The organism is Candidatus Nitrospira nitrosa (assembly GCF_001458735.1).
In the GTDB taxonomy this organism is placed as follows: Bacteria; Nitrospirota; Nitrospiria; order Nitrospirales; family Nitrospiraceae; genus Nitrospira_D; species Nitrospira_D nitrosa.
The window spans coordinates 230,685-288,355 of sequence record NZ_CZQA01000009.1; the positions used below are offsets into that span (position 1 = coordinate 230,685).

Consider the following 57,671-nt stretch of genomic DNA (forward strand, 5'->3'; position numbering starts at 1 on the left):
CACGATGACATCATACGCGAGGCTCATGTCTCACTTGCAACGCTGTGTAACATGAAGTAGATCGTTTCCATTCAAGAGGGGAATGCCCATCAGGAGAAGACCGGTGCCTGATGCGAAAGGAGCCATTGTAGTGAGGAGCCAGCAGATGGTCGTCTGCACCTTCTCCTTGCCTTCGCAATCGCAGAAGCATACCCTATCGGGTCTCGACAGGAAAAGACATCCTGTCGCCAGGCAGCCAAGCACCTGTCTCTGGCAGCATCCGTGACCACGTGTATGTAGTGTCGCACTGAGAAATCGGCACCGATTCTTGCCGTCATCTGTGGTAGCCTATGGAGTAAGACAGTATGGCTTTACCTGGTTTGGTCTGGGAACTTCAGGGGTAGGTCAGCTGATCAACCGAGGAGGAGCGGGAGAAATGATACGCCTCGTCCTACTGCTGATCATCCTGGCGCTGGTCATCGTGGGGCCGCAACTCTGGACCAAGCGTGTCTTTGCCAGACACAATACGCCTCGTCCGGACTTTCCTGGGACCGGAGGAGAGTTAGCCAGACACCTGCTCAATCGATTCGACCTTCAGCACGTCATCGTGGAGCCGACGCGAATAGGCGAGCACTATGATCCTGTCAGCAAAACGGTTCGTCTGACACCGGAAATCTTCGATGGTAAATCCCTGACGGCGATTACAATTGCCGCCCACGAAGTCGGACACGCCATTCAGCACCACCTCGGATATCAGCCATTGACGGAGCGTACAAAGCTCGTGCTGGTTGCGCAGAAAGCGGAAAAGATCGGGGCAGTGCTCATGATGGCCATTCCCATCGCAGGGGCCGTCGCGCGCACCCCGGTTGCGAGTGTCGTCGTGCTGATGGCTGGGATGGCGACGATGGGGATCTCGACGTTGGTCCACCTAATCACCCTTCCCGTCGAATGGGATGCCAGTTTCAAGCGGGCCCTGCCCGTTCTCCGGCAAGGGAATTATCTCTCGCCGGAGGATGAGCGGGGAGCTCGTAGCATCCTGACAGCTGCCGCATTCACCTACCTGGCCGCATCCCTGGCAAGCTTGGTGAACCTCTGGCGCTGGATCGGGTTTCTCAGGCGATAGGCCAGGATCACATTCCAGGTTTCACCGTAGTCGACGGTGGAAGAGCTCCGTCGCGAGACCATAGCAGATCCGTGCAGCAGCCGGGTCGTAGCGAGGACCTTCGTCACGAAGAAAGGCATGGGCGCCGTTGAACTCATGCCACTGAAATCGTACAGCGGCATCGCTCAGTGCGTTGTAAATCAGTGCCCGCCCCTCGCGAGGGATATGCGGGTCCTGGCGACCCCAGATCATCAGAAGTTCCCCCCTGATCTCGGCAACCCGATCCAGGCTGTCGTCATGGAGTCCTTGACCGAGGCTGTGTTTATGAATGTCCGTCGCATAGAAACAGGCGGCGGCCAGTACATCGGGCTGCATCGCCGCACGAAACGCCAGATGGCCTCCAATGCAGATCCCCATCACACCCAGCGTACCGGTGCAATAGGGTGACGACGCCAGATAGTCCAAGACCGCGCGCGCATCACCATCATAGCTCGACAGAGTTTTGGTGATTTTGTGCTGATTGCCGCGCGCCGCGCCTGCCTCGTCATAGGCCAATACCGTACCGGCCGGCTCCAGCTCATGAAAGATCTCCGGTACCGCCACTACCAATCCATGGCTCGCCAGCATCGCGGCCGTGCGACGGATCGGCCCCGTGACCTGGAAAATCTCCGAGTAGAGCACCACCCCAGGATAACGACCCTCAACGTTAGGACGAACGAGATAGGTCCGCATCGGCCCCGTTGGAGTCGGCAGGTCAGTCGATTCAGACTCAGTAATGGTCATACGTCCGCCTCACAGTGGGTTGATCTGATTTAGACAGAAAATTGAGCCGGTCACAGAGTCATTGTACGTGGAAGCAAACGGGTTGCCCTCTCTTTTCTCTTTTCTCTTTTCCAGATCGTGGAAACAGGCCTGGAAGTTCACAGTGATCCTAGCCCGCAACCGAGACCTGCCTCCCCATTGATGAACGGCTGATCGATGGCAAGAGTCAAACTTACCGCGCGAGCTTCTTCTTGATCGCCGTCAGGTGCTCAGGGGTCGATCGCACCTGGATCGTCACGCCTTCGGCATCATACTGTTCGGACAGGATCCGCATCCGCGATCGGATCTCGGCCAGGATCTTCTGAGCCGTAAATGGAATATGCAATTCCTCATCGATCATCTCCTGCTCGAAGTACCCCATGATGCGCTCACGCAACGCAGTCACGTCGTCCGGGTTTCTCGTGGACAGGAACACGGCATCCGGATATTCAGACTTCAACGAGACGATCTCCTCCGGGCCAAGACGATCTTGCTTATTCAATACCAGAAGGCTGGGAATGTCCGTGGCGCCCATTTCGGCTAACACGTTTCGCGTGACGTCAAGTTGAGACCTAAAGGAAGGGTCCGACGCATCGACGACAAACAGCACCAGGGAAGCAGAGGCCGCTTCATCAAGCGTCGACTTGAACGACGCCACCAGATCATGCGGAAGTTTTTTGATGAATCCCACCGTATCGCTCATGAGTACTTTCGGACGCGTTTCAGGATACAGAGGCCGAATCGTGGTATCGAGTGTCGCGAACAGCTTGTCGGCAACGAGCACATCGCTTCCCGTCATCGCCCGCATCAGTGAGGATTTTCCGGCATTGGTATATCCGACGAGCGCGACCGTCAATTCATTCCCTCGCCTTGCCCGACGCGTATGATGCTCATCTCCAATGGCCGCCAATTCCGACTTGAGTTCTTTCACGCGATCACGAATGCGGCGCTTATCGAGTTCGAGACTGGTTTCTCCGGCCCCTTTTCCGCCGATGCCTCCGCCTTGCCGCTCTCTCCCGCCGCCGGTCTCACGCAACCGTGGAGCCAAATAGTTGAGCCGCGCGATCTCCACCTGCAACCGGGCCGCTCTGGTCCTGGCATGTCGACTGAAAATTTCAATAATGACTCCGGTTCGGTCCAGCACCGGCACACCGACGGCACGTTCAAGGTTACTCAATTGTGACGGCGACAGGTCACAATCCACGATGACGATCTGCGCCTGCTGATGAGGATGGACAGAATCCTCGCAGGGGTCTTCCGGTTCCTCCTCGACGAAATCCTCAACCTCGTCCGATTCAGCAGCCTCTTGCTTCAAGGCCGCTTTGTGCATCGGTTTTTCAAATGACATCCCGATAGTGCCTGGCCCACCGGTCCACCGGGCCAACTCCGTGAGTTTGCCTTGCCCCAGGACGGTTGAAAACTTCTCGGAGTTCCGTTTTTGAGTCACATGGCCGACCACCTGGTACCCGAGGGTCTTGACGAGACGGGAGAGCTCATGCAGCGAACCATCCAGCTCCTCTCGAGTCACCCCAGGAGTCTGGATCGCCACCAGCACGGCGCGAGATGAGGAGAGAGTCGTCATGGTATCCCGTTCCTTTGTTCTATTGTGAGTGAGAGGCATGTATCTTAACAGGGACGCGCAGGTTTCGCGCAAATTCGGTTCCTTTTACACTGGATCCCCTGGCCATAGCCCCATCACAACATCGACAGAGGCGAGTCAGCAGGCCGGCCTCTCCCTCGACTTCCCGCTATCATACGTATCGATACTGTTTGCAATGCATACGTACGTGTCTTATCGTATAATTAGGAGTAGATCGTCGGCGGCGGCATCCCCCTTCGAGGCGATCTCTGCTTGGTTGTATCCACACACACATGCGATTCATTCGGTTACCACTGCCGCTCGCTCTTCTCATCCTGCTGTGCAGTACCCCCGCCTTTTCGTTCACGGCCTTAGTCGTGTCCGTCAAAGACGGCGACACGATTGAAGTCTTATCGAATGGGCGAGCCACGAAGATTCGTTTACGTGGGATCGACTGCCCCGAGAAACGCCAAGCCTACGGGTACCGGGCCAAACTCGCGACGTCGGTCTTGACCTTTGGACAGGCCGTCACAATCCACCCGCATGAAAAGGATAAGTACGGACGACTCGTTGCCGACGTGATGCTTGCAGATGAGACCAATGTGAACCACATCTTGGTCAAAGACGGCTGGTGCTGGTGGTATCGGAAGTATGCGCCGGATGATATCGTCCTTGAAACATTAGAGACTGAAGCGCGCCAGACCAAACGAGGTCTATGGAACGATCCACACCCCCTCCCACCCTGGGTCTATCGTAAGTTGAAACAGAAGCCACCTGTCGGCGTCTTGGAGCCGCTCCCGTAGCGAGACCCGCAACAGCCTTCTGCCCCCCATTACTTCCCAGACAGGTGTATGACCGCTTGCTCCGCATGTTGTGTCGCAGCATCCGCATGACCCGCCCTCTCCTGCTCAAGGGCCTGTTTCAGCTCGACAATGCCGGCGTCCACATGTGCATCCTTCCCTGCCTTGAACGCATGCTGCAGGGCCGCTTCCGCACTGCTCAGAAATAGGCCCACCTGACCACTTTTGCCATGGTCCGCCGCCTCCTTGGCGAGCTGGACAGCCTCCTGACGGTGCTGCTCTTCGGAACGCACTGCATCGCGACGTGCGATACCGGAGCCGAATACCGACTGCAATGGCAATAGGATGGTCATGATGAGGACCAACAGTGTGGCGAATCTGACACTACACTGCATTGCCGGTTGTATCATTCGCATGTCCCCTTCCCAACCTGAGAGTCTCCGGAGCACCTCCCTGTTCTATCATGAGGAGCGCCTAGAGTTTTGCCGGAGACAGGGCCCACTGACACAGTATGCTTGCCACCTTTACCGTGAAACTGACTGTCGGGGCGTTTCCGGCCAGGTTTCAGTTGGTCACTTCCTGCATAGCGAGGCCAATGACTCAGGAAGCGCCGTCTGATTCCATCCCGATTCCTCTCCCCATAGGCTGAGATCGTCCATATGGACGAAACAGTTCAACGAAGCCTTATACCCTGTTGAAATCCTCTCTTCCGGGCATCTCTCCAGCGACAAAATCGCAAACTATTGATTCTATGAATATCTTTGTGCTTTTTTTGAGTGAGGGTTCGTGCTAGGATCCCTGAGCTGCTTTCTTTCGCCATGGAGTCTCTCCCGGCGGTAAGAAATGGGGGGAGGTGATAGGGGTATCACCTCCCCTTTCTTTTTCCAGGCCGGCGATTCGTTGCCAAGACCTGAGCCTACCGATTCTCTCCTCTCCCCTTTTGCTATGTGGCATCTCATGCGGTACACGTCACCAGACTAGCCGGTTACCTCTAGCAGAATGCTGACAAAGTCCTCCAGCGGCGTGCTCGCATCACTCAGAGGCTCGACGCTGTAGAGACCACTGAAGGCAAAGTGCCTATCCGCTCGCATGTGATCGAAGCGAGCGGGTCAAGCGAAGCTTGGTATGTCCCTCCTCGCCCTTTCACTCGCTGCGGCCTTGCTGGACAGCCTTTTTGAGCATTCTGAGGTCTAGACTGTCACAGTTCTTTCTCTCATCGTGCAACGATGTGCGAAGCAGAAACCGCTTTTTCAGCAAACTGCCAGAGCTCATCAAGGATTGGACCCTATGGAGAGGCGATCAGGGAAGGGCTTGACCTATTAACGGAGAGACCCTTCGCGGTGGTGTCGACTATAACCAGGGCTGTCGATGAACGGTTGAAGTAGAGAATGCTGGATGCCGAGCTGAGAAAAGTCGAGGAAGGGGGAAGTAAGGAGGCGACGTGACCGTCGCCTCCCAGGGTACGATGACTACTTCTTCTTCTTAGCCGCCGTCTTCTTCGCCGGCTTCTTCGCTGCTGCTTTCTTCGTCGCCATGAGAACCTCACCTCCCTTCCATTTCAAAAATGGGGATACTGTATGTGTGGTATAGCAGAATTTGTGCAATCAGTAAAACCCTCCCGACACAAACTTTTGTGATCGGCAGAAATCGTGACATCCTTGAAGGTCATTCGAGGCTATCGGACTTCGTCATGACGCCTTCTACCACACCCGCCAAAACGCCACTGTGACAAGCCTGGCCATGAATTGCGAGGCAGGCTCGCCCTTTGCGGCCTCACCCTCCTGCTTCAAGCAGGCATCGGCCTCCCAGGACTCCGTCTGCCCGTCTCCTCTGGCATCTTGCCGGTTTCTTGATGAATCGCCATGAATAGTGCGGGTTCGCGAGATGAGGGTCGGATGCAACCGTCGGTAATCACCGCCTATGACCATTGGAGAAAGCACAGGGTGAATCTGTCGGAAAGACAAACAGGACCTGCCTCTCTCACAGGAATGAGCAATTTTCGCCTGAGACAGGCATGCATACGACAATGAGAGTACAGCCTCCAAGATTAGTTGTCCTCTACAAGGACACCCGCCTCCCATGTTTCAACCCATCGACCTCATCACTTCTCAGACAGGTGCGTGACCGCTTGTTCCACGTGTTTCGTGGCCACGTCCGTATGACCCGCGCTTCCATGCTCGACGGCATGCTTCAGCTCCGCAATGCCGGCGTCCACGTGCGCATCCTTCCGTGCCTTCAGCGCATGTTGCAGGGCCGCATCAGCACTGGTCAGGAATGGCCCCACATGACCCTGTTTGCTATGGTCCGCGGCTTCCTTGGCGAGATTGATGGCATCCTGCCGATGCTGGTCCTCTGATCGCATGACATCACGCCGTGCCCCGCCCTCAGCAAACACTGATTGCAACGGCAGGACTGTGGCGGTGCCAATCACAAAGATTGCCGCAAGTGCGAGTGCTCGTGGCCTGATATATCGTGTCATTAGCATGCTCCCTTCTCACAATAGGTGAACTGATCTCCGTGAACGCCCTTCTCAACAGGAGGGCGACCGGATGGCCTCCATCTGTTTTTGCCCCGGACATTGTAGCATGCATGTTCCCGGAACGTCCCCAGCTCTAGCCACTGAGAGCGATGCCGGTACTCGCTCAATCCGACTTCCTCTCATGCAATGGCCACGGACGATGGAGTGACCAACTCGGTCATTCCATCTTATACAGAGGTTCATTGTTTTGGTGACCAAGGGACGACTGGAGATGGGGCGTCATCGTAAAAGAACAGGCACGAGTCACAATCCGATACTGATCCTTATATCAGGCAGGCCTTTCACCACGTAATGCGGCACAAAGCGGCTGTGATTCCCGTGGATCAGACCACGATCTTCCCGAATCCCTACCCCTGCGGGCTCGTCCCCGACTACCCAGGATCCAATCACCGGGTGCCATCCCTCGAATACCGGCAACGGCCTATACTCCTGATAGACCGAGAGCTGTGCGTCATAAGGTCCCGCCGTCGTCAGTACCTGATCCCCGTTCACGATCGAAATATTGGCGCCTTCGCGTGACCAAAACGGCTTCCTGACATAAGCCACACAGTTCCCTGGTCCTGAAAAGAAAGCAGGCAACAGGTTCGGGTGATCGGGATACCACTCCCACAACAAGGCCAGCAGCCCTTTGTGGCTGAGCACCTGTTTCCAAGCTGGCTCCAGCACCAACATCGAAGACCGGGGCAGCTCCGCCGCAAATGCGTCCTGGCACATCCATTCCCAGGGGTAAAGCTTGAAAAGCGTCGAGATCGGTTCGTTCCGATGGTCCACAAACCGCCGACACCCCGGCTCCCACCCAATTCGTTCGATCGGCAAGGTCTGCACACGCCACCCGGCCTGGTTCGCCGTATCGGCCAGATAGGTCACCGTCTGTCGATCCTCGTCGCTCCCATCCAAACACACCAAATGGAGCAAATCGGTTGAGGCCCGCCGACGGATCACGCGCCACTGCCCGATCAGCCGTTCATGCAGAGAGTTGAATTGATCCGCCTCCGGACAGGTCTCTCGCCGCCATTCCCATTGACCGACTGCGGCTTCAAGCAACGACGTAGGCGTATCGGCATTATATTCGAGCAATTTTGGCGACCCGATCCCGTCGTACCAGAAATCAAACCGCCCATAGAGCGATGGCTCCTGCCGCTCATACGAATCGATGATCCGAGGCCGCCACGGTTCAGGGATGCAGAGATCGGCAAAACGATCCTCACGGATGATCGTCTCAACGGCCTCCAGACAGAGCTGATGCAGCGAGGCTGTGGCGGATTCAAGGCAGTCGACCTGCGCCTCACTGAACTCATAGGCGACATCCTCGCGCCAGTAGCCCCCGTCCAGACTATGATAGGTGACGCCGACCCGATCGAGTTGCGCCGGCCAGTCGGCACGCGGCTGCATCGCACGACGATGCATGGCTACGTCCCCTCGTCCGGCTTATAGAATTGGGCGCCGGTCCAGCCAAACCCGCCGCGTTGGCACACACCCGTCAGCTCATCACCTGAAGAAACATCGCCTCCCGGCATGGCAGGAGAAAGCATCCCCAGTTCGTTCAGCTGATCGCCTCGCACAGAGCAACCGTCTGCTCCGTACCCAGCTGTGATCCACACCATTGATCCCAACCCATCCGCCGCTGCGGCGAGACTCACTCGCACCTCGGTGGAATGCCGCTGACGAGGAGGTCCCGGGCCCGGCACAGGCCCATCCGGCCTTTTCTTGTCCATAGGAACCTTTCGCTCGTAATAGAAGATCCAGAAGGGAACAGGGAGACGAACTGCGCTCACAACCAGCCGGACAGGCACATGCCGACATCTTACACGGATTGAGCGTACAGAGGGTAAGTCAGATGCGAGTATACGCTGCTTCTGGTCCCGGCGCTGACGCATTTGACAGCAATCCGACAGGGGGACGTAGGTCCCCCTCTGCAGCTTGAGTGGAAATGGAGCGGGAAGCGGAGGAGTGCCTGCACGGTTCAAAATCCGACTCTAACCGTTTACGCTGGGCTTCTCGATACTTTTTCTGCCACTTTTTTAACCCTGTATCTGCGGCTGATACAAATATTTCTGAAAGCCCACAAAGACTTTTCCAATCTCTTCGGGCTTGCCGAGATCGGCCACCGCATCAGCAATGGCGCCGTGATACTTGAGTCGCAATAACGGCGAAAGCTTGTCCTGAGAGAGCTCCTCCACCCCGACTCTGATGTATTGCGCAAGCACAAAGTCGAGAAACGCCTGCTGCTTGCCGGTGAAATGCGCCCGAATCTCCACCGTAGCTCTGGCGGCCCGCTCTTCGCGGGTGAGCGGAGCCATTGCATAGGCCACATGCGCCAGCACGTCGAATAGGTCACTGTGCTCCGCGTCGATGATGCGCTGCATCTCCGCCATCTGGTCAGATCCGAACCCCTTCTCGGCCAGTCCCTCTAACAACCTGGCTCTGGTATCAGGCACACTCCAGAGCGCGCGGAGCTCGGCTTCACTCTTGAAAAACTCCGGCAACTTACCAAAAAGCATTTCCAAAAACTGCTGCGCCGACATCGGGGTGCCGTCGGGATGCCAGAAGCTCGTGACCATCATGTGCTGGATCGTGCGTGCCTTGCCGTCAGCCAGCTTGACCTTCACCTTTTTCTGACACACGCACGGCTTCTGTCCGTATTTCTCACAAGGCTCTCGCTCGCAGGCGCAGGGATGTTTGCCACATACACCGCAGGGTTGCGGCGGCAGCTTTTCGCATCGGCAGGGAGATTGTCCGCATCTCGCGCAAGGCTTTTTTGGTTCCGGTTCGATCGGCTCCCCATCCCACTCAGGATCGCTGAAGTGGTGATGCGCCTTCACAAAATCATAGATCGTGAAGTAGTCCTTGCCCTCATAGAGCCGCGTCCCACGCCCGATGATCTGTTTGAACTCGATCATCGAGTTGACCGGACGCATGAGCACGATGTTGCGGATGTTCCTGGCGTCTACCCCGGTCGAGAGCTTTTGCGATGTCGTGAGAATCGTCGGGATGGTCTTTTCGTTGTCCTGGAAATCGCGGAGATGCTGCTCGCCTAACTCACCGTCGTTTGCCGTGACCCGTTGGCAATAGTTCGGGTCGGAACTGGTCTTCATCTGGTTGATGAGGTCACGGACGGCCAGCGCGTGGTCCTGTGTCGCGCAAAAGACCAGCGTCTTTTCACGTTGGTCGATCGCATGCATGAAGATCTCGACACGCTTCTTCTCACGATCTTTGATCTCGATAATCCGGTTGAAGTCCGCTTCGCTGTATCGTTTACCGTATTCGACCGTGCCTTCCATGACCCTGTCGTCCGGCGTGTAAACGTATTCGTCCAGCGTCGTCGAAATCTGTTTCACTTTGAAGGGAGTCAGAAATCCGTCGTTAATCCCATCCTTGAGCGAATAGACGAAGACCGGCTCGCCGAAGTACCGGTAGGTGTCCACATTGTCGGCGCGTTTCGGCGTAGCAGTCAGGCCGAGCTGCACGGCAGGCAAAAAGTATTCGAGTACGCCGCGCCAATTGCTTTCATCGTTCGCCCCGCCCCGGTGGCACTCGTCGATCACGATGCAGTCGAAGAAGTCCGGCGGATACTCGCCGAAATAGGGCGAGGGCTTGCCGTCTTTCGGCGGACCGCTCATGAAGGTCTGAAAGATCGTGAAGAAGAGATTGCCGTTCTTCGGGACTTTGCCCTTCTTTCGGATATCCTCCGGCGCAATCCGCACCAGCGCGTCTTCGGGAAAGGCGGAGAAGGCGTTATAGGCCTGATCGGCGAGGATGTTCCTGTCGGCCAGAAACAGAATGCGGGGACGTCGGGACGGTTCGCGGCTCAGGTTCCAACGGCTATGGAACAGCTTCCAAGCGATTTGAAAGGCGATGAACGTCTTACCGGTGCCGGTCGCCAGCGTGAGGAGGATACGCGGCTTCTGTTCCGCGATCGCCTGCAACACCCGCTCAACGGCAATGTCCTGGTAGTAGCGGCTCGGGTGCGACCCGCCTTTGTCCTCGAAGGGGACTGCAGAGAATCGGTCCCGCCAGGCATTCTGTGTCACGAACGTCAGGTTCCAGAGTTCATCCGGGCTGGGATAGCCGAGCCTCTCCCCTTCCTGGCCCGTCTCCATGTCGATGGCGTAGATGCCTTGGCCATTGGTTGAGTAGGTAAAACGGATGGCGAGTTTTCCTGCATAATTCTTTGCCTGCCCAACCCCTTCGGTTAATTCTTCGTCCCAGGCCTTGGCTTCGATCACAGCAAGCTTGGTATTGCGATAGACCAGCACATAATCGGCGATCAGTGGCTTCGCCCGCCGTCCCAAGCCTTCGATCCGACCCGGCGTGATGGAATACTCACGTAGCACGCGGCTCCCCTCCACCACGCCCCAGCCTGCCGCCTTGAGGGCAGGATCGATATGCTCAGCTCTAGTTTCGGCTTCGTTCATGGCTGCAAGGCCTCTCTGCTTGACCGAATTGACGTGATTGACCTCACTGTCATTGCGGTCAACATGGTCAATGCGGTCCCTCTTCTCCCATCGGCCTCGTTCCTTTGCAGTCAGGAAAGGCGGAGCATCCCCAGAACTGCCCGGTTGCGGAATTGCGGCGACGCATGGACTTGCCGCACAGTGGGCACTCCGGTGACGCGAGCTTGGTCTGTTCCCGCGCTTCGATGCGTTTGGCGGTGAGCCGTTCGCTGAACCCACCGGTTTCCTCAAAAGTCTTGCCCTGTGCTTCAATCTGGCGCTTGAGCATTGTCAGGGTTCGCCCGATGATGATGAGCATGGCATTGGCCACGATCACCGCGTCGTCGGCATCAAGCCACGAGGCGTACTTTCTGCGCTGTTCCAGGGCGTGTCTCGCCGACTCGTGGACCATGTCATCCTCGAACGGCGCCGAATCCAGCGAGACGGCATTCACAGCTTTGGCTTCCGGCGAATGCGCCGACCAGGGGAGCTGCCCCCGGTCGAGGATCACGATCTCATAGTCACCGCGCAGCTCGCTCAGACTCGCCCGCGCCACGTCCGTGAGCTTCATTTCAGTATCCTTGGACGTAGCTGAACGCTCTGATCCCTCGATGATGTTCTGCCGGCCGCTGCGTGCGGCCTGCGTCATCTGATCGTACTGCCGTCCCTTTGGATCGTAAAACTTGGTGCCCGCCTCGCGAGCCTCATGTGTGAGAAAGCGCCGACAGAACCGCAGCGTCTCGATCTGGATAATCGTCGCCAGGGTGAAGGAGTGCAGCTTCCTGAATCCGCCGTGTTTGTCGAACAACTCAACCATGGCGTCCGGCTCCCTAGAGTTTCCCGCTGAAAGCTTCGTGCAGCAGCGACTGCTTCAACTCGCCCAGCGCGGCGAGCTTTTGCTGATAGATGGATTTGAGGCGTTGGGTTTCGGCGTAAAGCGCGTCAATTTTTCCTACAATGGTTTTCTGTTGGTCGACGGGCGGCAAATATAGATGCAAGTCGCCTAAATCGGTGTTGCTCAAATTTGGCATCACTGCCCCACCTGCAAGCCTTTCCAGCCTGCGTTTACAACTGTCTGACCGAAGAAATCTGACAAGATAACGGGGTTCGCAACGGCCTGACGGTTTAATAAAAAAGCTTCCAGTTCCACACAACCAACCATCCTCAGCATCGGTCACTAACGCGCAGCGTCCCATTTCACCTCGACGCCCAATGACAATATCCCCCTCGCGCATAATGTAGTTCGATAGCTGCCGCGCGGTTTTTTCGGACACCGTTTTTCGAAAATCAGGTTCAATTCCAGTCTCTGTGATATGGGCTGGATTCACCAGCGGAATTCCACCTTCGATATAGTCACTTTTGTGGAGCAAAGAACCGAACGGACCAGTTAAGACTCCACCTGTCGCCTCACTTAGAGTGGTCTCCATCCATCCCTTTCCCCGCTGAGTGAAGACCGATTGCAGGTGGCTTTCAAAGAAGGCGCGGGCGTTGCGGAGGTTCTGCTCGGCATTGGCTGTGGCGATAGCGAGACCGTCAAACGCTTCGTCGAGGATGCCGACGATGCGCTGTTGTTCGGATAACGGGGGAACCGAAACTTGGAACGTTTGGATATCCCCCTTCGAGATGAACGGCTGTGCTGCACCGCGCTTGGGAAGCTCTACATACGTCAGCAGCTGATACAGAAATCTGCCCGTACATGTACCGTCGCGTGGAGTGAGCGTGATGGTATTCTTGATGGCCGTAAAATCCTCTTCGGGAAAAAACATGCGACCGCACTGCGCTCCGATAGCAGAGAGGACGGGCGTGCATTTCTCATGTTCCTTGTGACCAATTCTGCCATCACAGCCGGCTGCCGAAATAGCGAGATACCTGCCGTTTTCAACGTAGGAGGATTTCGTGAGGTCGGTATTCCCCCAATCCACAACGCAAATCTCACCCAGCGTTTTTGTCGTCCATCCCTTCTTCATTTCAGCAATGCCGCGATATTCCCCAGCACTTCCGCACTCTCCTCATCCAGCGCGGCGATCTCGTTCATGATCTCCTTCGGACTGCGATGCGTCACGACTTCGCCGCCGTTGGGATTTTTCACCGACAAATCGAACGTAGCCTGGTCGATCTCCTTCGCATTCACGCTCCAACTCTTGGGCGAGTGAGCGAAAGACTTCTGGAGCTTGATGAACTCTTTGAGATCGTCGTCGTTGAGCGGATTGGTCTTGCCGAGGCTACGGCCCGGGTCGAGCTGGTAGAACCAGACTTTTCTTGTAGGCGCGCCTTTCTCGAAAAATAAGATGACCGTCTTCACGCCCGCGCCCTGGAACGTGCCGCCAGGACAATCCAAGACCGTGTGCAGGTTGCAGCTTTCCAGCAGCTGTTTGCGCAGACTCACCGAGGCGTTATCGGTGTTGGAGAGAAAGGTATTCTTGATGACCACGCCACCGCGCCCGCCCGCCTTGAGGCTCTTGATGAAATGCTGGAGAAACAGAAAGGCCGTCTCGCCGGTGCGGATCGGAAAGTTCTGCTGCACTTCCTTCCGCTCTTTCCCACCGAAAGGCGGATTGGCCAGCACGACGTCGTAGCGGTCTTTCTCCTGGATATCGGCCAGGTTTTCCGTGAGCGTGTTGGTGTGGATGATATTCGGCGCCTCGATGCCGTGCAGGATCATATTCATGATCGCGATGACGTAGGCGAGCGACTTCTTTTCCTTCCCGTAGAAGGTCTTGTCTTGGAGCGTCTTGAGGTCTTTCGTCGAGAGGCCGCCCTTGGCGGTCAGGTAGTCATACGCTTCGCACAAAAATCCCGCCGACCCGCAGGCTCCGTCATAGATGCGCTCGCCGATCTTCGGCTTGACCACCTGCACCATGGCGCGAATGAGCGGGCGCGGGGTGTAGTATTCGCCGCCGTTGCGCCCGGCGTTGCCCATGTTCTTGATCTTGGCTTCCTAGAGGTGGGAGAGCTCGTGCTTCTCCTTCTGCGAGCGGAAGCGCAGCTCGTCGATGTGGTCAATGATCTCGCGCAGGTTGTAGCCGCTCTGGATCTTATTTTTGATCTCCCCGAAGATTTCGCCGATTTTGTACTCGATGGTATTCGGCCCGGTGGCCCGCTGTTTGAAGCCGTGGAGGTAGGGAAAGAGCTTCAGCGTGACGAACTCGGTCAGGTCGCTGCCGGTCAGGGCGACGTTGTGATCCAGCTTGCCGTCTTTGCCCTTCGGCGCGGCCCAGCTTTCCCACCGATACGGCTTGTCGAGAATGAAGTTGTAGCGCTTGCCCTCCAGCTTGGCCTCATCCGCTTTGTCCTGCTCCAGCCCGTCGAGATATTTCAGGAACAAGAGCCAGGAGGTCTGCTCGGTATAGTCCAGCTCGGTCGTGCAGCCGGCTTCCTTCCGGAGCACGTCGTCGATGTTTCTAAAGGCTTGGTCAAACATGCAGGAGGGTCTCCCACTAGCTATGGGGAAAATCGCCGCCGCAGAATACCCGTTTTCTCGTGATAATTCATCTCATCCTTTGGGGGACACAGGTCTCCTCAGCCATACACAAGGGCTGAGCGTTGAGTGTTGAGTGAATGCAGGGTGAGAGGTGGTACCAGTTAAACGGAACTGCGGGGAAGGCAGTGGATCACCGTACGAGCGAAGGGAGCTTAATTGTGAGTGATGGCGGCGGACTGGCGGAAGTCGTTGGTGGGAGGCCACCCCAAATAAGGACATCAGGGTCGAGATCGGCACCATTGGGCCAGACGACGGTTCCAGATTCCACCCTGACTTGTCGGAAGACCGTTGAATCAGTGCGAACCAGCTCAAACACCGGCCCCGTGAGGAGATCGGCAATACTCCGTTCCACGACAGCACCGTTAGTCAGTGTCAGCTGAAGGGTGAAGCCCTCCCCTGCTATAGCCTCGCGAATCCTCAACACTACTCTTATCCTTCTTTTCGAACTAGTCTAACGGCGCGATAGGAACTGGCGTACGACCGCTTCGAGCCAACTCCCAATCTCGTCGTAACTCGACACGATGCAACACAGCCCATTCTAGCACCATCGCCAGCGCTCGACGAGGCAATTCACCACGAACGACGGACAAGGTATCGATGTCAATCAAGGCCTCATCTTCGACATACACGGCATGAAAGTGCGGCGGATCGTGATCATTTTAGTACATCCGAATGATAATTCCGAAAAACCGGCACAGTTCAGGCATACCGTTATCCCCTCACACTTACAGCTAACCGCCGGAAGCTTAACCAGTTCCACACAGGAAATCACGCTTCTTGTGTGGAGCTATGAAGTGCTGAGTAGCTGGTTGAGGTCAGGGAAGGTACATGTACTGATGCGAGGCATCCTCATGGCAACCGATGCGGTTCTCCTTTCCCTATGGTGGCTACTGAGAAATGGGTTTCGCTGCCGGTGTCGTCTGGCCTACATCGAGCAAGATGGCGACGAGCATGTCGCTCATGACGTTTACACCCGAGCGGGCGCGGGCGATGATCCAATCTACCGTCATGATGAGGGGAATCGCGGCCAAGATGACCTGATCCGGCAGCCCGGCTGCCGCGAGGACGAGCGGCAAGACAATCAGCCCGGCTTCCGGTATGCCGGCGACACCAGCTCCGGCGATAATGGAGGCAAAAACAATCAAGACCTGCTTCGCCAAGGGGAGATCATAGCCCAATGCTTGCGCGAGAAACAGCGCGGCCATCGCTTCGTACAGCGTGATGCCGTCGTTATTGAGATTGGTCCCGACACAGGCCGCAAGGCGTGCCGATTGTGACGACACCCGCATTCGTTCGAGACAGCGCAGGGTGACCGGCACGGTGGCCAAGCTACTATTACACGAGACCGCCGTCATAATGGCATCGGCTCCCTGCCCCACATACGTCTTCGGGGATTTTTTCCCCACCAGCCAGGCCACCAGCGGATAGTAGAGAAGGGAGTGGACCGTAAGGCCTGCCAGCATCGCCACGAGGAAGATCCAGAGAACGGAAAACACACCGACCCCGGATTTCCCGACGACCTGTGCGACGACACCGAAGACAGCCAGCGGGACCGCAACAATAATCCACTCAAGGATCAACACGAGCCACCCATAGACGCGTTCGATACCCCGCGCAACCATCACAACCAAGCCACTCGTCCGGTCTGATTTTCCATACAGGTATCGCAGGACGCTACCAAGGAGCAGGGCGAGAAGGACGACGCCGATAATATTGTTACTGGAAAATGGATTGGTCAGCGTGCGTGGAATATAGGACGCCAGATACTCGATTGGGCTTTGCGATCCAGCCTGTACGTTGGCAAGGGCTGACGATGAGAGGGTTGTGCCTGGCACGAGGTGCAGGAGCTCATCCACATGTCCCAACCAGGCCAAGCCCGGCTGCCAGAGATTCATGATGGCTAAGCCGATAACCATGGCGACGGAGACGTTCACGAGACAAATGACAAGCAGCTTGGTTCCCTGACGCATCGGGATACTGGTGCGGAGCAGGGCATCGAGAATCGCAAAAAAGATGAGCGGGATGGCCAGCGTCTTGAGCATCCACACCACCCAGAGACCGAGTTGGCCGAGTTGTTCGTTGCGCAGGCCATTCCAATAGGGTTCTTGTCCAAATAGGACACCAAGCGTCGCCCCGCTGATCACGGCGATCAGGACTTGGAGATACAGCGGGATCGGAAGCCAGCGTGACGTTTCGTGCATCGTGGTCTCTCGGGCCGCCGCAGCTTACCCGGTTTGACCGTCAGAAACTACCGTCCTCCACCTCGAAGAGGACGGACAACGTCCTGAGCTGCTCACGAAAGGCCGATCGTGTGGATTAGCCGTGTGTTGACAAACCCAAGAACGAGCTCGGAAATGGAACCCTGCCTGAGGTCACGAACGTCTGGACAATACCGCGCAGGCTGTTCAGAAAGGCCATCCAGCAAGGCCGCAGCGAGCGAAGAGGCGAATCGTACTCTCTGCCGTACGGTGAGCCTCTGAGCGAGGCGAGAACGCCGCTGGTGGACTTTGTCAACAGCCTGTTAGCTAGGAATATCGCGGGTACCGTCGTAGGACGTGCGGGATTGAAATGAGAGTTTGACGACGTCGCCGTCACGCACCGGTGAATCCTCCGAGCCGATTTTCTTATTGATAGTGATGAGCGCCTCACGACTCTGGATGAATGGACGCAGCGGGCCGAGTTGGGCAGGGTTCGCCTCAATGAGTTGTTTGACGCTCGTCGGGCCCACCACCGTGACCTCGAGCTCACTCTCTTCAACCACCGCACGGAGGGTCTGACCAAAAATCTGCACCGATACCATAACGTTCCAACCTCGCTCACGACATCACCGACCCATGCCGGGTATCAGGGTACTATACACGATCAGAGAGCCTGACTCACCTCTCCTCAGCCTCCCCTGCTCGATAGGCGTCCTGAAGCAGTTGCGCGACATGTTTCACTTGAACGGATTCGCGCAGCCCATTCTTGAGCTGGATCATGCAAGCCGGACAACTTGTCGCCACCACATCGGCCTCGCTCCGCGTGATTGCCCGGGCTTTTCGGTCAAAGATCTTCTGCGAGGTGTCATAGTCCTTGACCACGTAGGTCCCAGCGCCACCGGCACAGCGGTCGGCATCCTGCATCTCGACGAAATTGACCCCGGGCAAGGCCGATAGGACTTGTCGCGGCTCTTTCGTCACGCCGGCCGCCCGAAGATGGCAAGAGGAATGGTAGGTAACGCGTTTGGTCATCCCACCAGCTTTGGCCATCGGCGGCTTCTCCGAAGAACGGGCGACGAATTCCGAAATATGCACGACCTTCTTGGCCAGCGATTCCGCTTGCAGCCGCTCAGGACCCTCGGCGAACAGCGTGGGATAATCCTTCAACATGAGCGTGCAGGACGCGCAGCCGGTCACGATCGTTTCATAAGCCGCAAACGAGCGCATATTGAATCGAGCACCGTCGCGCACGAGATCGACGTGTCCATAGGTCTCAATTGGTGTTCCGGAGCAGCGCTGTGGAGGCAGGGCCGGCTCAACTCCATGCTTATTCAAGACCTCGATGACCGCGTCGCCCACCCCATCGTCAAAATAGTTGGCCGCACAGCCATGGAAATAGGCGACGGTCCGTGACGGCGAGGGGTCGGCTCCGCTCGTCGTCAAATGTGCATACCGTTCACGCAAGTGCCGTCGCGCGAGGGTCGGTAACACGAGATCATGTGGCAACCGAGCGGTTGGAGCCAACTGCTTCATGATAGGCGCCATGATCCGTTCCAACACCTTTCGGAAGAACGGACGATCCCATACGGTCTGCGTGGCAGCCAGCATATGAAGCAGCGCCTCAAAATTGACTCCCTTCGCCTGGCTCCGAAAAATCCAGCCTGCCAACCGGTTCGGATGTTCTGCCCGCTTCTTCAGAATCAGATCCGAGACATCCACGCCGGCTGGACAAATCGTGCGACAGGATTTGCAATTGAGACAGGCCTCAACGACGCGCTTGGAGTTCAGATAGCTGTAATCCTTCGCCGTCACAATCTCGAACCAGCCACGGGCACTCATGTCTTCCGATTGAAACACATCGTAGACCGGGCAGACCGAGTTACATTTCGCACAGGTCGCGCAGGATTTGGAAAGCCTGGTGTAATCGATATGCTCGGTAAAGGATGCATCGCTGAGCTTGATCCCTGGATTCAACACATGACCAGGATCAAACGCGTTCTTGACCTGTGTAAACAGGTCATAGAGTTCGTCGCCGAACATGCGCTTCACGAACTCGGCGCGAATACGACCGTCTCCATGTTCGCCGCAAATCGATCCTCCGAAACGATTCAACACGGTCGCATGGATCTCGTGATGAGCCTGCACCATTTTCTCGAAATCGCCATGATCGTTCACATCCAACAATGGGACGATGTGCGCATTGCCGTTCCCGATATGGCCAAAGATGGCGACGGGCACCTGTTGTCCGTCGAAGAATTCTTCTAAATAACGAATCAGCTCGCTGATGCGTCCGGCCGGAACGACGACATCGTCCACAAAATTGATCGGCTTCTTTTTGGGGTCGAACCGGTAGAGGGTTGGATAGAGCGCTTTCCGTGCTTTCCAGAGCTGCTCCCGCCGTTCAGCATCGAAGGCGAGCGTCGGTTCTGAGGCCAGCCGGTACGGACGGCAGATCGTATTCAGGACCTCGGCCTGCTCATGCAAATCAATTTCTAGGGAGTCGGCATCCAACTCAAGCAGCAGCGTCGCCGCGGCTTCTTCCGGAATGCTATGTGCCGCCCGCCCAATGAGGTTCAGTGTGTTGGCATCCATCACCTCCAACGCACTTGGTCGGAGCGTCAGGAGCTGTGGCACGGCATCACCGACTTCCTCCAGGTGGGTGAAGTGGATCAGGGCAGTCAGCGTCGAGGAAGGCTTCTTCACCAAGGTCACCCTCGCTTCACTGACGACACCGAGCGTGCCTTCACTGCCGACAAACAGCTTGGGAATATCGAACATGCCTCGCACAAGCCCGTCTGCAATCCCAAACAGGTTATACCCGCAACTATTCTTGCTCACGGTCGGCTGTTTCTCTGCAATGAGGTCCGCGTGGGCCTGGACCAGGATCAAGACGTCCCGCAAGGCCGGCACCATGGTCAAGACACGTTCAAGCGAGGGGTCCGTGAGAGCGTAGGATTGCGCATCTATCCAGGACGAGGACGCGAGACAGACACGGAGCCGGAGGAGATTGTCTTTGACGGATCCATAGCGGAGCGTATGCGGGCCGGAAGAATTATTGGCGATCATCCCACCGAGTTTGCACATATCCCCGCTTGATGGATCCGGCCCAAACATCAGCCCGTGGGAGCTGAGTTGGCGATTGAGTTCCGCCAAGACCATTCCCGGCTGCACTCGCGCCCATTGTTCCTCACGATTGACCTCCAGAATCCGATTCAGACGTGAGACATCGAGGATGATCCCGGAACCGATCGCAGACCCTGTGAGATTCGTGCCGGCAGCCCGAGGCGTGAGGGGAATACCTCGTGAAACAGCATAGCCAATCGTTGCAGCAATATCCTCTTCCGACTCCACAAGGACGACGGCCTGCGGAGGAATACGGTAGATACTCGCATCCACCGCATACGCGGTAATGGTCGGCAGATCATTTTTGACTTTTACGGAGCCCAGGAGGGCGCGAAGATCATTGGCGACGGCGTTGGATTTCGTCTGTTGGATCAAGGGAGAAGAGGTAGCCATGACGTCGTCCGCCTCCTAGCCGTTACTGTTGAGGGGCACTCGACCTCGTTGTCTCAGGACGATTATTTCCCCTACAATAGATCGTACGATGGATCGCCCAATCTTATATATCACGCGCCTATTACCTCAACCAGTCTTGGAGGCGATCCCCCAAGACTACCGCATCCTCGCGGGAACGACGGATCAGCCTCCCACGGCCGATGAGCTCCGCCGTGGTTTCGCAGAAGCTGACGCAGTCATCTGCACATTGAGCGACGCTATTGATGCCTCGCTCTTGTCCGCGGCAACACGACTGAAGATCCTCGCCAACTATGCCGTCGGCTATAATAACATCGATGTACCCGACGCAACTCGGCGTGGTGTGATCGTGACCAATACTCCTGACGTGCTGACCGATGCCACCGCAGACTTAACATGGACCCTATTGCTCGGTATGGCTCGGCGAATCGTGGAAGGCGACCGGTGGATCCGAAGAGGTGGATGGCCTGGATGGAGCCCCACACAACTGTTGGGTGCCGATGTCTCTGGAAAAACGCTGGGCATTGTCGGCATGGGGCGTATCGGACAGGCAGTAGCCATGCGGGCGGGCGGGTTTCGAATGTCGGTCATGTATGCCGGCCGTCATGCTGTGGTTCCCCCCCAAGGATTCGCGTGGGCTCACCATCCCCTTGATACTGTCCTCACTCAATCTGATTTTCTCTCACTCCACGTGCCACTCAACGAAACAACCTATCACCTGATCGGGGAGCGCGAACTCCGTATGATGAAATCGACGGCCTTTCTGATCAATACCTCACGAGGGGCAGTGATCGACGAGTCCGCACTGATCACAGCACTCCAGACACGATCGATTGCCGGTGCTGCATTAGATGTCTATGCCCAGGAACCACATGTCCCTACTGGGTTGACCTCCCTCTCGAACGTCTTACTTCTTCCTCACCTCGGATCTGCCACGCTCGAAACTCGGGTACGTATGGGGCTCATCTGTTTGGCAAATATTGCGGCCGTATTGGAAGGTCGCCCGGCACCGAATCAGGTGAACTGAGGTGTACTGAAGGGATAGCGCTGCCCCTACGAAGCGTACCGAAAACTGACGTCCCCTCCCCGTTGTTTTCCCTTCAGCGCCGCCAAGCGCTGCGGGACGTCATGAAACGACGGGATCGCTTGAAATGCGAGCGCCGCCTTCTCCCACTGTTCTTCTGCTTCATAGAGAAGCCCTAACTCATAGCGAATGGCTTGCCCCTTCGCTCCTTGACACCGAGGATCGGTCAAGACGGTTTCAAGCCCCATAATCGCACGGGTGAGCTGTTGCTCTTCCTTTAGGCAGACGGCTGTCATCAAGGCCGAATCCAGATAAAATGAGTCACTGTCCATAGAGACCTGGAACGCAGCATAGGCTTCTTTGTGCAACCCCATGTTCTTATAGGCAACCCCTAGCGCATAGTGTGTCTCGTAGTCGGGTGGTGGCCCGGCTGGTTCTCTCACCGGTGCCTTCTGCGTCTCAGTGAATGTGTCTGCAATCGATGCACTATCCGGTCGCTGATCACTCGACGCCTCGCTCGAATGACGGACTGACGGCTGTATCACGGCGGACGTTACTGCAGGATGGACCGTCGTAGCAGAGGGGATGTGCGCAACCTCTGGTTCAGTCTCCTGGCCTTGTGCCGGGCCCATTGCCTGCGACTCATCGTCCCTCGCAAAGATGTTTGCCGAATTCGAGACGGCATCCGGCTCAGCTCCTACGATCACAAACTCTTCTGTCTCTTCTGCTGCCCGCTCTTGCTCTCCTATATCTTCGGGACGATCTGAAGAGAGCTCTTCGATTCGAATCTCTTCATGTTCCCCATTCGTGGCTCCCGTTGCCCCTCTCTTCACCCTCTCGGCTAATTTCTTTACGAAGTCGGCCTCAGGAGCAAGGGTCATCACTTTCTCAAACAGTTCCTCGTGGAGGCTTTCCATGCCAGGCTCCGGATGGGCGAGTAGTACCTCGACTGCCTTGGCATATTGAAGCGCCGCCACGGCGTAGTCGCCTTTTTCTTCGAACAGTTCGCCGTTCAACTCTAACAAGGGCACGGAGTTCGGCTCCACAACCAACACCTCCTGAATCAGTGACTCCGCAAGATTCAGGTCATGCGCGCGTAACGCAGCTCCGGCCAAAAATCGATATTCTCCGACTGCGACTTGCACATCGCCACGTTGTAAATGCAACCGAGCCAGCAGCTGGCAGACCTGTGGGTTTCCGGGTTCTCGCGTCAATAGTTGGTTCAGAATGGCTTCTGCGCCGCTGTATTGCTTTTCAGTAATACGTCGAACGGCTTCGGCCAGCAGATCGAGCGGTTCCGTGGGTTTCTGCATCAGCTTGGATTTCAGTGTCGATGCAGAAGAGGTCGGCTTCACCGCGTTCACCGATCCGGTGCCGCCATGTTTCAGGCTTTCAACGAATTGGCCCGCCTCGTTGTTCTGTGGATCGATTTTCAGAACGGCGAGATACGCATCCTTCGCCTCATCATATCGACCTTGTGCTGATTTCTCCCGACCCAACTGGAGATAAACCTTGGTCGCTTCATCCTGCTGATTTTCTTGGATACAGAGTTCCGCGACGCGTTGCTGCGCATTGAGATTCGATGGATCATGCGCGATGATCTTCTTGTAGACATCGAGCGCATCCTTTCCACGACGCTCTTTGAGGTAATACTTCCCGAGCGTAAGATAATCCTGCACGGCACTGCTGATGAGGCCTCGTTCCACATTCAAATCCCCAAGGTAACGGTAGACCTCATATCGCGTCGGATCACACTTGAGGACTTTCTTGAATGCGGCAATAGCTTTGAGAGTGGCTCCTTCCGCTCGAAAGGCCGAAGCTGCCTGTAGATAGGCCGACGCCGCCTCGCCTGGCACATTCCGCTTTATGTGCAGATCACCGATCGTATTGTGGATACTGCCGTCGGCAGGACTGTCGATCGCAAGCTTTTTCCACTCAGCAATCGCGGCATCATACTGTCCACGAGAAGCCAGTAGTTGAGCCTGTTGAAGGATGCGACTGCGATCCGGTGGCACAGGTATGCCCTCCATGAGCAGAACAGCCAAACGCTAACAGTCTCAATGAGTTTTGTCTAGAAATTGAGGGAATCAGGCAGGGATCTCACTCCGGTGGAAGAGACCGTTTCTCCTGTTTTTGACCAGGAGAAACGGTCGTCCCGCAGAACACGAACTACGAATGAATGACTAGGAAGCGGCAATGACCGCCTTCAGCACGTTGGCCGCTTGTGGGCCCTTCGCTCCTTGCACGATATCAAACTCAACGTTTTCACCCTCTTTGAGCGTCTTGAATCCATCTCCTTGTAAGGCGGAGTAGTGAACGAAGACATCGTCCCCGCTATCCAGCCGAATAAACCCAAATCCCTTTCGATCATTGAACCACTTGACCGTACCTTTTGTCTTCACGGACTCCTCCTTTTGTCAACAACGACGTATAGTTGCGTAGCGCCTGCACCCACGTTTTATGTGATAAGAAATCGAGAATAGAACGGACACACACTCGGCTGGTAGAAGAGGGACGGGCACCTGAAGGAGTGATGAATCGCTCACAGAACCCATCATCATATTAGAATAAAATTCGCGCTGCATGTAACATAGGGAGTACCCTCTGTCAAGGGAATCTTTGCGGACAAGATTTTCTCCTGTGTTTACAAGGGAGATGGACTCTCCTATAGTGTCCATAATTTCTCCGCCTGAAAACTCTGTGATCTTACGCACACTACTCGATCGCTACATCTTCACCGAGCTTCTTACTCCCTTCGGGCTCAGCCTCGGGGCGCTCTGTTTTGTGATGCTCACGAGAGAACTCCTGCGTCTCGTCGAACTGCTCGTCTCAAAAGGAGTCGGGATCTGGGCCGTCCTCAAAGTGATTGCCATGCTGCTTCCCTCTGGGCTCGTCCTGACGCTTCCCATCGCCGGACTGATCGCTTCGGTCACCGCCTTTGGCCGGTTGTCTTTCGATAAGGAACTGGTCGCCATGCGAGCTGCGGGGCTCAGCCTCGTTCGCCTTGCACAACCGGTACTCCTGTTTTCCGTCTGCGTGTTCACATTAACGTTGGTCTTATCGCAGTGGGGACAACCTTGGAGCTCGCTCAATCTGAAGAAGGTGGCGCTCAATCTCTTGAAGGACCAGCTCGCCCTCGCTCTCGAACGCGGCACGTTCAACGAACCGATCCCGCACATGATGATTTATGTTCCAGAAGCCGAGCCGGATCGTCCGACTCCCGGCATCTTCATCTCGGATGAACGCCTCCCCAATGAACCCCGCGTCATTGTGGCGGAACACTATCGGATTTTCATGGATGCTCAGCATGACCACGTGGCACTCCAGTTGGAGAACGGCATGATTCATAGCCGTCCTCCTCAGATCGACCAGTCCCAGCAGATTGCCTTCGCCAGCTATGACATCAAGATCAACTTGAACCTCAGTAGTTACTCGGCGACCGAGGAACGCCCTTCGTACGAGCAAATTACTGCGCGCCTCGCTGAAACCGACGGCAAAGACGCCGGCGCGCTTCGGCGAATGATGGAATATTATCGAGACTTGGCCTTCCCAACGGCCTCTCTGGTATTTTGCCTCCTCGGCGTACCGGTTGGAATCGTCTCGAAACGCTCCGGTCGTGTTGGTGGCTTCGCCGTTGGTGTCGGCATCATCATCGCGTTCTACATCTTGAATGTCGGATGCGACTTTCTGGTGACGGCCCTGATCCTTCATCCATTCTGGGGCGCGTGGCTGCCCAACATTATTTTTATGATCATCACCCTGGTTCTGTTCTACCGCGTGAGCAAGCACTAACACGATGACGATTCTGTTCCGATATATCCTTCGCGAATATTCGAAAATATTCGGCATGTGTTTCTCCGGCCTGGTGACGATCTATTTAGTCATCGATTTTTTCGAAAAAGTCCGTCGCTTTCTTCGCTATGAATCTGGCATCCTGCCGATTCTGTTGTACTTTGCACTGAAGATCCCCTCCATTTCTTTCCAAGTCGCGCCGTTTGCCGTTCTCGTCGCCACGCTGCTGACGCTCGGCCTTCTCTCACGCAGTAACGAGATCACGGCGATGCGAAGCTGTGGGGTGAGTTTGCTCTGGATGTCCTCCCCCTTTCTCCTCTTCGCCAGCGGTCTCTCGTTCATCCTCTTCAGCTTCAGTTCAACGATCATCCCCCTCGCCTCCGAAAAGGCCGAGGAGGTCCGTGCGGTCCAAATCGAGCAGAAACCGGTGCCTGTCACCGTCACCGCCGTTCAACCGTGGGCTCGGATCAGCGCGAATAGCCTCATGAAGATTACCGAAATCGATGCGGAAGGTAAGACCCTGCGAGGGATACGTATTTTTTATTTTCGCCCACCGTTCCAGCTCGACCGGATTACAGAGGCGGAGGAAGCCCGCTATGCGACGAACGGCTGGGTCCTTCGCAACGGACATCACCGCCAATTTCACGAGAATGAGACCGTAGAGCTCGCTCGATTTTCTGAACAGGCCATCAACCTTCCGCTCATTCCAGACGATTTCTCAAGTTCCCTCGTGGGCAACTCAGAAGCGATGACCTTCAGGGAAATTCACGATTACCTTGAGCGCTTTCGCGAGGAAGGATTTACGTTTTCCCGTCTGCTGACGGACTACTATGATCGTATGGCGTTGCCCTTGGTCACCATCGTGATGGTCCTTGTCGGCATTGCGTTGAGTCTCCGGCGGAGCGGAGTTCGTGGAGGCAGTATGACGGTGGGAATCGGGCAAGCCTTCATTGTGGGATTTTGCTATTGGACCACGCATTCCGTTGCCATCGCGTTGGGAAGAGGAGGAGCACTGGCACCTGTGTTAGCCGGTTGGATGGCGAACGCCCTCTTCTTGAGCTTCGGTCTGTATTTATTGCTAAAAGTTCGCCATTAGACACCCGTTTCTTAGTTGACTGTCTACCGGTCTTCCGGTAAGAAAGGCGCCGTGGCGCCACTATAAGGAGGGAGAAGCATGGCCTCACGTGTTGTGATCACAGGTCTTGGAGTGATATCTCCGATCGGCATCGGTGTGAGCGAATTCTGGAAATCGGCGCTGACCGGTCGTTCGGGAGTAACCGCCATTCCCTCCCTAGGGTGGGCTCCCATGTCAGACTACCGTTCTCGAGTAGCCGGTCAGGTCCATAATTTCTCACCAGAGCAATACCTGACCGCCACCCAAGCCAGTCGCGTCGATCGGTACGCACAGTTTGCCTTAGTTGCTGCGAAGGAAGCGTTGGCCGACGCTGACCTCAATATGGCAAAAGAACGCCCTCACCGCGTGGGAGTCATCGTCGGAGCGGGCATGGGCGGGATGGTCATGGGTGAGCGTGAGATTACACAACTCTTTAAAACCCAACGCCCCCATCGTGTCCATCCCAATTTTATTCCGACCATTACCCTCAATTCCGCCTCGGGGATTGTTGCCATGGCGCATGGAGCCAAAGGCCCCAATCTCACCATCTCAACGGCCTGTTCGTCCAGTGCTCATGCCCTCGGCCAGGCGCTCCAGTGCATTCGTACCGGTCAGGCCGATGTCGTCATTGCCGTGGGCGCCGATGCCAGCATTACCCCGCTGGTGTTTGCAGGGTTCTGCTCACTGCGCGCCCTATCCAGTGAGTTTAACGATGCTCCTGAACGCGCGTCGCGCCCCTTCGACCGACGTCGGGACGGCTTCGTCATGGGTGAGGGGGCAGCCGCACTCATCGTGGAATCCTTGGCGCATGCCAAAAAACGGAAGGCCAGAGTGTATGCCGAGCTCGCGGGCTATGCAGCGACGAGTGAGGCCTACCACATGGTGATTCCTCAGGAAGACGGGCAAGAAATCAGCATGACCATGAAGATCGGCCTGGAATCCGCCGGGATCGGCTCCGAACAGGTCGACTACATTAATGCCCATGCGACCTCAACAACGATCGGAGATGCCGTCGAGACAAAGGCGATTCGGAACCTCTTCAAGAATCGCGCGGACAAGATTGCCATCAGTGCCACAAAGTCCCTCGTCGGCCATACGCTTGGCGCGGCCGGTGCGATCGGGGCCGTTGCGACCACGATGGCGATCCATACCGGGCAGATTCACCCGACCGCCAACTATGAAGAACCTGACCCAGACTGTCGGTTGGACGGCATCCGTCAGGCGGTGCAAGAACGAAAGATTCGGTATGCCCTCTTAAATGCATTTGGATTCGGCAGCAACAATGCCACTGTGGTGTTCAAGAAATTTGTGGCGTAAGTACTGAATGATTGATCATGAGGCGCCTTGGTCGCGGACGCGACCGCGACAGGCCTCATTCCACTGAAGGAGTACTCATAATGACTGAGCGGATCGACCCTGCGATCACAGAGAAAATCGTGCATGCCTTGGCCACCTACCTGAAACGAGACCCTGCGTCCATTACGGAGAGCCACCACCTCCGCGATGATCTCGGACTCGACTCAGTCGCCGTCATCGAATTACTGTTCGAGATCGAAGAACGGTTTAAACTTCAAATTCCCGATCAAGATCTTCCAGGGCTCAGTACCGTCGGATCCGTGGCTGCCTACGTCCAACGGCAGCTCGCTGCACAGCCGTCGAATGCTAAATCGGAATCACTCAAGCCAGCAACACCCTCCAAGGCTACATCGAAAAAACCTGCCTCGAAGAAGGCACCCCTGTCGCGATCGGCTTCAAAGAAGCCCTCGCCTCCAAAATCCAAACCTGCCTCCTCGAAGAAGCCCAAGGCGACGTCGTCGGTGGTCTCAAAGACCAAGAAGAAGGGTGCAACACGATGAGCAAGCCTCAACTCCCTACCCCACTTACGCTCGCCCAAATCCACGAAGTCGTTGGCGGCACCGTTCACGGTGACCTCCAGACGCAGGTCTCTGCGCTGACCAGCCTCAGCCAAGCCAACTCCTGTGCCTTGTCCTTCGTGACTAACGATAAAATAGCCAAGGCTGCTGGGAACGTGCAGGTTGCGGCCCTTCTGATCCATCGATATCAGCCGGATCTGACCACACCCCAAATCGTGGTCGACAATCCCTTGTTGGCCTTCGCGCGCGTTGCACAAACGTTTTTTGTCCAGACCCCGCCTCCCAGAGGCATTGACGACCATGTCATGCAAGGGACTGATGTACGAATCGGATCCGACCCGTCTATTTGGCCGTTTGTGACGCTCGGCGACCGCGTCACGATTGGGAACCGCGTGACTCTCTACCCGGGAGTCTTTGTTGGATCAGATTCAACGATCGGGGATGATTGCGTGCTCTATCCCAATGTTGTAGTCCGGGAAGGTTGTTCCCTTGGCGCTCGCGTGATCGTCCATAGCTGCACGGTCATCGGGGCTGATGGGTTCGGCTATGTCCAACATCAGGGCCGGCACCATAAGGTCCCGCAACTCGGCGGCGTCATCATTGAAGACGATGTGGAACTCGGCGCAAATGTGACGATTGATCGCGCCACGTTGGGCCATACCCTGATCAAACAGGGAACCAAAGTCGATAATTTGGTCCAAATTGCTCACAATGTCACCGTCGGAGAGCACTGCATTCTGGTCGCGCAGGTAGGTATCGCCGGAAGTACGACCATCGGCCGGTACGTCATGATCGGTGGTCAGGCGGGACTTGCCGATCACCTCACAATTGGTGATCAGGTAATGATCGCGGCCAAATCGGGAGTCAATCGCAGTATCGAGCCCAATCAAATCGTCGGTGGCATCCCCGCGATGCCACGAGACAAGGCTCTCAGGATCCAGGGTGGGATCTTTCAGCTTCCTGAAACACGAGAGATGGTCCGTAAACTAGAAGAGCGTGTCACCACTCTGGAGCGCCAAGCCCAGACAGCAGCACGACGAACATCCGGAAAAAAGAAGCGTCGTGCTTGACGATCCATCCCTCATGACTTTGCAACGGTGATCACTCGCCGCCAGAGGAACATCTTGGCCCAATAGAATCCCGCCCATGGCATGAGAATGGCTGGAATCATGTGCACATGGCCATACGAAAACGCGGCAACGGCGCTTCCCACAAGCAACAGGATACCCAGACCGTAGGCCAGGGGAATCAGTTGACGTCCTGAGTGTTCAATGTCCGGGGCTACGGATTGTTTCTTGAGCTTGCCCTTCTGTCTGTTCAAACCATCCCGCATCCGTGCGGCCAGAACCTCCGGAAACTCTCGGAGAAGATACCGCTGATACAGGGTTTGTGCCGCTCCGAGACCTATCCCGGACAAAAATAGACCTGAGCTTTGATAAAAGGTATCCCAGGTATAACTCTCAGTCCCGAGCAACTGATAGCCAAGCCCCCCAACACTCCCAACTAGACAGACCAGACCGAGAAAGCCGGATGGAAATAGAATATACGTCTTCACATACTCGAGCGCCTGCTGCATCGTATGCTGCGGGTGATTCACCGTAATAAGTTTTGGCACGCAATTGCCTTTCTAGTTCAAGAGAGAACTGATCAGTGGAAGAGCATTATAACGATCTCCTGCTTCCCAGAAAAGTGGGGATCTCTCCACTATGACCTCTCTCCTTCTATTCAGACATCATGGAGAAATTTATCTATACCATTGAGATTATTGATGTATTCTCATCCTGCCTTTCTGAATCAACCTTGGCGACACACAATGCGACCTCATATCGATCTGACAAGCGACCCATGCCATGACGGATTTCGTACTCCGCGGAGGAAGGGAAATTCGAAGGACAACCAGGCTCGGACAGAGCGAGGGATCAACCAGCACCGAGAAAAGAGCAGATTACTGCTTGATTAAAACCGATGTTTTTTAGTTTCAACAACCGCCTGAAGACTTGATGCGATGGCATCAAGACTCTCAAGTAACGAGGTGAAATGATCCGAAACACCAATCGTTGAAGAAGACTTCGGCGGCATCGACAACACCGTTCCCACCTGAGCATGACCTGCGACAGGCGGTTTTACGGTTTCAATAACCGAGATCAACGGAGTTTGGCTCAAATCCAGCTCATGAGATTGCGCGTTATCTCCTCGTTCTTCGCCTGTCACCTTCACGACGGGACGAAGAGGATAGCGACTGTTGATCTTCACCACGACTCCCACAGCCCCGGTGGTGAGCCGAACCGTGGTTCCAAGCGGATACACCGACAACTGCTCAACCAGAGCCTTAAGAATCTCTCGGGGAAAGGCGGCCCGTTCAGCCACAAGCAGTTCCCTCACGGCTTCATGCGGGAAGAGCCTGGTGCGATAGGGACGCTCACTGACCAAAGCGTCAAATACATCGACCACTCCACAGATCTGGGCCATTTCATGGATCTGTCTTCCCTTGAGGCGATGGGGATACCCCTGTCCGTTCCATCGCTCATGCGCCTGACATGTCACTTGTGCCAACCACTGTAAGGCGGGATCACACGCGAGAATGATCTCAACCCCACGTTCCGGATGTTGTTCAATCAGCGCCCGTTCCTCTGGCGTGAGTCTTCCACTCTTGGTCAGCAATCCTGAAGGTACCGCAAATAACCCGATATCATGAACAAGTCCGGCAAGTGCGAGTCGACACAGCTCGTCCCCATAGTACCCTAATCCAATCCCAACGCGTGTCCCTAGGATGGAAACATTCAGGAGATTGGTCAGCAGCGGCGGACCTGGTGGTCCAGACAGCGCTTCGACTACAAGCTCATCCGTCTCATGGAGTGACGCCACGATATCCGAAGCAAGCGCTTTAAGACCTCGCAAAGGAATATTTTGCCGTCCCTGGACGGCAACCGCCGTTTCGTCTAAGGTCTGCATCGCTCTTTCGTACCACGTTGTCACGAACATACCTCGGCATCGTGGGAGCGATTTTCTCTATCGCCACTGCGTGTAATCAACTCTACCAACATTGACGTGCTCTCTTGGATTACGGCCCCCCCACTGTCATACCGACGTGAGCTCCCGTTATGAATTGCCTCGGTGAACATAATACTCAGAGTTGAGATCCTGCAACATGGGTGAATGAGAATAGTCGACGTTCGCACTCACACGGCCTTCTCGATCACCAACAGAACCTGACGGAACCTCACATTGCCATCAGGGCACATAACCAAAACAATCACAGAATTTGCAGTTCAGCGGAATAGAACGCCTTCGATGGCTAGCCGTTCCACTCTCCCACTTTCCACCCATTCTTCGATAGCTTTCATGCACTGGACCAAACGCGATTGGACAGCCGCAATACTCTGCCCTGAGATGCTGACCCGTTGTTGCGACACAATGGTAAGAAAACTATGCAGCCCCATGAAGAATGTCATGGCGTGTGAAGCATTCACTTGTTGTGCAGCCGACCACAACTGAGCGACGCGCTCCACAGCCATGTGTAGATCCGTTGTAGATGCTCCCGTCGCGGTACCGCTCGATATGAGTGCCTGGAGAGTACCTGTCAGATGCCCCTCGTGCTGTTGAACAAGCGTGAGGAACCCTTGATCTCCCTCGGTCGAACGATCGAGGAATTCTCGAACTGAATCGAGCTGATACTGCCCGGTACCACGTTGGATGAGCGCTTCGGCTTGAGCCTGAATGGTCTGGATAAGATTCCGCGGGATTGTGCCTACCGAGCCTGATTTGACCTGAAGCTCATGAAGGAGAGTCAATAACTCCTCGGCCTGGATCGTCGCGGGCATACCGTTCTCAGCAGTCTGCGGAGGCGCTGCCTCGAACGTCTCTCCGGTCACCCGAGTCAGGGCCCCATGAATATGCCCCAACTGTTTACACAAGGCAAGGAAGTCGTCGGACGAAATTTGAACAGATGGATCCTGTAACGCTTCGACAAATGGAAGTGCGGAGAAACTCGCTCGCTCGACATCTGTAAGATTGACCGTTGCGGCCGATCCACCAAGATTGCTGATACCGACCTTAATCGTCTGAGCTAACGACCGATGCCTGCCGGATTCCGGTGCCTGTTGCAGTTCATCAAGTGCGACATGGATCTGCTGAAGCCATTCGTGGGCCTCTTGCACAAAGAGCTCAACTAGTTCCTTCTGAAACCCATCTTCCGTTTCAACAGGCATGCGCGTTGATCCTTCAGCACGACCCCGGTCACAAATGAGCTCCAGAGACCCAGCCTATGCTATCCTTTGCCACTTCCAAGCTGAGATGCCAACCCAGCGATTTCCCCTAACTTTCTCACTAGTTCCTCAAATCGTTTGCTCGCACTCTCGGCAGACTGTTCCGCTTCCAGCACCCGTTGCGTCAGCACTCCATTGCGTTCACGTTCCGAGACGAGAAGTCCCTCCAACTCCGGGACTCTCGCAGCCACGCGTTCGAATTCTTGTATTCGCTCGGCTGTTTCGGTCTCTTGCTTCTGGTGGGTCAAGAGCTCGGCTTGAAGCGACGCACGTACATGCTGAAGGTCCACGATCTGCTGCTGGTCAGTTGCCCGGCGCGCCTCCGTATCCTTCACCTTTGCTGAAAGCCCTTCTAATTCGGCAAGCTGTTGAACAAGTTGTTCGGCAGCAGCCCGTTCAGCTTCCAAAGATGACTCTAATTCCGCCACTCGGCTCGAAGTCGCCTGTGAATTCAACAAGGCCTGCTTCAGTGAGTTGACGACATCTTGTTCTGACTTGAATGCGGCTTCCAACTCAGGGATTCTTGCAGCCTGCCGCTCAAGTGTCGTCACCGTTTGCTGCAAATCGCTCACTCGCTGACGTTCGATCGTCAGTTGCGATTCGATTTCTTTCGCCCGAGTCAGCTGTGCCGTGGACACGGCTAACCGGTCGGTTAGCTCCGCGGAACGAGTACGCTCAGCTTGGAGCTGTCGTTCCAACTCGCTGACCTGAGTTGCCTCCTGGGGGCCACGCTGCGACGGCTGGCCCGACACAGGGAGGATGCTCTCTGCCGCAGACCCTGGAATGGTCGGTGATGGACTAACGGTAGCCGGTGCTGACTCCTGTTTTCGTGCGAGAAGCTCAAAGACTCGATCTTTGAGAGAGGTGCCTTGGAACGGCTTCTTCAAGACCCCATCGGCTCGACAAGACTCCGCCTGTTTCGTCACTTCATCATTGACGATGCCAGAAATTAGAAGGACAGGTGTCGTGGCAAGCGCGGCCTGTCCGCGGACAAAGGTGCACACTTCATACCCGCTCTTGTCCGGCATGATGACATCTGACACCACCACATCGGGTTGTTCCTTTGCAAGATAAGCGAGCGCCTCTTCTCCGTTGGCGGCAAGTGCGACGGTAAAACCAGCCTCCGTTAGCAGTCGCTCCGCCACTTTTCGCACTGCAATGCTGTCATCCGCAATTAGGATCTTCGGCATACTCGCACCTTTCCTTCATCCCGCGATCAACGGGCATCACCACGAACCCATTCCTAATCTAGACACCGCAAGAATCGGAACTTCTTCCTGACCATGAGCATAGCTGCTTTCGGCTGGCACATCTCTGTCACGGTAGGGATGAATCAGCGAGAGATCAAGCGTCTGTAGAATCGGAATCTCTTCATCGATACAGATCGCCATATCGCCCAATGAATGTTTCACCCTCAGACACAAGAAACTCTTTCCCTGCACTGTGCGTTGGAGCACTGCAGCCAGATCAAAGACCGGGAGGACGATCTGGTTGAGCCGAACAACGGCTGAGACAAAAGGAGTTCGACCGGATACTGGGATCGACTCATGCCATTGAGAGATACCCCCAACATCCAAAGTCTTGATCGCTAGCCGTCTTCCTCCCACAGAAAATACTAAGAGATGCCATGATCGAGGTGTTTCAGGGTGCTGAGAACGGCCATTCGTTCTCAGCATGCTTGGCTCTTACTCTGAATCTGTCCTTGCAGAGCCACAGAGGATTCCGTTCCCTGCGACTCAGCCTTTGACATCACTCCATCGAGCTGTTCTTCCAGTACCCATGCTGTGTTCAGCACGAGCACCACACTATGGTCAAAGAGAATCATCCCTCGATACCACCCTCGCTCCGGTCCACAGAACTGGGGAGGAAGAGGAAGAAGCTGAGACTTATGAACCTCAAGGCTGCCATGGATCTTCTGAACAAGCACGCAACCTCGGCACTTCCCAGCTCCAAGGAGTACTTCTTCAGTCCTACCCCATTGATCCTCGGTCGCCACATTAAGCCGCACGGCCAGGTTGACCACTTGATCGGCTATCCCCTGCACAACTTGATCTTGAGGGAACTCCCCATTCTCCCTGGTTCGTACCCCTAGAAGGTATTCAGCCTCGAATCCAAAATATCTTTCACCAATCGTTGTGATGATAAAACACAGCGGAGACGTAGAAGCGGATGTCACTCGCGCCTCTTTCTTCTCCGAAGCAGCCATAACACCGCCTTCCGATCCATTGTCCGCAACAATTCAGATTTCGTCAATCAATCCAAAGCTTTCCGCACGTTTACTTGCTAAGCGTTCGTGCTCGTCCCACCCACCGCTCGACTTCGTGAAGCAACATCCGCTCCTCAACGGGCTTGGCGATATAGGAATTTGCGCCAATATTGATCGCCATCTGTCGATGTTTGTCGCCGGCCCTCGTCGTCATGACCACCACGGGGGTATCACGGGTTTCCGGGCGTCGTCGTAAGGCTTGAATGACCTCGAATCCATTCATTTTTGGCATTTCAAGGTCGGTCAAAATCATGCTGTACGGGGTGGCCGATGCCTTCCGGAGTCCGTCTTCTCCGTCGACAGCCGTATCAACCTGATATCCCGCTGACTCCAACATTTTCCCGACAAACTTCCTAATGCTCAGGGAATCGTCGACCAATAACAGGCGGACGTCCTGATGCTCCGGAGAGGTTACCTGATCAGGAACCACTTGTTGTGGCCGAAGCTGGCTTTTGGACACGACGGCCTGTACACGTAACTCCTTGCTGTCTCGTCCAACCAGCCGCGTTGGATCGACCACTAAAATGACCCGCCCTTCCGGATCGATCGTCGCTCCCCCGAAAAACGACTGCATAAGCGGCTTTAGTTGCCCCAACGATTTAATGACGATTTCTTGTCGGCCCAATAACTCATCGACGGCCAACCCCATCAGGCCTCCGGCTGTACGTACGATGACAACCGGCATCGTTCCGGTGACGCTGAAGCACTCTTTCCGAAGCACATGCTGTAACGACTGCACCTCAATGACTTGTTCACCGACCTGCAAAAGCGTACGCTCACCCTCCGCTCTCCATGACGATGCCGTTGGCATGGTCACTTCCTGGATATTGAGTAGCGGGATGGCATATCGTTCAGCACCGGACCGTACAATCAAGGCCGTAGCTATCAGGAGCGTGACCGGAAGGCTCAGAGTAAATTTAGTTCCCACACCGGGTTCGGACTCTACGGCAATGTGGCCGTTCATTCCCTCGATGGCCCGCTTCACGACGTCAAGCCCCACTCCACGTCCAGCCTGATCGCCAACCTTCTCAGCCGTTGAAAACCCTGGAAGAAAAATAGATTGTAGAATCTCAGCATCGGGGATGGTGTCGATCTGTTGTGAGCCGGCCAATCCTAGCTTGACAACCTTAGCCCGTATTTTGGCCAAGTCTAATCCAGCTCCATCGTCTTCCACCTCAATGATCATTGAATTGCCGCGATGCGCGGCGTGCAAGTGGATGGTACCGACTGACGGCTTGCCCTTGGCCACGCGATCGGTGGCCGGTTCGATGCCATGGTAGACGGCGTTACGCACCAAATGGACGAGAGGATCCACCAAACGTTCCACAACGCCTGTGTCAACTTCCGTCTGCTCCCCTGACGTCACTAACATCACTTCCTTGTTTGAGGCACGCGCAATCTCCCGAATCGCACGACGAAATCGTGTAAATGGGGTCCCAATCGGAACCATACGAGCATGGGCAATTTCGTCTCGCATCAGGAGCGTCAATTGCTGCAACTGGCTCATATCATCGTGCGCTCGGTGAATCGAGCCATCCAGCTGCGCCAATGACTCACTGATATCGGCGGTCACTTCACTAATACGCCGTGCCAAAATATTAAAATCGTCATACTTATCAAGTTCAAGGCTGCCGAAATCACCGAATGCCGCCGCTCCATGGCTCGGAACCGCCGTCGCGGTGTTGGGCGTCTCTTGATAGGTAAACGTATGCTTATCGGAAAAGGATTGAACGGAATCGACCAATCGAGACTTGAAGACCAAGACTTGCTGTGACAGTTGCTCGAGGACTCGCAGTCGTTGTTCCAATCGACCTCGCCCAATCACCAATTCTCCCACAAGATTCATGAGTCGCTCGAGCCGTCCATAACTGACACGAATGACTTCTCGATCTTCCAAAGACTTCGCCTCTGTCGGCTTGTCCTTCTCGACAGTCTCCGATGTCGAGATCGCCGCTGCAGCGGAGTCCCGTGAGGTCTCAGCAAATGGACCTGCCGGCGTTACGTCGCCAGAAGTCTCTTGGTCGAGCCGCTTGAGATCAGATCGCGTCGCGTTGAACCGTTGCCTCGTGCCCGATACTGCGCCGAGATCTCTTCGCATCAACACCCGCATCACATCAACAGAACGAAGGATGAGGTCCGTATGACCAGACTGTACAACCAGTCGACCATCGCGCACAGCTCCCATAAAGTCTTCAACGTGATGCACAAGATCGCCGATCGATTGAAATCCAACGGTATAGGCGGAACCTTTTAACGTATGGGCGGTGCGAAAGAGTTGATTGATCAGTTCGCGATTCTGTGGATCCTTATCCAAACGGAGAAGATTCGCTTCCAAGAGTTCAAGATATTCCTGTGCCTCTGGAACAAAATACGAGAGAGCTTCTGGATCGAGATCGGGAAGCAAATAGGCGTCGGACAAGTCCGCGGGAGGCACCTCTACGCTCACGACTGGCTCGGGTATCACGTGACTGGGAGGGAGAACATCAGATACCGTTGGTCCTCCGCTCATTGAACCGGCCGATCCCGCCCCCTCACAAATCTGCATCAGTTGGTGGATCAGAACCGGAACATCACGCTGAAGTTGGTATCCTTCCTGAGGATCACGTCGTAAGAGCAACTGAACCATTCGAGTGGCGTGTTCGAACACCTCAAGCATACGGTCAGTCAACACCAGCCGCTTTTCTCTTACCGCAATCATGGCGTCTTCCATCGGCCGAGCAATATCTCCAATGACCTGGAACCCAACCGTGTAGGCCGACCCTTTCAAGGTGTGAGTGGCACGAAAGAGTCGGTAAATGGCATCGTCGTGATCGCGCGTTGCACGAAGGATTCGAACCAAGTCATCGATCGTCTGGAGATACTCCTCCGCTTCAGGGGTAAAGTAAGATAGGATCTCAATATCGATAATCGGATGGACATAGTCTAAACTGACTGAGACCGCGGGCGGGACAACCTGAAGCTGTTCCAACAATCCAAGGCAGCGTGTCACGACATTCGCATCTTCACTGCCATCCCGACCGATCCTTTGGATCAAGACCGCTAACCCAGCGACGACCTCTCGCATGACACGCACAACCGTTGGCCAGTCGTTCGGCGCAATGTCGTTCGCGCGCTCAAGAATGAGTTCAAGCTCAGCAGAGAGTTGAGAGACTCCCCCATAGCCATAGAGGGCCGCGGCTCCACGAAGGCGATGAGCAACAATGTAGTGTTCGTATAATTCGTGCGGAGAGGGGACCAACTCGCCGTTGGCACGCAACGCCTCTGCCAATACCCTGGTTCCATCCGATGCTTCGGAGACGAAGACTCGAATCAAGTCAGATTGATTAGACTCCGCTCCCATTGGTGTACATCTATGCTGACAAGGGGGTACGTGATCGATCCTGATCCATTAGGTCAATTTAAATTGCGACACCGAAGCCGTGAGTCCTTCAGCCAGCTTCACCATATCTTCCACCGTCGCCCGCGCCGAATCGGTTGCCTTTTGCGTAGCGATGGCGCCTCCGGTAAAATCTTTGATCGATCGTCCGACTTGATCGGTGGACACAGTCTGAGTAGTTGCGGCAGCCGCAATGCTCTGGGCAAGCTCCGCAGACCGTTGTGCGATCGTTGAAATCTCCTTGAACACATCACCCGTCCGCAAGGCTGAGGCCGATCCTGCCTCTACCGCTTGCGTTTCATGTTCCATCGCCACGACGGCGTGCTGCGTCTCGCTCTGAATCACCTTCACGAGATCCGCGATTTCACGCGTCGCGTTCGTTGAGCTTTCGGCAAGCTTTCGAACCTGATCGGCCACCACACCAAATCGAGCACCAGCTTCGCCTGCCCCCGCCGCTTCGATCGCCGCATTCAGGGCCAGCAAGTTGGTTTGATTGGCAATTTCACGAATCGTGGAGACGATCTGTGAAATTTCCAACGAACGATCGCCGAGCGCCTTGACCTGCTTGGACATCCGCTGAACCGCCGACCGAATCCGTTGCATATCCTGCACGGTTTCCTGTACGGCGACACGGCCGTCTTCCGTGGCTTTCAAGACTTGGCGTGCCGAGTCAGAAGAGGCCCCAGCCGTTTCTGCAACTTGCCTCATGGAAACCGCAAGTTGTTCCACCGCACTGAGCGTCTTCATTGATTCGTCAGCTTGATGCTTGGCCGTACCGGCCATTTGACCAGAATTCTCCCGCAATGCACCGGCTGATCGATTGACCCGTTCGGCCGATTCTCTGACCTGTTTCATCAATTGCGCGAACCGTTGGATCATGAGGTTAAAACCATCTGCCAGATTTCCGAACATGTCTGCCGTGACTTCGCCGCGCTTGGTCAAGTCTCCCTTCCCCACGTCGGAGACGAGGACCAGAAACTGCACCAAGCGTTTCTGCATGGTATCCCGCTCTTCTTCGGTCGAAACCAGGCTCGTGAGACGGTCAAGCATGATATTGAACGCTTTAGCCAGATGGCCGATCTCGTCATTGCTCTCAAGTCTGGCTCGAGCTTGAAGATTCCCTGCGGCAGCTTGTTGAGCGACATCGGCAACATGCGTGATGTTCCGTGCGATTGAGCCGGCGAGGTAGAATCCGATCACGGCCGCTAGCAGAAGCGCCAGCAGCGAACCGGCCAGGACGACGTTGGTCCGATGCGAGGCCTCGGCTTGCCCATTGTCGTTCATTTCGCTCGCCACGGCGAGAATCGTCGTCATGAGCTCCCGAACCCGTAGAGTCGCCGCGTTGTACTTATTCGCAACATCAACAGACAATGCCAATTGCCCAAGTTCGCGCATACTCTGTTTCTGCTCTTCGGCGAGTGATGATTTGAAACTCTCCGCGAATGCACCCACCGCGCCCTCTGTCGCCGAGAAATATTCACGCAGCGCCTGGTGAAGGCTGGCAAGATCTTTACTCTCACTCCGACCACTGGCCGACTCATGCAACTGAGATGTTTGATACGCATTCAGGGGAATCATTGTCTGTTTCTTAAGCTCGGTCAACGCCGCGACCGCCTGATCAAACTCCGTCTTCCCAACCTGCCGTCCTACGTTTAATAACCCACTATGATAGAGCCCAAGGTTCGTACTGGTGATTCCCACATTTGATAGTGCCAAGGTCGATCCGTTGTAGATCGACTGCAACTCACCCTTAACCGTATGAAGCCCCATCAGGCCAACAAAACCAACAGAGATCATGATGAGACTGACGGCGGAAAAACCGAGGATCAGCTTCGGCAGAGTCTTGAGGTTTTGGAACCATGACGGCGACGGCCGACCCGTTGACTTGCTATTTCTGGCCATACCCTACCCCCTCCTCCACACGCTCAAGCCTTCTCGGTAACTCGATTCAGGGTAACCGTTCACGATTTTACGGACTGGCTCACGTCCATGGTTGTTGCTTCCACCGACGCGACCAATGCTGGAATCTCCAACATCCCACTCACTCGATTTTCCACCCGTATCAGACCTGACAACAGAGATCGCTCTCCGGTCTGGTTCGCTCCTGACTGATCGAGCCGGTCCTCGGGCAACATCCATCGAATCTCCGGGACTTCGTCAATCAGCAGGCCGATCTGATGAGCATCATGCTGTACCACGACCGCATATCGTGGCGTTGTTGACGGCGAAACCCCCAAGATGCGGCGCAAATCTGCGAGAGGCACAACCGTTCCTCGGACATTGGCGACGCCAACCAATGATGGCGGCATCCCAGGCACGGGGGTGATCGTGTCCAACTCAAATACCTCCCGGACTTGACGCAGGTCGATCGCAAACAGTTCTCCCCCTAGCGTTACCAAACAAGCTTTCCATGAACCTGTCGGGGTTTCGTGCTTGGATTCTCCGTCGGAGGTAAGCCGAGGCAGTTCACATGGTAATTGCATTTCGTTGAGCCCTTTGCCCCATCAGCGAGTTAATTTAGAGCACGCTTCACGGCCAAAAGCAGCTCTTCAGGCTTGAACGGTTTGACCACATGCCCGTTCGCGCCTTGCTGTTGTCCCCAGAACTTATCGCTTTCCTGCCCTTTGGACGTACAAAGGAGGATCGGAATACGGGTAAGACGGGCATCACCCTTCAAATCTCGACAGGCCTGAAATCCGTTTCGGCCGGGCATGACCACATCCATGACGATCAGATCAGGCATTTCCGTCAGGATTTTCTCTTCAAGTTTTTCCGTATTCGGAAAGGTCACGACGGTATAATGGGCGGCCTTGAGGTATGACTCAATGAGTTGCAGCTCGGCCTGCGAGTCATCAACAACCACTATCTTGCTCATGAGACTGTTCCTCTCTGCGGAAGAAAGCACCTAGCGCACCGGCAGACCTCTCTCATTCCAACCACGATGTCTCGATCCATTTTTCTTCCGTCTTGGAACTGGTGATATTCTGCTCCCCTTTGAGCCCATCACGGCACAAGAGACCGGTTAAAGCGGCATACTCAGGATCCATGGCCCTGTGGGTTACGCGTGCGATTCACTTGGCTGATGAGGAACTTATCGGTGAAACCTTCCTCACCTTTAGATAGGTCAGTGAGAAGCGGCAGCCTCAACCCTCCACCTTCTGCTCACCTCAACAGGAATAGGGCTCCTTGTTATCCATAGTGACCGCCTACACCAGAGTCCCTCGACCCCTAACTATGGTCAATTCCTACTGTTTCCATGCAGTGTATCGCCTTGTGGACAGTTGGCAAGAAATCGGTGAATATCGGCAGCTTACGCTCGGGAGGGAGCACTCATACGAGCCCAGCAGCGACTGGGACCTAGAAGGGGAGCAGGTGGGGAAAGATCACTTACTTGGAGATCATGCGGCGAGGAGGTAGCCAGGAGAGTAGCCCTGACAGATCAAGAAATTGGCTCAGGTGATCCGTCCAGCGATCAAGTTCTCCGCGTAATCGAGCGGTGACTGAAAGTGATGTATGAATCCCGAGTGGTGGAAGCCCCTTCCTCACGCGCGCGCGATTGAGCCAGGCTCGACGAAATTGCGGCTCATCAAATACTCCATGGATGTAGGTGCCCCACACCAGACCATCCTCTCGAATCGCGCCGTCATCCGTATACGCTGTTGCCGTCGGCGAATGGCCTCCCCCCATCGGGGTACCAGCATTCTGCATGCTGAAACATGGATGTTCCTGCATGCGTACGGTATACCCCATATGGACTTGATAGCCACGAACCAGACTCCGTTCTTGCACCAGGGCCTCAGCCGCATTGGCTTCGACCTGTGTGGTGCACTTTTTCTTCCTCAGCTCTGTCTTGATATCCAAGTAGCCTAGACCAGAGCTTGACCCGCCTTGTTCGACCATGTACGGGTCAGAAATGCTTCGACCAAGCATTTGATAACCACCGCAGATCCCCACCAACTCTCGATGACGACCAACATGCTGCACAAGTGCAGGGGCATAGCCCTGCGCCAATACAAAAGATAGGTCTGCTTGTGTGGTCTTGCTTCCTGGAATGATCACGATGTCAGCTCCATCCAGTGCCGTCGGAGCAGCAACATATTGCAAGGCGACATCACCTTCAGCCGCTAGGACATTAAAGTCGGTAAAGTTGCTCATGTGGGGCAACAGAATGACGGCGATGTTGATCCGCTCTGATGAAAACTCCGTCTGTCGACACGCCTCTCGATCCAGACTGTCTTCCTGGTCTAGCATGAGATCTCGGAGAAACGGCACGACACCCAATACGGGAATCCCACTATGAGACTCCAAGAAGGTCACCCCATCGGCAAAGAGCTTTGCATCTCCTCTAAACTTATTGATGACCACACCACAGACCATGGCCCGCTCGTCCGGTTCCAATAAGTCCAACGTTCCAAGAACTTGCGCAAAGACACCCCCTCGATCAATATCAGCGACCAACAGCACGCGAGCGTTGGCCAGTCTGACGACCGGCCAATTGACCAGATCCCGCTCTCGAAGATTCATCTCTGCAGCACTTCCAGCCCCTTCGATCATGACCACCTCGTACTGGCTGGCCAGCCGACTGTAGCTGTCCTGCACGATCGACCACAGCTGCGGTCTCTGCTCATAATAGGTCGACGCTTCCTGTGCAGACCATACGGATCCCTGTACGATGACTTGCGAGCGGTTGTCGGACTCCGGCTTGAGCAAAATCGGATTCATGTCGACATGCGGGACAATTCCACAAGCCTCTGCTTGGAGCGCCTGCGCTCGACCGATCTCCCCACCCTCCGGAGTCACGAATGAATTCAGCGACATGTTCTGCGCCTTGAATGGAGCCACGCGCATGCCTGCACGATGAAGGACGCGACAGATCCCAGCCGTGATGAGGCTTTTCCCGACATCTGACCCAGTTCCAAGCACAGCAAGAGCTCGTGCCGTCATTGATGTGACTCCTGCCAGGCTTTAGCCTTTGCCAAACCATTTGTCACACAGTCGCTCACGACTCGCCCTATCAATGCCCCAATGACGGTATGTGTTCCACTATAGATATGCACAGGCCCCTGCCCGCGTAGCGAACAGGCAATCACCACCGCATCGGTCCCGGTCCCAGTGGCTGCAGCGCCGCTCTGACAACTCAGGACATGATGATCACGTAGAGCACCGCTCTTGGCCTCTGTCGCAACTTGTACGGCGCCGACCATGGCGGACTGAGAAAGGCTGCCGTTTGTGATGAGCATGAGGTTAATCGTCCCAGGTTTGGTTGATCGCTTGCCACCAGGGCCTCCAGGTGGCCATTCGCCAGCTCGAATGGCATTCGTCACACCGACCGTGGCAAAACACTCCACCCATAACCCATCCGACGCAGCTCTTGCCGTCACTACTTGAGTCATCGGAACCGCCGTCATCAACCCAACAGTCGATGCATGGATTCCCATCCGAGAGGCCAACTCCCGCAAACAGCGTCCTGGCTCCCGAAAGGGCATCGACTGTTTTCCCGCGACCAAGGGATTGGCCTCTACCTGATGATTGAGGATGTAGGAAGCCACCGTGAGCCCTCCCCCTTGTGGAGCCGATGACAGCACACGCTTTCGCCCCTCAAGCTCAATCACCAGTGTCTGCCCTATGACACGATAACGAGTATGGACCCGTGCTGGAGCCTTCTTCATCACGAACCCCGGTTAAGGAGCAAGGGAGAAAGCTCTCGAATAAGCCGGTCATTCTCGATCCTTGTTCGAACGGCGAGTCGAACGGACCGCGAGGTGGCACCGGGCACTGAAGAACAATCTCGAATCAATACCCCTCTCCCACGTAAGCGTTCAGTGATGTCCCGTGCGGTTCGACCACGAGGTAACTCGACGAGACAGTAGTTCGCATAGGAGGACATCACCGTACAGCCAGGTAACGCCGCGAGCTTCATTCGAAAGCGCTCACGCTCCTCTGTCATGTACTTCAAGCTCTTTCTTGCATGAGCCTCATCTTTCAAAGCGGCCACCGCCGCAACTTGTCCCATCGCACTCACCGACCAAGGCGGTAGCTGTCGCTGAAGTCGTCCGGCAGTTGCCGGTGCCGATACGGCATACCCCACCCGCAGTCCGGGCAACGCATAAAACTTGGTCATGCTGCGTAGGACGATCACATGCGACCGCAACTCCCCTTGCCCAAGGATAGATCGGTCAGGACAATAATCAGCAAAGGATTCGTCGATAATCAGCCACAGACCGCGTCGGTGAGCAACTTTTGCAAGTTGTACAAGACCTTCCACCGTACAGGCCTGCCCTGTTGGACTGTTGGGATTGCAGAGGATCATTGCGTCAATGGATTTTCCATCACTCCGTCCTGTTTCCAAAACCTGCCTCATACGATCGATCGGGATCGCATAGTGGTCGCGTCGATGCGCGTAGAGTGTCGTGGTAGATCCCCCTGCTCGCCTCATCGCAGCCATATATTCGGAAAATGTAGGCTGGACGACAAGGAGCCGTCGAATCTGTAATGCACGAGGCAACGCATCAATCAGCTCCGTGGAGCCATTCCCGACAACAATCTGGGCTGGATCAATCCGCCAGAGTGCGGCCAGCGCCCGGCGAAGATCCCAACAGTCCGGGTCTGGATAATGGTCTAAGAGATGCCTGGAAGCGGCAATGGCTTTCCAAACGCGAGGAGAAGGGCCCAATGGATTGATACTCGCGCTGAAATCAATAATCTCGCCTGGATCACGGCCCAGCTCTCGTGCGACACGGTAGATATTTCCACCATGCAGAGGTTTTTTCATACGAGCCATCTGACTCCCACAGCCAGGAATACAACCAGCACCGCGGCCATCGCCATTACTCTCGTCGCCGACAGGATGTCGCCTGGCTCGACAAGGCGCCCTTCTGACCCAAGGATTGGACGCTCTTGTGGAATGCCGTCATAGAAATTGATGCCACCGAGTCTCACGCCCAACACGCCGGCCATCGCCGCCTCAGGTCTACCGCTATTGGGACTGGGATGTTTCCCCCCGTCCCGTCGGAACACCCACCACCCCAGACGGACTGGTTCCAGTTGTCTAGTGATCACACCGGCGCCAAGAATCAACGCCGTCGCGGCAAGTCGAGCGGGGATCCAGTTGACCAGATCATCGAGCCGAGCTGATGCCCATCCAAAATCAGCATAACGGGGATCGCGATGACCAATCATAGAATCGAGCGTGTTGATCGCCTTATACGCCAATGCTAAGGGAGCACCACCTATTGCCAAGTACAGGAGCGGCGCAACCACACCATCTGCCGCACTTTCTGCGACGGTCTCGACAGTCGCACGAGCGACCTCCGATGGGGACAGCCCAGCCGTATCCCTCCCGACAATCATCCCCACGGCTCGTCGCGCAGCTGAGAGATTTCCGGCCTGGAGTGGACCATCCACTGCATGGGCATGGTCCCACAGGTCACGCGCAGCCAAAGTCATCGACGCCAGGATGATGGAGAGAGCAGACCCCAGCCATCCTGCAAACTGTTCGGCCTCAGCGATGAGGACCGATGCGAGCATGAATGTGACAAGGGGTAATCCTACAGCAAGACACACTCCTGCGAGGCGAAAGCTAGTCCCACTCCGACATATCTTCCGAATTTCATGCTCGAACCATGTAATACATCGCCCCATCACGCGAACAGGATGCGGCAACCAATGAGGATCGCCAACTACGGCATCCACCACCGCGGCCACAAGAAGTTCTCCACCGGTCATGGCAACCGAAGCAAGAGGGGAATGGACAGAAGAAAGAGAATCTCGATCACTTCATTTGTGGCCCCGAGGGTATCCCCGGTGACCCCGCCGAACCAGCTGCGGCACCCCCACCAACCCATCAGCACGACAAATGCCCCGCCCATCATGACGACGAGCGAGCTGACGATGCCAAAACCCACTCCCAGTCCAATGGCCACAATAAGTGTCGCCACGACAACGTGCCGCCAAGACAGATGGGTCAGAAACGGTGCGGCCAACCCGCCTTCTTTCCTGGCATAGGGAGAAAGCCACGCTGAGGTCACCATGGCCCAACGGCCAACCGCCGGCATGCAGCAGAGTGCCGGTACCCGCAACTCCTGGGGCAATGCCATCAAGCCGGCATACCGGAGCATCAACGAGAGGGAAAGCCCGGTTGCCCCGAGTGCGCCGATGCGAGGATCGCGCATGATCGACAGTCGTTCGCTCAGTGTGCCGCCTCCGGCCAGTCCATCCAAGGTATCAGCCAATCCATCCTGATGAAGTCCGCGTGTCAGCAGTACCAAGAGCACGATCAACAGTGCGTTCACGACGAGATTGTCAAAGACCTCCTGCAATACCAAATCAGCAACAACCAAACCACCGCCGATCAGCAAGCCAACGACGGGATACCACGCCATCGACGCCGCCAGCTCAGGCGCCGTCGGTTCATGATGAGCTCGGCTCAGAGGAATAGTCGTGAGAAAATGCCAGGCAAAGATGAATGGACGGGCGACAGCTCCCATAGGCGTCACAGCTTGTTTGCAACACCGGCTTCTTCGAAGGTCGCCATCTCCGTATAGACTTTGACCGCCGCACAAACGAGATCCATTCCTAAACAGGCCCCGGTCCCCTCGCCGAGTCGAAAATCGAGGTCAAACAGCGGGGTCAACCTCAGATGGCTCAGAATTGCACGATGCCCCTGTTCAACCGACCGGTGCGCGGCAATGAGATACTCGCGACACAACGACTGAATTCCCACGGCGATCAACGCCGCGGCACCAGCGATGAATCCATCCAGCACCACAGGCACCCGGGAGGCTGCTGCCCCGAGCATCAACCCAGCCAGCCCGGCAATCTCCAATCCGCCGATCTTTGCCAGTACACCGATCGGATCGGACGACTTCGGACGATGGAGATCAAGAGCCCGTTGAATCACGCGTACCTTGTGCGCACGATCGGACTCCTGAATACCTGTCCCATGTCCGGTGACCTCTTCTACTGGCCGACCCGTCATCACGGCAGTAATGGCCGCGCTGGAAGTCGTATTCCCGATGCCCATTTCCCCGGTTCCGATGAGGCCGATGCCTTCCTGTACGGCCTCTTTCGCTAACTCGATCCCCACCATAACAGCATGCTCCGCCTGTTCTCTCGTCATGGCCGGCTCACGCGAAAGATTATGCGTCCCATTCATGATTTTGCGATGAATCAACCCAGGGGCGGCCGTAAACTCGTAATCAACTCCGATATCGACCACACGAACAACAACCCCCGCATGCCGAGCGAGGACGTTGATACCGGCTCCACCCCGAAGGAAATTCAGGACCATTTGCGGTGTGACCTCACGGGGATACGCACTCACACCTTCTGCAGTGACACCATGATCCGCAGCGAAGGTGAAAACCATTCCACGGGGGATACTTGGCTTCAATTCACCGGTCATGGTGACGTAGGCGGTCGCCAACTCCTCGAGCTTGCCGAGGCTACCGAGCGGCTTGGTCAGGCGACCTAAATGAGTCTGAGCTTTGGTTTGTAGCGCTAGATCCAGCGATTGAATCTGACGACAGACATCCTGAATCGACATAACACTCCTTTCCTCACTTCAGGCGAAGCGGAAGTCCACTGACCACCAGATAGGCTTCATCCGCCCCGGCGGCAAGGCATTGATTCACTCGTCCGGAAAGATCACGAAAGGCTCGCACCGATGGTTCAGCGGGAACAAGGCCACAACCTAACTCATTGCTGACGATGATGACACTGGCGCCAGTCAGCCGCATCGCCTCAAGAAGGGGTTCAATCCGAGCAAGAATGATTGACTCCACGAGACCACTTCCGAGCAGATTACTTAACCAGAGCGTCACACAGTCGAACACAATAGTCCGATACTCTGGCCCCTGCTCGGCAAACCATGCCTCCACATCGAGAGGCTCTTCAACAGTCTGCCATTCGGCGGAACGAGTCGCCTGGTGCCGAGCAATTCGTCCTGCCATTTCCTCATCAAGCCCCTGCCCAGTCGCCACAAATGCACGTGGCCCACGAGAACCGCCTACCTGAAGGGCAAATTCGCTTTTCCCAGACGAGGCTCCGCCTAACACAAGAATAATACGGCCCTTGGGTCGACCTACAGACCGACCTTTACGTGGACTTCTTGGCGACATTGCGTTCCCATAAAAACTCAGGCTCGCCCTGTGTTTTGGCGACCCAACGAGCCAGGACAAAGAGGGTATCGCTCAGGCGATTGATAAACTTGATGATCTGCGGATCAACCGGCTCGGTCTTAGAGAGCGCCACACACAATCGTTCAGCTCGACGACAAATCGTCCTCGCCTGATGCAAAAAACTGGAAACTTTCCCGCCACCAGGGAGAATAAACTCTTTCAGTGGTTCCAAAGTCTTCTGGCATCGATCAATCGTTTTTTCGAGGCGTGTGACATCGCTCGCCATCACCTGCGGCATGTTCTTGAACGTCTGCCCCGGTGCCGTCGCAAGAATGCTCCCGACATCAAAAAGCTTGTTCTGCACCCATCTCAGCTCATCCTCCAACTGGCCGGCCTGTTTGTTGTGCCCCCTCGTTTCGCTATTGAGCACCCGGACGACTCCGATTGAAGAATTCAATTCATCGACGGTGCCGTAGGCTTCGACTCGAAGACTGTCTTTCCACACCTGTTGGCCGCCGGCGAGCCTGGTCTTTCCCGCGTCTCCCGTTCTGGTATAAACTTTCGTGATTCTCATACCCGTCCCGCTCCTCCTCATCGGCGTAATTGCCCCACCCATCGTAATGAATCAGCCGGCTCACTGGAATCCGGTCCCGCCACCCCGCCGTCTCCAAATCAGGAGCTTGTTCAAATCTCGAGACATACCCCAAGCACAAATAGGCCAGAATCGTCACCGATTTAGGAACACCAACCACTCGCTTCAACGCATTATGATCAAGAATACTGACCCAACCAACACCGATCCCTTCAGCTCTGGCCGCAAGCCAAAGATTTTGAACGGCACAACAGGTACTGTAGAGATCCGTCGCACGCACCGTAGAACGACCAAGTACATCTGCCCCTCCACGCCTCCGACTACAGGTCACACACAGGTTGATCGGAGCCTCTTCGATCCCCTCCAGTTTCAATCGTCGGTAGAGATCGCCCTTCACACCTGTATAACGGCGTGCGGCTTCCGTATTGGCTTCAACGAATAACCGCTTCACTGCGCGTTTCGTCGCCGCATTTCGTATCACCACAAAATCCCACGGCTGCATAAAGCCGACCGATCCGGCATGATGCGCCGCAGTCAACAGCCGCATCATGACTGGGTCAGAGATTGGCCTCGGCAGAAAGTTTCGACGCACATCACGACGTTCAAAAATCGCCCGATAGACGGCATCCCGCTCTGAGCGGGAGAATTTGAGAGCATTGGCGGCTCGGCGCGTCATCGATCACACTGTTGATAATGTGGTTTGATCAGACACCTGGCTTCTTCGAATCCCATCGATCCTATTTCGTTTCTTCGAGCTAACCAGAATGGACCACGCGTAGGCGGATCGCACTCGAACGTTGCTCGATAGGAACCAGCGGCTAATTGGACGTTCTACCACTCGAGAACGACATGATCGGCATGCGCACGACGACGTGGATCATGCCGGCAATCCAGATATAGAACGCTATCGACGAGAGCGATCGTGGGAAGTATTCCATGAATCGCCGTGCAAACTCGGCCACACCAGTCGGCTCAAAGCGTCCGGAGAGAAAATAAAAACTGCCGCTCGAAATCATCTCGCAGACCGCCGTGCCGACGACCACACTCATCGTTAATGGAACGAGCGTCGCAACGGTGTCGCGGTGACGTTCGGCATACCAATGGCCAGCGAACCACAGTGTGCCGTAGGCAGGGAGTAAAAAGCCATAGGCGGGGCTGACACAGAAATTGCTCACGCCGCCCCATGTCACGGCGGCAAAGTCGATCGCCGCGGCTTCCGCCAGTAATGCGGGAAAGACCCAGCGGGAACGCAAATACACGCCGGCAAGAAAGAAAATCGCCCACGAGGCGCTCGGCAGATGCTCCAGAGGTGCGAAATGATATCCCCTTGTCACGCCCATGAGCACGACCAAGACGACCCCGATGACCAGTTGTGTTCGAACTGAGCATGCACGCATGGTTGCGACCTCCTTCTTGTCGATACCGAATTATTGATATTGATCCTGCAGATGATCGAGGCGATCCCATTACATGCACTCGGTCAGCGCTTCCGCTGATCCGTCGATGATTCCTGAGGCCCTCGCTCACCCATACTGACTCTCTGTAAGCAGGCCGGACACAGACAATCCTTGAACCGCGCAGCGATCCAATCCATCTGCTGGTCCGTAATGCCGATCGCTCCGCACCAACATTGATAGCCAACACATTCGAACGATTGTCCGCAACGCTCACACGTCTTCGTGACTGGCCCTCTCAAAATTCAACCCCGGCCTGGGCCTTGATGCCTTTGCGAAAGGGGTGCTTGACCTGTTTCATCTCCGTCACCAGGTCGGCCTCTTCCAAGAGATCGGCTGGTCCTCCCCGACCTGTGATCACCACATGCTGCATCGGCGGCCGGCGGCGAAGGACCGGCAGAACGTCTTCGAGTCGGACGTAGCCGTACTGCAACGCGATATTGAACTCGTCAAGAATGACCATCGCATAGGAAGAATCGCGCAAACACTCACAGGATTTCGCCCAGGCTTGTTGCGCAAACCGAATATCCCGTTCCCGATCCTGTGTTTCCCAGGTGTAGCCTTCGCCCATCCGTAGAAATGTGACCCGATCCCTAAAAGACGTAAGCATCCGTTCTTCCGCCGTATCGATCGCGCCTTTGATGAATTGCACAACGGCTACCTTCATGCCGTGGCCGACGCATCGCAGCGCCATGCCCAAGGCGGCAGTCGTCTTCCCCTTACCAGCTCCTGTGTGGACGATCAGCAATCCCTTCTCATCCTGCGCGGCATCGATTCGCCGATCCACCGACGCCTTCAGCCGCGCCATCTTTGCTTTGTGATCATCTTGCTCCATCATGAAACCTTTGATACGCCCGGAACATTCGCGCCAGAATCAGTTCGGCCAACAGAAGCAATCAATGACGCTGCGATACTTGGCTGACTGGCAAAATGTAGATGTGTATAGAGTCCCAACGTATTATTGAGCAGCATGCCGTCAAACCCCTTTGACTCACCTTGTGCATCAGCCAAGGTACAGGCATACGCCAGCGGCCCTTTCGGAATCACCTCAGAGTAGTGGAATTCATGCCCCCGCGCAGCCAACCCGGCTGCCCCGAGCATGCACGGTCGAGTCAGCTCGATTGCCCGATATCCCAGAGTCATCCGCTTGCTCTGCATCGTTGCTTCGGCTGGAAAGAGTCCTACCATCTCAGACAGCACTCCCTCAAAACTTCTGATGCCCTGCGTGAGGTACATCATACCGCCGCATTCCGCATAAATGGTCCCACCCCGCTCAGCGAATCGGCGGATCGCCTGTTTCATCGGCCTATTGGCCGCTAACGCCGCACCATGCAACTCAGGATAGCCTCCACCGAAATACAACAGTCCAAGATCATCTGGAAGCATCTCGTCATGGATCGGAGAAAATGAGACCAATTCGCCCCCTTTGGCTTCAAGCAGTTCGAGATTGTCAGGATAGTAGAAGCAAAAGGCTGCATCCCGCGCCACACCGATCCGCACCGTCTTCGGAGCTGGGTGAGTAATAGGATCTCGTGTGAAAGGGAACGGCGCGCACGACTTCGCGAGCACTTCAAGACCCTCCAGATCAACGGTGTCCTGCACCAACCTGGCTAATCGTTGGTACGGAGCAGGAGCTTGTTCGTGACCAGGCATCACAAGACCCAAATGACGCTCGACAATCGTCACCGTGGGATCAGGACGCAGATAACCGAGCGGAATGACATCCGTCTCCTGCTCGACCGCTGCCTTGAGTAACTGGTAGTGCCCGTCGCTACTCACACGATTGAACAGCACACCGGCCACACGCAAGGCCGGATCAAAGCGTGCGTAACCTGCCACCATGGCTGCGGCAGAACGAGCCATCGCGCTGCCGTCGACAATCAGCAGAACCGGTGCCTCCAACTGCTTGGCTAATTCCGCCGTGCTGCCAATCTCGTTGACGGGCGAACTGCCATCGAACAATCCCATGACTCCTTCGATAACGGAGACATCAACATCAGTCGCAGCAGAAACAAAGATCTCACGGTTACAGTCTGCCCCAAGCATCCATCCATCGAGGTTGCGAGAAGATCGGCCGGTAGCCGCTTGATGGTGGCTTGGATCGATAAAGTCCGGTCCAACCTTAAACGGCTGCACGAGGCGGCCCCGCTCTCGTAGGGCCGCCAAAATCGCCAACGTCGCAGTGGTCTTCCCGACACCGCTGTGGGTGCCGGCAATGACCAATCGTGGATAGGGCTTCATACGACTTTAGATGGGAAGATCATAATTGATCCGCACGCCACCAAAAATCGAACGAATCGGTGTGCCGAAGAACAGCACTTCTTCATACTTCTCGTTGAACATGTTATCGAACCGCAAATAGGCCTGGACCTGCTTCGTGACGTCATAACTGGCAGACAGATTCCAGACCAAAAATGACGGAATCGCATTCGTATTTCCGGTATTGTTGAACCGCTGGCCAAAGTACCGCCCTTCCACATTTGCCCGCAAACCTTCGATCGGTTCATAACTCAGGATGGCGGACCATTGATTGAGCGGCCATTTGGGGACGCGGGTGGTTTGGCCATTCTGAAAGTTTTCCGTGTCCGTGTACGTATAGTGAACCAGAAGATCTAAGCTCTTGGCCCAAGGCTCGTCACGATACAACCTCAATTTGACACTCGCCTCAAACCCTCTTGCCGTCGCCAACCCAACGTTGACCGCACAGAAATTCGTACCGAACGATCCGACTCCGCAGGCCACAGGATCTTGAGCCGCAAGAATGAGGTTGCGATACCGTGTCCAGAAATATCCCACACTGACGGTTCCTCGATTATTAGGCAATGTTTGCTCGATAGCGGCATCAAGCGACTGACTTTTCTCCGGTTGGAGATTCGGATTGCCGAAATTCGGAAAAAACAATTGATTGATCGTCGGCGCGCGAAATCCGGTGGCATAACTGCCGCGGATTTTGGTTCCTGTTTCCTTGAGTAAATACCCGCCCGTCACGCGATAGGTTGTGGCGCCGCCGAACACGTTGTACTCGTCCTGCCGAATTCCCGCCGTGCCAAATACGCGATCCCAGAGGTTCAACTGCGCCTCCCCAAATCCTGCATGGCTGCTGACACCTTTATCCTCAAACGTCGACGTGTTTGTGAGCAGGTTGCGATTATCGCCTTTTTGCTCACGAAACTGATAGCCAGCCGTCAGTAATAAGGGCTTGCCGACTTGAACATTGTGCTGCCACTCAATCCGGTTGCTCGTGGTCTCAATTTGAGACTTAAACGGGAAGCCGATCGCCCCCGTTGCTCCGGTCACGACGTTTCGGGCGACCGTTCCACCATCACTCATCAGGTTGTCGGTCGCCCGTGACAAGGTCAGGCGTTGCGACCACCATGAAGTGATCGGTTGCGAATAGTTTCCTGAAAAGACGTATTGGGTGGCTCTTGATTTTGCCCCCAAAGCATCCGCCGGATCGGACGCAAAGGTGACTGAATTAAACGCAAACCCATCGAAGTTCACAATCGACTTCATCCACCGAAAGCTGAATTCCAGCCTTCCATCTCTGGGAAGATCGGCGCCGAGCCGAAGCGATCCTTGCCAGTTGTGATACCCATCGCGCTCAGCCGCCCCACGCCGATAATTGATCGCTGAAAAACCTGCCGTATCCCAGCGGGAGATCGACCCGGAAAAATCGATCGGCCCTTTCTTGCCACCCAGACTGGCTCCCTCCCGAATCGTATTGAACGAGCCATACTCCGCAAAGCCTGAAATATTGGGTTTGTCGTGCCCCCGCTTTGTAACGATGTTGATCACACCGCCCATCGCATCTGCCCCCCAGAGCATACTCTGACTTCCTCGTAAAACCTCAATCCGTTCGATGTTGTCGCTCGTCAGATTGGCAAAGTCGTAGGCGCCGGTCGTCGCGCTGTTGACAATCGCGCCATCGATTAACACAAGTGTTTGCTCTGGTGTTCCTCCACGCATCCGTACGTCCGCCGTCGTGCCTGGTCCCCCGCTCTGGTTGACCGAGAGCCCTTGTGCCCAGCGAAGCGCCTCGGAAACCGTTTTGACCTTTCGTTGCTGCATCTCTTCGCCGGTGATGACTTCGACGGCGCTGGTGACTTGCTTAGTCGATAACGGGGTCTTGGTCGCACTGATCACGACATCAGGAGCCTCGACGGTCTCCTGTTGATCAGCCATGGCAATGTCCTGAGCGAATGCGGACGGGGTGGTAGCACTCAAACAAGCAGAAAAGACACCGACAGCACAAACACGTACGACATAGCAATACGCGCGATGCATGACAACCTCCCTTTGACTCGAAGGGTGTGAATGTTTCCCGTCCGTTGGGTCTCCTGACTTGCGGATCATCGTTTCCCTGCGCCTTCCCGTGCGGTGAAACGCACAGTGGCATGTGGCAGAGTCACTCCCCGCTTACAGTGGCGGCACCGTGATGGAATTGCACCATCTTCCCCGGCACTGACGGCCTATCTCGTTCTAAACCCTGACCTCCTTACTCCGGCGCATCCACCAGTATTCGATAGAAAAAGGGGATGCGCCTTTCCCTATCCAGCACGGATCCTCCCATACACCCTCGTTGCTGAGCCGAGCTAGCTTCGTAGGTAGTCGGCACGAAGGTGGGGTGAGCTTGGTACCATATTGGAGAAGTCCCAGTCAAACGTGAGGACTGCCGACCGCTCTGACGTATGAGACAACAATCGGTCACCATTCTTCGCGACTAAGCTCGGCGCCTTCCAAAAGTCGAGTGTCTCCTCTGCACCTGTTCGATTACACACGATCAAGGGAAGTCCTGTTTCATAGCTCCGCTGTTCCCATTCTCCATTTGGCCCATGAATGCCTGGTCCCCATGACGCGGGCGACACCAACATTTTCGCGCCTTCAAATTTCAGCGCTCGCGCAATATCAGGCGTATAGGCGTCGCTGCACACGAGAAGACCGACCCTGATCCCGTCGCACTCGATCGGCTCAGCACGGTCACCTGGGCTCGACCATGAGCGTGAATCACTCACGACATTGATCTTGCGATGTCGCCCTACAATCTCACCCGTCGGGCCGATGACAAAAACTGAGTTATAGAACCGCCTGCCCTCCCGCTCCGGGCAGCCGAGAAATACGGTTTGTTTCAACGTCCTGACTAGCTTACAGACCTGTTGCATCCACGGGTCGGGTTGCGGCTGTATCCAATCTGAGCCGACGACGTGGGTAAACTGTAGTCCACACACCGCAAGCTCCGGCGTGACGATCCATTGCGCTCCGATTGCGGCGGCATGTTTGATCGCCTCGACAATCACGTACCGGTTCCGATCAATGGCCCCGGGAACTGTCTCAAGATGAAGCAGTGCGATCTTGCCTGTCCTCATATCATGCTCCACCTGGCATACACCGTCCAGGAAGCGTCACTCGCGGCAGCCCGGTCTCCGGATGTCGGTCCACCAGCACCCGGCATCGATACACCAATTCCAACGCCCTCTGCTCAATCACGTGCTCAGGACAACCCAGCCGTACGATCCGCCCTTGATCCAATAACAGAATCCGGTCGCAATATTGGCTGACAAGATTCAAATCATGCGAGACGAGGATCACCGTCAAGCCACGCGCGACCTTCAATCGGCGGAGTACCGAACCGATCTCAACCTGATGTTGGAGATCGAGAAAGGCGGTCGGTTCATCGAGCAACAAGACTTTGGGCGTCTGAGCCAACGCTCGCGCAATCATCGTCCGCTGCCGCTCCCCGCCGGAGAGGTCCGTCACCGCCCGCTGAGCCAAGTGGATGACGTCCATGGTCGTCATGGCGTCCTCGGCTATGGCGACATCCTCCCCACTTTCCCATCCGAATCCAGTTCCCCATCGATCTCGAGAACGATGGGGAAATCGACCCATTAAGACTGTTTCCGCAACCCTAAAGGGAAAGAGCTGCTGGCTCTCTTGTGGCACCACTCCCACCACACGAGCTATTTCGTCTTGCCCCATTCCCGTCAGATCTCGGCCAAACAATCTGACGACGCCTTGCTGTGGGCTGGCAAGCCGTGCCAATAGTTTCAGCAAGGAGGTCTTCCCAGACCCATTGGGCCCTACGATACCCAAAACCTCTCGTTCGACAACCTGAAAGGACAAGTCATTGAGAATCCATTTATGGCTCATGGATTCCATTGACTGATACCGAAACCGAAGGGACTGCACCTCATAGGCGTAATAGGGTTTGATCTCGCTCGTCGGACAATGCGTCTCAAGCTCACCAGGTTGACTGTCACTCACCCCACTCATGCCAAACGATCCTTGCGCCAAAGCAGAAGATAGACGAAGAATGGCCCGCCAGCCAACGCGGTGATGATGCCGACCGGAATTTCCGTGGGCGCGATCAATGTCCGCGCCATCGTATCGGCTCCCATAAGAAAGGTGCCGCCAACCAACGCCGACGCAGGAAGGAGCAGTCGATGGTCGGCGCCAATGGCCAGCCGCACGGCATGGGGGACCACCATCCCGATAAACCCGATCATGCCGCTGACGGACACCACCGCACCGGTGACTAACGCCGTCAGAATGAAAATGGAGCGCTTTGCCCGTTCTGTATCGATACCAAGCGTGCGAGCCGTATCTTCTCCGAGTGCCAAGATATTCAACGCACGCATCTGCCTGAAGAGGAGCAGGAGGCTGATCGAAAGATAGACCAGCACCCCGACGAGCCCACTATAGGTAGGAGACGTGAGTGTTCCCATCAACCAGGCCATCATTCCATAGGAACGATTTGGATCGAGGATCGACGTAATGAACATGATCAACGCGGAGAAAATGGCGTTCAAAATCACCCCGGTCAACAGCAAGCTATGAATCGGTAACCGTTCGGCACTGGTCGCCATTCGATAGACTATTACCAACGCCATGATCCCTCCGGCAAATCCACAGGCCGGTAAAGCAGCCTCCGCAAGAAACGTGGTCCCGGCCCCACACAGCACACCCAGCGCCGCACCGAGAGCCGCACCACTGGAAACGCCAAGCACATAGGGATCCGCCAAAGGATTTCGTAACAAGGCCTGTAATACGACACCCACCGACGCCAATGAGCATCCCACGAAGAACCCCAGCAAGACCCGAGGGAGTCGAATCTGGAGCAAGATCGTACGTGTGATATCGGCGGCAGCGTCGTCCGTTCCAGGTTGCTCACGTGTCATCGCGCCCATCAACAGGCGAAACATTTCTCCATAGGCAATCGGTTGAGCTCCAAAGTGAAGACACACCAGGCTTGCGACAACCGCCGTCAGACTCAACAGCCCAAGTATCAGGATCAAACGTGAACGGGTAAGGATAGCTTCTTGAACAAGACTGCCTCGAGCTGACACCGCAGCGCCT

The 57,671-nt window shown here is 55.6% G+C and carries 51 protein-coding genes, 2 pseudogenes and 1 riboswitch (2 of these 54 cut by a window edge); of the genes and pseudogenes, 8 read left to right on the top strand and 45 right to left on the bottom strand.

Annotation, left to right across the window (positions count from 1 at the left end; translation table 11 throughout):
* Positions 1–27: the start of a geranylgeranyl reductase family protein gene (locus tag COMA1_RS13255; RefSeq protein WP_090749297.1), read on the bottom strand. It extends 1,137 nt beyond the left edge of the window; only the first 27 of its 1,164 coding nucleotides appear in the window; it begins with the start codon at positions 25–27; its stop codon lies off the left edge, out of view.
* A 388-nt stretch (positions 28–415) separates the two neighbouring features.
* On the opposite strand from COMA1_RS13255, the gene COMA1_RS13260 reads away from it, so the two are divergent.
* A complete protein-coding gene (locus COMA1_RS13260; protein WP_090749299.1) occupies positions 416–1,102 on the top strand; it encodes a zinc metallopeptidase in 687 nt (228 codons plus the stop codon).
* A gap of 21 nt (positions 1,103–1,123) precedes the next feature.
* Here COMA1_RS13260 and COMA1_RS13265 read toward each other — a convergent pair whose 3' ends face one another.
* Positions 1,124–1,864: a dienelactone hydrolase family protein gene (locus COMA1_RS13265; RefSeq protein WP_090749301.1), complete on the bottom strand. Its 741-nt coding sequence runs from the start codon at positions 1,862–1,864 to the stop codon at positions 1,124–1,126.
* Positions 1,865–2,075: 211 nt separating this feature from the next.
* Positions 2,076–3,464 carry a GTPase HflX gene (gene hflX, locus COMA1_RS13270; protein ID WP_090749303.1) on the bottom strand — a complete coding sequence of 463 codons (1,389 nt, stop codon included), beginning with the start codon at positions 3,462–3,464 and terminating at the stop codon, positions 2,076–2,078.
* Between the two features lie 290 nt (positions 3,465–3,754).
* On the opposite strand from hflX, the gene COMA1_RS13275 reads away from it, so the two are divergent.
* Positions 3,755–4,264: a thermonuclease family protein gene (locus tag COMA1_RS13275; protein WP_090749305.1), complete on the top strand. Its 510-nt coding sequence runs from the start codon at positions 3,755–3,757 to the stop codon at positions 4,262–4,264.
* A 29-nt stretch (positions 4,265–4,293) separates the two neighbouring features.
* Here COMA1_RS13275 and smbP (COMA1_RS13280) read toward each other — a convergent pair whose 3' ends face one another.
* From smbP (COMA1_RS13280) to COMA1_RS13345, 13 genes and pseudogenes are all read right to left on the bottom strand, one after another.
* Positions 4,294–4,677, bottom strand: a complete 384-nt coding sequence (gene smbP, locus COMA1_RS13280) for a small metal-binding protein SmbP (RefSeq protein WP_090749307.1) — start codon at positions 4,675–4,677, stop codon at positions 4,294–4,296.
* Positions 4,678–6,362: 1,685 nt separating this feature from the next.
* Positions 6,363–6,740: a small metal-binding protein SmbP gene (gene smbP, locus COMA1_RS13290; protein WP_176698044.1), complete on the bottom strand. Its 378-nt coding sequence runs from the start codon at positions 6,738–6,740 to the stop codon at positions 6,363–6,365.
* A gap of 303 nt (positions 6,741–7,043) precedes the next feature.
* Positions 7,044–8,207, bottom strand: a complete 1,164-nt coding sequence (locus tag COMA1_RS13295; protein WP_090749313.1) for a glutathionylspermidine synthase family protein — start codon at positions 8,205–8,207, stop codon at positions 7,044–7,046.
* Between the two features lie 2 nt (positions 8,208–8,209).
* Positions 8,210–8,515: a hypothetical protein gene (locus tag COMA1_RS13300; protein WP_090749315.1), complete on the bottom strand. Its 306-nt coding sequence runs from the start codon at positions 8,513–8,515 to the stop codon at positions 8,210–8,212.
* Between the two features lie 306 nt (positions 8,516–8,821).
* The gene (gene hsdR / locus COMA1_RS13305; protein WP_090749317.1) at positions 8,822–11,215 is read right to left on the bottom strand and encodes an EcoAI/FtnUII family type I restriction enzme subunit R; all 2,394 of its coding nucleotides are present in this window, start codon (positions 11,213–11,215) and stop codon (positions 8,822–8,824) included.
* Positions 11,216–11,282: 67 nt separating this feature from the next.
* Positions 11,283–12,050: a four helix bundle suffix domain-containing protein gene (locus tag COMA1_RS13310; RefSeq protein WP_090749318.1), complete on the bottom strand. Its 768-nt coding sequence runs from the start codon at positions 12,048–12,050 to the stop codon at positions 11,283–11,285.
* A gap of 13 nt (positions 12,051–12,063) precedes the next feature.
* Positions 12,064–13,155: a restriction endonuclease subunit S gene (locus tag COMA1_RS13315; protein WP_176698045.1), complete on the bottom strand. Its 1,092-nt coding sequence runs from the start codon at positions 13,153–13,155 to the stop codon at positions 12,064–12,066.
* 41 nt (positions 13,156–13,196) lie between these two features.
* Positions 13,197–14,654, bottom strand: a pseudogene (locus COMA1_RS13320) (N-6 DNA methylase).
* 190 nt (positions 14,655–14,844) lie between these two features.
* The gene (locus COMA1_RS13325; protein ID WP_090749322.1) at positions 14,845–15,138 is read right to left on the bottom strand and encodes a DUF2442 domain-containing protein; all 294 of its coding nucleotides are present in this window, start codon (positions 15,136–15,138) and stop codon (positions 14,845–14,847) included.
* Positions 15,139–15,160: 22 nt separating this feature from the next.
* Positions 15,161–15,361, bottom strand: a pseudogene (locus tag COMA1_RS13330) (DUF4160 domain-containing protein); the annotation flags it as partial.
* 240 nt (positions 15,362–15,601) lie between these two features.
* Entirely contained in the window at positions 15,602–16,915 is a 1,314-nt protein-coding gene (locus COMA1_RS13335; RefSeq protein ID WP_090749324.1) for a dicarboxylate/amino acid:cation symporter, read from the bottom strand.
* A 320-nt stretch (positions 16,916–17,235) separates the two neighbouring features.
* The gene (locus tag COMA1_RS13340; RefSeq protein WP_090749327.1) at positions 17,236–17,514 is read right to left on the bottom strand and encodes a MoaD/ThiS family protein; all 279 of its coding nucleotides are present in this window, start codon (positions 17,512–17,514) and stop codon (positions 17,236–17,238) included.
* Positions 17,515–17,590: 76 nt separating this feature from the next.
* A complete protein-coding gene (locus tag COMA1_RS13345; RefSeq protein ID WP_090749329.1) occupies positions 17,591–20,428 on the bottom strand; it encodes an FAD-binding and (Fe-S)-binding domain-containing protein in 2,838 nt (945 codons plus the stop codon).
* Positions 20,429–20,516: 88 nt separating this feature from the next.
* On the opposite strand from COMA1_RS13345, the gene COMA1_RS13350 reads away from it, so the two are divergent.
* Positions 20,517–21,473 (top strand): 2-hydroxyacid dehydrogenase, encoded by a 957-nt coding sequence (locus tag COMA1_RS13350; protein ID WP_090749331.1) that lies wholly within the window; start codon positions 20,517–20,519, stop codon positions 21,471–21,473.
* Positions 21,474–21,499: 26 nt separating this feature from the next.
* Here COMA1_RS13350 and COMA1_RS13355 read toward each other — a convergent pair whose 3' ends face one another.
* Together COMA1_RS13355 and COMA1_RS13360 are read right to left on the bottom strand one after the other, a co-directional pair.
* Positions 21,500–23,485 carry a tetratricopeptide repeat protein gene (locus tag COMA1_RS13355; RefSeq protein ID WP_176698046.1) on the bottom strand — a complete coding sequence of 662 codons (1,986 nt, stop codon included), beginning with the start codon at positions 23,483–23,485 and terminating at the stop codon, positions 21,500–21,502.
* A gap of 168 nt (positions 23,486–23,653) precedes the next feature.
* On the bottom strand, positions 23,654–23,872 hold the full coding sequence (locus tag COMA1_RS13360) for a cold shock domain-containing protein (RefSeq protein WP_090749335.1): 219 nt from the start codon (positions 23,870–23,872) through the stop codon (positions 23,654–23,656).
* 268 nt (positions 23,873–24,140) lie between these two features.
* Between COMA1_RS13360 and COMA1_RS13365 the strand changes: the two genes are divergently transcribed.
* The 5 genes from COMA1_RS13365 (at position 24,141) to lpxD (ending at position 29,320) form a co-directional block, all read left to right on the top strand.
* On the top strand, positions 24,141–25,262 hold the full coding sequence (locus COMA1_RS13365; protein ID WP_176698047.1) for an LptF/LptG family permease: 1,122 nt from the start codon (positions 24,141–24,143) through the stop codon (positions 25,260–25,262).
* 4 nt (positions 25,263–25,266) lie between these two features.
* Positions 25,267–26,358, top strand: coding sequence for an LPS export ABC transporter permease LptG (lptG, locus tag COMA1_RS13370; RefSeq protein WP_090749340.1), 1,092 nt, complete (start codon positions 25,267–25,269; stop codon positions 26,356–26,358).
* 78 nt (positions 26,359–26,436) lie between these two features.
* The gene (gene fabF, locus COMA1_RS13375; RefSeq protein ID WP_090749342.1) at positions 26,437–27,693 is read left to right on the top strand and encodes a beta-ketoacyl-ACP synthase II; all 1,257 of its coding nucleotides are present in this window, start codon (positions 26,437–26,439) and stop codon (positions 27,691–27,693) included.
* Positions 27,694–27,773: 80 nt separating this feature from the next.
* Complete coding sequence (locus tag COMA1_RS13380) at positions 27,774–28,232, top strand: acyl carrier protein (protein ID WP_176698048.1); 459 nt, start codon at positions 27,774–27,776, stop codon at positions 28,230–28,232.
* A complete protein-coding gene (lpxD, locus tag COMA1_RS13385; protein ID WP_090749347.1) occupies positions 28,229–29,320 on the top strand; it encodes a UDP-3-O-(3-hydroxymyristoyl)glucosamine N-acyltransferase in 1,092 nt (363 codons plus the stop codon). Before COMA1_RS13380 ends, lpxD begins: the two co-directional genes overlap by 4 nt.
* Positions 29,321–29,331: 11 nt before the next feature.
* Here the strand turns inward: lpxD and COMA1_RS13390 are convergent, their stop codons facing one another.
* From COMA1_RS13390 to COMA1_RS13525, 27 genes are all read right to left on the bottom strand, one after another.
* Entirely contained in the window at positions 29,332–29,865 is a 534-nt protein-coding gene (locus COMA1_RS13390; RefSeq protein WP_090749348.1) for a hypothetical protein, read from the bottom strand.
* Between the two features lie 341 nt (positions 29,866–30,206).
* The gene (locus COMA1_RS13400; RefSeq protein ID WP_176698049.1) at positions 30,207–31,202 is read right to left on the bottom strand and encodes an HD-GYP domain-containing protein; all 996 of its coding nucleotides are present in this window, start codon (positions 31,200–31,202) and stop codon (positions 30,207–30,209) included.
* Positions 31,203–31,519: 317 nt separating this feature from the next.
* A complete protein-coding gene (locus tag COMA1_RS13405; RefSeq protein WP_090749353.1) occupies positions 31,520–32,458 on the bottom strand; it encodes a hypothetical protein in 939 nt (312 codons plus the stop codon).
* Between the two features lie 59 nt (positions 32,459–32,517).
* Positions 32,518–33,705: a response regulator gene (locus tag COMA1_RS13410; RefSeq protein WP_090749355.1), complete on the bottom strand. Its 1,188-nt coding sequence runs from the start codon at positions 33,703–33,705 to the stop codon at positions 32,518–32,520.
* A 36-nt stretch (positions 33,706–33,741) separates the two neighbouring features.
* Entirely contained in the window at positions 33,742–34,191 is a 450-nt protein-coding gene (locus tag COMA1_RS13415) for a chemotaxis protein CheW (protein ID WP_090749356.1), read from the bottom strand.
* Positions 34,185–34,721, bottom strand: a complete 537-nt coding sequence (locus COMA1_RS13420; RefSeq protein WP_090749358.1) for a hypothetical protein — start codon at positions 34,719–34,721, stop codon at positions 34,185–34,187. The genes COMA1_RS13415 and COMA1_RS13420 overlap by 7 nt, the downstream gene beginning before the upstream one ends.
* Before the next feature lie 70 nt (positions 34,722–34,791).
* Positions 34,792–38,121, bottom strand: a complete 3,330-nt coding sequence (locus COMA1_RS13425; RefSeq protein WP_090749360.1) for an Hpt domain-containing protein — start codon at positions 38,119–38,121, stop codon at positions 34,792–34,794.
* A 48-nt stretch (positions 38,122–38,169) separates the two neighbouring features.
* Positions 38,170–40,059, bottom strand: coding sequence for a methyl-accepting chemotaxis protein (locus tag COMA1_RS13430; protein ID WP_090749362.1), 1,890 nt, complete (start codon positions 40,057–40,059; stop codon positions 38,170–38,172).
* Between the two features lie 59 nt (positions 40,060–40,118).
* Positions 40,119–40,556, bottom strand: coding sequence for a chemotaxis protein CheW (locus tag COMA1_RS13435; protein ID WP_176698050.1), 438 nt, complete (start codon positions 40,554–40,556; stop codon positions 40,119–40,121).
* Between the two features lie 113 nt (positions 40,557–40,669).
* The gene (locus COMA1_RS13440; protein WP_090749366.1) at positions 40,670–41,032 is read right to left on the bottom strand and encodes a response regulator transcription factor; all 363 of its coding nucleotides are present in this window, start codon (positions 41,030–41,032) and stop codon (positions 40,670–40,672) included.
* 512 nt (positions 41,033–41,544) lie between these two features.
* Positions 41,545–43,101, bottom strand: a complete 1,557-nt coding sequence (locus COMA1_RS13445; protein ID WP_090749368.1) for a cobyric acid synthase — start codon at positions 43,099–43,101, stop codon at positions 41,545–41,547.
* Positions 43,098–43,826: an adenosylcobinamide amidohydrolase gene (locus COMA1_RS13450; protein WP_090749371.1), complete on the bottom strand. Its 729-nt coding sequence runs from the start codon at positions 43,824–43,826 to the stop codon at positions 43,098–43,100. Before COMA1_RS13450 ends, COMA1_RS13445 begins: the two co-directional genes overlap by 4 nt.
* Complete coding sequence (cobD, locus tag COMA1_RS13455; protein WP_176698051.1) at positions 43,826–44,929, bottom strand: threonine-phosphate decarboxylase CobD; 1,104 nt, start codon at positions 44,927–44,929, stop codon at positions 43,826–43,828. Before cobD ends, COMA1_RS13450 begins: the two co-directional genes overlap by 1 nt.
* Positions 44,926–45,861, bottom strand: a complete 936-nt coding sequence (gene cbiB / locus COMA1_RS13460) for an adenosylcobinamide-phosphate synthase CbiB (RefSeq protein ID WP_218055385.1) — start codon at positions 45,859–45,861, stop codon at positions 44,926–44,928. Before cbiB ends, cobD begins: the two co-directional genes overlap by 4 nt.
* A 17-nt stretch (positions 45,862–45,878) precedes the next feature.
* Entirely contained in the window at positions 45,879–46,643 is a 765-nt protein-coding gene (cobS, locus tag COMA1_RS13465) for an adenosylcobinamide-GDP ribazoletransferase (protein WP_090749377.1), read from the bottom strand.
* 5 nt (positions 46,644–46,648) lie between these two features.
* Positions 46,649–47,701: a nicotinate-nucleotide--dimethylbenzimidazole phosphoribosyltransferase gene (gene cobT / locus COMA1_RS13470; RefSeq protein WP_090749378.1), complete on the bottom strand. Its 1,053-nt coding sequence runs from the start codon at positions 47,699–47,701 to the stop codon at positions 46,649–46,651.
* A 13-nt stretch (positions 47,702–47,714) separates the two neighbouring features.
* The gene (locus tag COMA1_RS13475; protein WP_090749380.1) at positions 47,715–48,275 is read right to left on the bottom strand and encodes a bifunctional adenosylcobinamide kinase/adenosylcobinamide-phosphate guanylyltransferase; all 561 of its coding nucleotides are present in this window, start codon (positions 48,273–48,275) and stop codon (positions 47,715–47,717) included.
* Entirely contained in the window at positions 48,253–48,780 is a 528-nt protein-coding gene (locus COMA1_RS13480) for a cob(I)yrinic acid a,c-diamide adenosyltransferase (protein ID WP_245631081.1), read from the bottom strand. The genes COMA1_RS13475 and COMA1_RS13480 overlap by 23 nt, the downstream gene beginning before the upstream one ends.
* Positions 48,734–49,543, bottom strand: a complete 810-nt coding sequence (gene bluB / locus COMA1_RS13485) for a 5,6-dimethylbenzimidazole synthase (RefSeq protein WP_141654344.1) — start codon at positions 49,541–49,543, stop codon at positions 48,734–48,736. The genes COMA1_RS13480 and bluB overlap by 47 nt, the downstream gene beginning before the upstream one ends.
* A gap of 142 nt (positions 49,544–49,685) precedes the next feature.
* Positions 49,686–50,264, bottom strand: coding sequence for a hypothetical protein (locus tag COMA1_RS13490; protein WP_090749384.1), 579 nt, complete (start codon positions 50,262–50,264; stop codon positions 49,686–49,688).
* Between the two features lie 83 nt (positions 50,265–50,347).
* Complete coding sequence (locus tag COMA1_RS22215) at positions 50,348–50,563, bottom strand: cysteine-rich CWC family protein (protein ID WP_176698052.1); 216 nt, start codon at positions 50,561–50,563, stop codon at positions 50,348–50,350.
* Complete coding sequence (cobO, locus tag COMA1_RS13500; RefSeq protein ID WP_090749388.1) at positions 50,560–51,156, bottom strand: cob(I)yrinic acid a,c-diamide adenosyltransferase; 597 nt, start codon at positions 51,154–51,156, stop codon at positions 50,560–50,562. Before cobO ends, COMA1_RS22215 begins: the two co-directional genes overlap by 4 nt.
* Positions 51,156–52,562 carry a cobyrinic acid a,c-diamide synthase CobB gene (locus COMA1_RS13505; protein WP_090749390.1) on the bottom strand — a complete coding sequence of 469 codons (1,407 nt, stop codon included), beginning with the start codon at positions 52,560–52,562 and terminating at the stop codon, positions 51,156–51,158. The genes cobO and COMA1_RS13505 overlap by 1 nt, the downstream gene beginning before the upstream one ends.
* A 6-nt stretch (positions 52,563–52,568) precedes the next feature.
* On the bottom strand, positions 52,569–54,503 hold the full coding sequence (locus tag COMA1_RS13510) for a TonB-dependent receptor plug domain-containing protein (protein WP_245631083.1): 1,935 nt from the start codon (positions 54,501–54,503) through the stop codon (positions 52,569–52,571).
* A 148-nt stretch (positions 54,504–54,651) separates the two neighbouring features.
* Positions 54,652–54,778, bottom strand: a riboswitch (cobalamin riboswitch).
* Positions 54,779–54,913: 135 nt separating this feature from the next.
* The gene (locus tag COMA1_RS13515) at positions 54,914–55,684 is read right to left on the bottom strand and encodes a carbon-nitrogen hydrolase family protein (RefSeq protein ID WP_090749393.1); all 771 of its coding nucleotides are present in this window, start codon (positions 55,682–55,684) and stop codon (positions 54,914–54,916) included.
* A gap of 1 nt (position 55,685) precedes the next feature.
* Positions 55,686–56,588 (bottom strand): ABC transporter ATP-binding protein, encoded by a 903-nt coding sequence (locus tag COMA1_RS13520; RefSeq protein WP_245631085.1) that lies wholly within the window; start codon positions 56,586–56,588, stop codon positions 55,686–55,688.
* Positions 56,585–57,671 carry the 3' portion of a FecCD family ABC transporter permease gene (locus COMA1_RS13525; RefSeq protein WP_090749395.1) on the bottom strand. 62 nt of this gene lie beyond the right edge of the window, so 1,087 of the gene's 1,149 nt are visible here — the last part of the coding sequence; its start codon lies off the right edge, out of view; its stop codon occupies positions 56,585–56,587. Before COMA1_RS13525 ends, COMA1_RS13520 begins: the two co-directional genes overlap by 4 nt.

Bases quoted from the DNA above. Each gene is read 5' to 3' on its own strand.
- cobO (WP_090749388.1), bottom strand. From the start codon at position 51,156: ATGGAGCAAGATGATCACAAAGCAAAGATGGCGCGGCTGAAGGCGTCG.
- hflX (WP_090749303.1), bottom strand. From the start codon at position 3,464: ATGACGACTCTCTCCTCATCTCGCGCCGTGCTGGTGGCGATCCAGACT.
- COMA1_RS13510 (WP_245631083.1), bottom strand. From the start codon at position 54,503: ATGGCTGATCAACAGGAGACCGTCGAGGCTCCTGATGTCGTGATCAGT.
- COMA1_RS13300 (WP_090749315.1), bottom strand. From the start codon at position 8,515: ATGGACAAGAAAAGGCCGGATGGGCCTGTGCCGGGCCCGGGACCTCCT.
- COMA1_RS13380 (WP_176698048.1), top strand. From the start codon at position 27,774: ATGACTGAGCGGATCGACCCTGCGATCACAGAGAAAATCGTGCATGCC.
- COMA1_RS13335 (WP_090749324.1), bottom strand. From the start codon at position 16,915: ATGCACGAAACGTCACGCTGGCTTCCGATCCCGCTGTATCTCCAAGTC.
- COMA1_RS13295 (WP_090749313.1), bottom strand. From the start codon at position 8,207: ATGCATCGTCGTGCGATGCAGCCGCGTGCCGACTGGCCGGCGCAACTC.
- COMA1_RS13505 (WP_090749390.1), bottom strand. From the start codon at position 52,562: ATGAAGCCCTATCCACGATTGGTCATTGCCGGCACCCACAGCGGTGTC.
- smbP (WP_090749307.1), bottom strand. From the start codon at position 4,677: ATGCGAATGATACAACCGGCAATGCAGTGTAGTGTCAGATTCGCCACA.
- COMA1_RS13430 (WP_090749362.1), bottom strand. From the start codon at position 40,059: ATGGCCAGAAATAGCAAGTCAACGGGTCGGCCGTCGCCGTCATGGTTC.
- COMA1_RS13440 (WP_090749366.1), bottom strand. From the start codon at position 41,032: ATGAGCAAGATAGTGGTTGTTGATGACTCGCAGGCCGAGCTGCAACTC.
- cobD (WP_176698051.1), bottom strand. From the start codon at position 44,929: ATGAAAAAACCTCTGCATGGTGGAAATATCTACCGTGTCGCACGAGAG.
- COMA1_RS13420 (WP_090749358.1), bottom strand. From the start codon at position 34,721: ATGGCTGCTTCGGAGAAGAAAGAGGCGCGAGTGACATCCGCTTCTACG.
- COMA1_RS13515 (WP_090749393.1), bottom strand. From the start codon at position 55,684: ATGAGGACAGGCAAGATCGCACTGCTTCATCTTGAGACAGTTCCCGGG.
- COMA1_RS13350 (WP_090749331.1), top strand. From the start codon at position 20,517: ATGGATCGCCCAATCTTATATATCACGCGCCTATTACCTCAACCAGTC.
- COMA1_RS13475 (WP_090749380.1), bottom strand. From the start codon at position 48,275: ATGTCGCCAAGAAGTCCACGTAAAGGTCGGTCTGTAGGTCGACCCAAG.
- COMA1_RS13400 (WP_176698049.1), bottom strand. From the start codon at position 31,202: ATGCAGACCTTAGACGAAACGGCGGTTGCCGTCCAGGGACGGCAAAAT.
- COMA1_RS13410 (WP_090749355.1), bottom strand. From the start codon at position 33,705: ATGCCGAAGATCCTAATTGCGGATGACAGCATTGCAGTGCGAAAAGTG.
- smbP (WP_176698044.1), bottom strand. From the start codon at position 6,740: ATGACACGATATATCAGGCCACGAGCACTCGCACTTGCGGCAATCTTT.
- cobS (WP_090749377.1), bottom strand. From the start codon at position 46,643: ATGGGAGCTGTCGCCCGTCCATTCATCTTTGCCTGGCATTTTCTCACG.
- COMA1_RS13405 (WP_090749353.1), bottom strand. From the start codon at position 32,458: ATGCCTGTTGAAACGGAAGATGGGTTTCAGAAGGAACTAGTTGAGCTC.
- cobT (WP_090749378.1), bottom strand. From the start codon at position 47,701: ATGTCGATTCAGGATGTCTGTCGTCAGATTCAATCGCTGGATCTAGCG.
- COMA1_RS13310 (WP_090749318.1), bottom strand. From the start codon at position 12,050: ATGGTTGAGTTGTTCGACAAACACGGCGGATTCAGGAAGCTGCACTCC.
- COMA1_RS13450 (WP_090749371.1), bottom strand. From the start codon at position 43,826: ATGAAGAAGGCTCCAGCACGGGTCCATACTCGTTATCGTGTCATAGGG.
- COMA1_RS13340 (WP_090749327.1), bottom strand. From the start codon at position 17,514: ATGGTATCGGTGCAGATTTTTGGTCAGACCCTCCGTGCGGTGGTTGAA.
- fabF (WP_090749342.1), top strand. From the start codon at position 26,437: ATGGCCTCACGTGTTGTGATCACAGGTCTTGGAGTGATATCTCCGATC.
- COMA1_RS13520 (WP_245631085.1), bottom strand. From the start codon at position 56,588: ATGAGTGGGGTGAGTGACAGTCAACCTGGTGAGCTTGAGACGCATTGT.
- COMA1_RS13415 (WP_090749356.1), bottom strand. From the start codon at position 34,191: ATGCTGAGAACGAATGGCCGTTCTCAGCACCCTGAAACACCTCGATCA.
- COMA1_RS13260 (WP_090749299.1), top strand. From the start codon at position 416: ATGATACGCCTCGTCCTACTGCTGATCATCCTGGCGCTGGTCATCGTG.
- COMA1_RS13265 (WP_090749301.1), bottom strand. From the start codon at position 1,864: ATGACCATTACTGAGTCTGAATCGACTGACCTGCCGACTCCAACGGGG.
- COMA1_RS13425 (WP_090749360.1), bottom strand. From the start codon at position 38,121: ATGGGAGCGGAGTCTAATCAATCTGACTTGATTCGAGTCTTCGTCTCC.
- COMA1_RS13490 (WP_090749384.1), bottom strand. From the start codon at position 50,264: ATGCGTGCATGCTCAGTTCGAACACAACTGGTCATCGGGGTCGTCTTG.
- lpxD (WP_090749347.1), top strand. From the start codon at position 28,229: ATGAGCAAGCCTCAACTCCCTACCCCACTTACGCTCGCCCAAATCCAC.
- COMA1_RS13445 (WP_090749368.1), bottom strand. From the start codon at position 43,101: ATGACGGCACGAGCTCTTGCTGTGCTTGGAACTGGGTCAGATGTCGGG.
- lptG (WP_090749340.1), top strand. From the start codon at position 25,267: ATGACGATTCTGTTCCGATATATCCTTCGCGAATATTCGAAAATATTC.
- COMA1_RS13275 (WP_090749305.1), top strand. From the start codon at position 3,755: ATGCGATTCATTCGGTTACCACTGCCGCTCGCTCTTCTCATCCTGCTG.
- bluB (WP_141654344.1), bottom strand. From the start codon at position 49,543: ATGACGCGCCGAGCCGCCAATGCTCTCAAATTCTCCCGCTCAGAGCGG.
- COMA1_RS13345 (WP_090749329.1), bottom strand. From the start codon at position 20,428: ATGGCTACCTCTTCTCCCTTGATCCAACAGACGAAATCCAACGCCGTC.
- hsdR (WP_090749317.1), bottom strand. From the start codon at position 11,215: ATGAACGAAGCCGAAACTAGAGCTGAGCATATCGATCCTGCCCTCAAG.